At 41.7% G+C, this 57,671-nt stretch carries 46 protein-coding genes and 1 tRNA gene (1 of these 47 running past the window's edge); 20 read left to right on the top strand and 27 right to left on the bottom strand.

Annotation, left to right across the window (positions count from 1 at the left end):
- Both V7K42_RS25680 and V7K42_RS25675 read right to left on the bottom strand, forming a co-directional pair.
- Nucleotides 1-98, bottom strand: partial view of a TVP38/TMEM64 family protein gene (locus tag V7K42_RS25680; protein ID WP_334920089.1) — the beginning only. It extends 613 nt beyond the left edge of the window; 98 of the gene's 711 nt are visible here — the first part of the coding sequence; it begins with the start codon at nucleotides 96-98; the stop codon falls past the left edge of the window.
- A 753-nt stretch (nucleotides 99-851) separates the two neighbouring features.
- Nucleotides 852-2,660 (bottom strand): iron uptake porin, encoded by a 1,809-nt coding sequence (locus tag V7K42_RS25675; RefSeq protein ID WP_334920087.1) that lies wholly within the window; start codon nucleotides 2,658-2,660, stop codon nucleotides 852-854.
- Nucleotides 2,661-3,810: 1,150 nt separating this feature from the next.
- Here V7K42_RS25675 and ssuD point away from each other — a divergent pair.
- The 4 genes from ssuD to V7K42_RS25655 all read left to right on the top strand — a co-directional run bounded on the left by ssuD (nucleotide 3,811) and on the right by V7K42_RS25655 (nucleotide 7,970).
- Nucleotides 3,811-4,959, top strand: a complete 1,149-nt coding sequence (gene ssuD, locus V7K42_RS25670; protein ID WP_334920085.1) for an FMNH2-dependent alkanesulfonate monooxygenase — start codon at nucleotides 3,811-3,813, stop codon at nucleotides 4,957-4,959.
- 87 nt (nucleotides 4,960-5,046) lie between these two features.
- Nucleotides 5,047-5,874: an ABC transporter permease subunit gene (locus V7K42_RS25665; protein WP_334920083.1), complete on the top strand. Its 828-nt coding sequence runs from the start codon at nucleotides 5,047-5,049 to the stop codon at nucleotides 5,872-5,874.
- Nucleotides 5,875-6,015: 141 nt separating this feature from the next.
- On the top strand, nucleotides 6,016-6,786 hold the full coding sequence (locus tag V7K42_RS25660) for an ATP-binding cassette domain-containing protein (protein WP_334920081.1): 771 nt from the start codon (nucleotides 6,016-6,018) through the stop codon (nucleotides 6,784-6,786).
- A gap of 233 nt (nucleotides 6,787-7,019) precedes the next feature.
- Nucleotides 7,020-7,970, top strand: coding sequence for a D-2-hydroxyacid dehydrogenase (locus tag V7K42_RS25655; protein WP_334920079.1), 951 nt, complete (start codon nucleotides 7,020-7,022; stop codon nucleotides 7,968-7,970).
- Here the strand turns inward: V7K42_RS25655 and V7K42_RS25650 are convergent.
- Genes V7K42_RS25650 through V7K42_RS25640 form a run of 3 tightly spaced genes read right to left on the bottom strand, consistent with a single transcriptional unit; the run spans nucleotide 7,935 to nucleotide 9,584 of the window.
- The gene (locus V7K42_RS25650) at nucleotides 7,935-8,174 is read right to left on the bottom strand and encodes a hypothetical protein (RefSeq protein ID WP_334920077.1); all 240 of its coding nucleotides are present in this window, start codon (nucleotides 8,172-8,174) and stop codon (nucleotides 7,935-7,937) included. The two genes, V7K42_RS25655 and V7K42_RS25650, sit on opposite strands and share 36 nt — an antisense overlap.
- Entirely contained in the window at nucleotides 8,175-9,374 is a 1,200-nt protein-coding gene (locus V7K42_RS25645) for an acyl-CoA dehydrogenase family protein (RefSeq protein ID WP_334920075.1), read from the bottom strand.
- A 60-nt stretch (nucleotides 9,375-9,434) separates the two neighbouring features.
- Nucleotides 9,435-9,584 (bottom strand): hypothetical protein, encoded by a 150-nt coding sequence (locus tag V7K42_RS25640; protein ID WP_334920073.1) that lies wholly within the window; start codon nucleotides 9,582-9,584, stop codon nucleotides 9,435-9,437.
- A gap of 74 nt (nucleotides 9,585-9,658) precedes the next feature.
- On the opposite strand from V7K42_RS25640, the gene V7K42_RS25635 reads away from it, so the two are divergent.
- Nucleotides 9,659-15,274, top strand: coding sequence for an ATP-binding sensor histidine kinase (locus V7K42_RS25635; RefSeq protein ID WP_334920071.1), 5,616 nt, complete (start codon nucleotides 9,659-9,661; stop codon nucleotides 15,272-15,274).
- Between the two features lie 112 nt (nucleotides 15,275-15,386).
- Here the strand turns inward: V7K42_RS25635 and V7K42_RS25630 are convergent, their stop codons facing one another.
- The 3 genes from V7K42_RS25630 to V7K42_RS25620 all read right to left on the bottom strand — a co-directional run bounded on the left by V7K42_RS25630 (nucleotide 15,387) and on the right by V7K42_RS25620 (nucleotide 19,670).
- Entirely contained in the window at nucleotides 15,387-16,919 is a 1,533-nt protein-coding gene (locus V7K42_RS25630; protein WP_334920069.1) for a flavin-containing monooxygenase, read from the bottom strand.
- 380 nt (nucleotides 16,920-17,299) lie between these two features.
- Complete coding sequence (locus V7K42_RS25625) at nucleotides 17,300-18,889, bottom strand: tryptophan halogenase family protein (RefSeq protein ID WP_334920067.1); 1,590 nt, start codon at nucleotides 18,887-18,889, stop codon at nucleotides 17,300-17,302.
- A 67-nt stretch (nucleotides 18,890-18,956) separates the two neighbouring features.
- Nucleotides 18,957-19,670 (bottom strand): hypothetical protein, encoded by a 714-nt coding sequence (locus V7K42_RS25620; protein WP_334920065.1) that lies wholly within the window; start codon nucleotides 19,668-19,670, stop codon nucleotides 18,957-18,959.
- Between the two features lie 733 nt (nucleotides 19,671-20,403).
- On the opposite strand from V7K42_RS25620, the gene V7K42_RS25615 reads away from it, so the two are divergent.
- Both V7K42_RS25615 and V7K42_RS25610 read left to right on the top strand, forming a co-directional pair.
- On the top strand, nucleotides 20,404-20,745 hold the full coding sequence (locus tag V7K42_RS25615) for an ArsR/SmtB family transcription factor (RefSeq protein WP_334920063.1): 342 nt from the start codon (nucleotides 20,404-20,406) through the stop codon (nucleotides 20,743-20,745).
- A complete protein-coding gene (locus tag V7K42_RS25610; protein ID WP_334920061.1) occupies nucleotides 20,738-21,244 on the top strand; it encodes an SRPBCC domain-containing protein in 507 nt (168 codons plus the stop codon). Before V7K42_RS25615 ends, V7K42_RS25610 begins: the two co-directional genes overlap by 8 nt.
- Nucleotides 21,245-21,435: 191 nt before the next feature.
- On the opposite strand, the gene V7K42_RS25605 is transcribed toward V7K42_RS25610, so the two are convergent.
- From V7K42_RS25605 to thyX, 3 genes are all read right to left on the bottom strand, one after another.
- Entirely contained in the window at nucleotides 21,436-22,005 is a 570-nt protein-coding gene (locus V7K42_RS25605; protein ID WP_334920059.1) for a hypothetical protein, read from the bottom strand.
- A gap of 59 nt (nucleotides 22,006-22,064) precedes the next feature.
- A complete protein-coding gene (gene rtcA, locus V7K42_RS25600) occupies nucleotides 22,065-23,111 on the bottom strand; it encodes an RNA 3'-terminal phosphate cyclase (protein ID WP_334920058.1) in 1,047 nt (348 codons plus the stop codon).
- Nucleotides 23,112-23,439: 328 nt separating this feature from the next.
- Nucleotides 23,440-24,162 carry an FAD-dependent thymidylate synthase gene (gene thyX, locus V7K42_RS25595; RefSeq protein ID WP_094328712.1) on the bottom strand — a complete coding sequence of 241 codons (723 nt, stop codon included), beginning with the start codon at nucleotides 24,160-24,162 and terminating at the stop codon, nucleotides 23,440-23,442.
- Between the two features lie 195 nt (nucleotides 24,163-24,357).
- On the opposite strand from thyX, the gene V7K42_RS25590 reads away from it, so the two are divergent.
- Nucleotides 24,358-24,573 carry a chlorophyll a/b-binding protein gene (locus V7K42_RS25590; RefSeq protein ID WP_334834676.1) on the top strand — a complete coding sequence of 72 codons (216 nt, stop codon included), beginning with the start codon at nucleotides 24,358-24,360 and terminating at the stop codon, nucleotides 24,571-24,573.
- Nucleotides 24,574-24,718: 145 nt separating this feature from the next.
- Nucleotides 24,719-25,300 carry a thioredoxin family protein gene (locus V7K42_RS25585; RefSeq protein ID WP_334920055.1) on the top strand — a complete coding sequence of 194 codons (582 nt, stop codon included), beginning with the start codon at nucleotides 24,719-24,721 and terminating at the stop codon, nucleotides 25,298-25,300.
- Between the two features lie 50 nt (nucleotides 25,301-25,350).
- Here V7K42_RS25585 and V7K42_RS25580 read toward each other — a convergent pair whose 3' ends face one another.
- The 4 genes from V7K42_RS25580 to V7K42_RS25565 form a co-directional block, all read right to left on the bottom strand.
- The gene (locus V7K42_RS25580) at nucleotides 25,351-25,863 is read right to left on the bottom strand and encodes a hypothetical protein (RefSeq protein ID WP_012409900.1); all 513 of its coding nucleotides are present in this window, start codon (nucleotides 25,861-25,863) and stop codon (nucleotides 25,351-25,353) included.
- A gap of 1,123 nt (nucleotides 25,864-26,986) precedes the next feature.
- Entirely contained in the window at nucleotides 26,987-27,280 is a 294-nt protein-coding gene (gene gatC, locus V7K42_RS25575) for an Asp-tRNA(Asn)/Glu-tRNA(Gln) amidotransferase subunit GatC (protein WP_094328715.1), read from the bottom strand.
- A gap of 62 nt (nucleotides 27,281-27,342) precedes the next feature.
- Entirely contained in the window at nucleotides 27,343-27,864 is a 522-nt protein-coding gene (locus tag V7K42_RS25570; RefSeq protein WP_334920053.1) for a photosystem I assembly protein Ycf3, read from the bottom strand.
- A 90-nt stretch (nucleotides 27,865-27,954) separates the two neighbouring features.
- Nucleotides 27,955-28,656: an SOS response-associated peptidase gene (locus V7K42_RS25565; protein WP_334920051.1), complete on the bottom strand. Its 702-nt coding sequence runs from the start codon at nucleotides 28,654-28,656 to the stop codon at nucleotides 27,955-27,957.
- A 200-nt stretch (nucleotides 28,657-28,856) separates the two neighbouring features.
- Here V7K42_RS25565 and V7K42_RS25560 point away from each other — a divergent pair, with 200 nt between their 5' ends.
- The gene (locus V7K42_RS25560; RefSeq protein ID WP_334920049.1) at nucleotides 28,857-29,468 is read left to right on the top strand and encodes a glutathione S-transferase family protein; all 612 of its coding nucleotides are present in this window, start codon (nucleotides 28,857-28,859) and stop codon (nucleotides 29,466-29,468) included.
- Between the two features lie 258 nt (nucleotides 29,469-29,726).
- On the opposite strand, the gene psaK is transcribed toward V7K42_RS25560, so the two are convergent.
- On the bottom strand, nucleotides 29,727-29,987 hold the full coding sequence (psaK, locus tag V7K42_RS25555; RefSeq protein ID WP_094328718.1) for a photosystem I reaction center subunit PsaK: 261 nt from the start codon (nucleotides 29,985-29,987) through the stop codon (nucleotides 29,727-29,729).
- Nucleotides 29,988-31,116: 1,129 nt separating this feature from the next.
- Here psaK and V7K42_RS25550 point away from each other — a divergent pair.
- The 3 genes from V7K42_RS25550 to V7K42_RS25540 all read left to right on the top strand — a co-directional run bounded on the left by V7K42_RS25550 (nucleotide 31,117) and on the right by V7K42_RS25540 (nucleotide 35,190).
- Nucleotides 31,117-32,385 (top strand): glycosyltransferase family 4 protein, encoded by a 1,269-nt coding sequence (locus V7K42_RS25550; protein WP_334920047.1) that lies wholly within the window; start codon nucleotides 31,117-31,119, stop codon nucleotides 32,383-32,385.
- A gap of 729 nt (nucleotides 32,386-33,114) precedes the next feature.
- Nucleotides 33,115-34,842, top strand: a complete 1,728-nt coding sequence (locus tag V7K42_RS25545; RefSeq protein WP_334920045.1) for an Rqc2 family fibronectin-binding protein — start codon at nucleotides 33,115-33,117, stop codon at nucleotides 34,840-34,842.
- 153 nt (nucleotides 34,843-34,995) lie between these two features.
- Nucleotides 34,996-35,190 (top strand): hypothetical protein, encoded by a 195-nt coding sequence (locus V7K42_RS25540; protein WP_334920043.1) that lies wholly within the window; start codon nucleotides 34,996-34,998, stop codon nucleotides 35,188-35,190.
- 24 nt (nucleotides 35,191-35,214) lie between these two features.
- Here the strand turns inward: V7K42_RS25540 and V7K42_RS25535 are convergent, their stop codons facing one another.
- The 5 genes from V7K42_RS25535 to V7K42_RS25515 all read right to left on the bottom strand — a co-directional run bounded on the left by V7K42_RS25535 (nucleotide 35,215) and on the right by V7K42_RS25515 (nucleotide 39,490).
- Nucleotides 35,215-35,955 carry a DUF3891 family protein gene (locus tag V7K42_RS25535; RefSeq protein WP_334920041.1) on the bottom strand — a complete coding sequence of 247 codons (741 nt, stop codon included), beginning with the start codon at nucleotides 35,953-35,955 and terminating at the stop codon, nucleotides 35,215-35,217.
- A gap of 668 nt (nucleotides 35,956-36,623) precedes the next feature.
- Nucleotides 36,624-36,696, bottom strand: a tRNA-Phe gene (locus V7K42_RS25530).
- Nucleotides 36,697-36,771: 75 nt separating this feature from the next.
- Nucleotides 36,772-37,641, bottom strand: coding sequence for a metal ABC transporter permease (locus V7K42_RS25525; RefSeq protein ID WP_334920039.1), 870 nt, complete (start codon nucleotides 37,639-37,641; stop codon nucleotides 36,772-36,774).
- 12 nt (nucleotides 37,642-37,653) lie between these two features.
- Nucleotides 37,654-38,430: a metal ABC transporter ATP-binding protein gene (locus V7K42_RS25520; RefSeq protein ID WP_334920038.1), complete on the bottom strand. Its 777-nt coding sequence runs from the start codon at nucleotides 38,428-38,430 to the stop codon at nucleotides 37,654-37,656.
- Nucleotides 38,431-38,479: 49 nt separating this feature from the next.
- Nucleotides 38,480-39,490: a metal ABC transporter substrate-binding protein gene (locus V7K42_RS25515; RefSeq protein WP_334920037.1), complete on the bottom strand. Its 1,011-nt coding sequence runs from the start codon at nucleotides 39,488-39,490 to the stop codon at nucleotides 38,480-38,482.
- Nucleotides 39,491-39,825: 335 nt separating this feature from the next.
- On the opposite strand from V7K42_RS25515, the gene V7K42_RS25510 reads away from it, so the two are divergent.
- Entirely contained in the window at nucleotides 39,826-41,448 is a 1,623-nt protein-coding gene (locus V7K42_RS25510) for an iron uptake porin (protein WP_334920036.1), read from the top strand.
- Between the two features lie 250 nt (nucleotides 41,449-41,698).
- Here the strand turns inward: V7K42_RS25510 and V7K42_RS25505 are convergent, their stop codons facing one another.
- Entirely contained in the window at nucleotides 41,699-42,775 is a 1,077-nt protein-coding gene (locus tag V7K42_RS25505) for a DUF6745 domain-containing protein (RefSeq protein WP_334920035.1), read from the bottom strand.
- Nucleotides 42,741-43,034 (bottom strand): hypothetical protein, encoded by a 294-nt coding sequence (locus tag V7K42_RS25500; RefSeq protein ID WP_334920034.1) that lies wholly within the window; start codon nucleotides 43,032-43,034, stop codon nucleotides 42,741-42,743. Before V7K42_RS25500 ends, V7K42_RS25505 begins: the two co-directional genes overlap by 35 nt.
- A 482-nt stretch (nucleotides 43,035-43,516) precedes the next feature.
- Here V7K42_RS25500 and topA point away from each other — a divergent pair, with 482 nt between their 5' ends.
- The 5 genes from topA to V7K42_RS25475 all read left to right on the top strand — a co-directional run bounded on the left by topA (nucleotide 43,517) and on the right by V7K42_RS25475 (nucleotide 51,462).
- Complete coding sequence (gene topA / locus V7K42_RS25495; RefSeq protein ID WP_334920033.1) at nucleotides 43,517-46,165, top strand: type I DNA topoisomerase; 2,649 nt, start codon at nucleotides 43,517-43,519, stop codon at nucleotides 46,163-46,165.
- A 258-nt stretch (nucleotides 46,166-46,423) separates the two neighbouring features.
- The gene (locus V7K42_RS25490) at nucleotides 46,424-46,564 is read left to right on the top strand and encodes a hypothetical protein (RefSeq protein ID WP_012410890.1); all 141 of its coding nucleotides are present in this window, start codon (nucleotides 46,424-46,426) and stop codon (nucleotides 46,562-46,564) included.
- A 7-nt stretch (nucleotides 46,565-46,571) separates the two neighbouring features.
- On the top strand, nucleotides 46,572-47,036 hold the full coding sequence (aroQ, locus tag V7K42_RS25485; RefSeq protein WP_334715387.1) for a type II 3-dehydroquinate dehydratase: 465 nt from the start codon (nucleotides 46,572-46,574) through the stop codon (nucleotides 47,034-47,036).
- Between the two features lie 105 nt (nucleotides 47,037-47,141).
- Entirely contained in the window at nucleotides 47,142-48,080 is a 939-nt protein-coding gene (locus V7K42_RS25480; RefSeq protein WP_334920032.1) for an ADP-ribosylglycohydrolase family protein, read from the top strand.
- A gap of 649 nt (nucleotides 48,081-48,729) precedes the next feature.
- Nucleotides 48,730-51,462: an HD family phosphohydrolase gene (locus V7K42_RS25475; protein WP_334920118.1), complete on the top strand. Its 2,733-nt coding sequence runs from the start codon at nucleotides 48,730-48,732 to the stop codon at nucleotides 51,460-51,462.
- Between the two features lie 268 nt (nucleotides 51,463-51,730).
- Here V7K42_RS25475 and V7K42_RS25470 read toward each other — a convergent pair whose 3' ends face one another.
- The 3 genes from V7K42_RS25470 to V7K42_RS25460 form a co-directional block, all read right to left on the bottom strand.
- Nucleotides 51,731-52,486, bottom strand: a complete 756-nt coding sequence (locus tag V7K42_RS25470; protein WP_334920031.1) for an SDR family NAD(P)-dependent oxidoreductase — start codon at nucleotides 52,484-52,486, stop codon at nucleotides 51,731-51,733.
- Nucleotides 52,487-52,752: 266 nt separating this feature from the next.
- A complete protein-coding gene (locus V7K42_RS25465; RefSeq protein WP_334920030.1) occupies nucleotides 52,753-53,925 on the bottom strand; it encodes a sigma-54-dependent transcriptional regulator in 1,173 nt (390 codons plus the stop codon).
- A gap of 111 nt (nucleotides 53,926-54,036) precedes the next feature.
- Nucleotides 54,037-55,491, bottom strand: coding sequence for a sensor histidine kinase (locus V7K42_RS25460; RefSeq protein WP_334920029.1), 1,455 nt, complete (start codon nucleotides 55,489-55,491; stop codon nucleotides 54,037-54,039).
- Nucleotides 55,492-55,633: 142 nt separating this feature from the next.
- Here V7K42_RS25460 and V7K42_RS25455 point away from each other — a divergent pair, with 142 nt between their 5' ends.
- Nucleotides 55,634-56,566: a hypothetical protein gene (locus V7K42_RS25455; protein ID WP_334920028.1), complete on the top strand. Its 933-nt coding sequence runs from the start codon at nucleotides 55,634-55,636 to the stop codon at nucleotides 56,564-56,566.
- A gap of 398 nt (nucleotides 56,567-56,964) precedes the next feature.
- Here V7K42_RS25455 and V7K42_RS25450 read toward each other — a convergent pair.
- A partial coding sequence (locus V7K42_RS25450) for a hypothetical protein (protein WP_334920027.1) occupies nucleotides 56,965-57,671 on the bottom strand: 707 nt, incomplete at its 5' end.

Here is a 57,671-nt window from a genome sequence, read left to right as displayed (position 1 = left end):
TGTGCTGGTTCAATGCCGCCAATCAAATATACTGCTATACCAGTTGCAATTATGCAACTCAGTGTGAGTAGCAAAATACCAGTTTTCAAGTTCCACACTAGAACTCTACTCCTACTTTTTTTGTAACACAACCCATCTGTCGCAAATATCCCCTTTACCTTTAATTAGCATATAGCGTTTCCCGGTCTGGTGAGAGATACAAGAACCCACCCCCAACCCCCTCCCCGCTCTTCGAGCTACGGTGTACACACATCCTGGCAATTAAGCCTAAACCTTGGATTTACCCCCCTTAATCCCCCCTTGGTAAGGGGGAAATCCGGTTCTCCCCCTTACCAAAGGGGAGTTAGAGGGGGTGAGAAGGACTTGTGTGTACACCCTTCGAGAGAGGGCTATGATGTACTCATTTGATTAAGGAAAGCTATAAGCGAGTTAAAAACGAAACGTCCTCAAGATGTTTTTCGGCACAGCCGAAACAATCTTGAGAACAGTTAAGTTCTTGACAATACATTATAAGGATATGCTGAGTGTAGCGATATTTGTTCAGTCTGGAGAGTGTCAAAGCTTTACATCGCTAGAAAACCTATACAGCAGTTTGCTTTTTAAGTGAGGTACAAAATACAGGACTCACGCATATATAGCACAAGCATTGGTGGTTAGGACATCAACAGATGATGAAACTTAGACACAATAAAGACTTTTCACCCAGTCCCCAGTCCTAGTCCCCAGTCCCCAGTCCCTTGCTATATAAAGAGTTACTACCTTCTACCTCCAACAATAACGGCCTTCTGCCTCAAAACCCGTAGCTTTTACTTCAGGCAAAGGAAAACTGCTGTATCTTTAATTTTCACCGATTAAAATCTAAAGACAGTACGAACCCAAGCAAATAAAGTATCAGGATTACTGGAATCAGAGTTCGGTGCAGTAATCCAGATCAGACCCGGCGTAACCTCAATATGATCTCCAATTTTATATTGGTAGAATGCCTCAATGTGTAGGGAAGTATCTTTATCCGCTTGTCCCGCACCTGCTCCCAAATCTACACCCTTACTGAGACTGATCATTTTCGGTTCCATACCAACTAATAAACCCCCTAAAGCACCTTCACTAAAAAGATCCGGGAATGCCAATCCTACTGCCCAATCCATAGCTTCGCCATCTCCGCGCCCCAAATAGCGATGTGCTGCATAACTTACCCACGCATTAATTGCCAACTTAGTATTCACTTGATAGAACGCCTGTAAACCATAAAGGTTGCCCACAGTTCCCGCTCCCGCCACAGTGCTGTTTACCAAGTTACTGCCGACAGCTGGGCCGAAATTTGTTCCACTAAAACCTATGGTATTTGGTGGGCTATAGGTATTAACATAAGTTGCAGCCACCCGAAAATTCCTATTACCGGAGTAGTATATTAACTGTGCTAAAGCTAAATACCTGCCTGTAAATAAGCCATTATTAGCTGTGGGATTGTTACCGTTTGGTGCGCTGTACGCTATCCCGAATTGAACCTGTTTGCCTAATCCCTGAAGTATGGCAATTCCGGGGCCGCTATCTCCATAGTTATAGACCAAAGACCGCCGTGAAAATCGTGAAATTCCATTAGCACCAGTCGCAGAAGACGATTCAAAATATGGGTTAATCGGGCCAGAAAGACCTATCTCACTAGCTCCGTCAGACAAGGGATAAATGTTGACTTGGGTATTTGGAAAAGGTAGAAACCGATAGCGAACACCACTAAGAATAATAGTATTACGTGCAAAAGTAATACTGGAGTTATCAGCAGTTCTCCCCTCATAAGTTCCCAATAATCCAGCTCTTGTTTGTCCTAATGATTCAATATTTCCACCTCCTATTGTTATACCTAGTGAATCTTTACCGTTAAAACTGGTGTTTAACCGTAAAGAAGTTGAGCCTTGAAGTGTGGCATTGCGAGGTGCTGGTGTTTTGGTGACGACATTATTACCAGCCAGAAGTTCGCTAAAAACAATCTGCGCTCGACCTACAAGTTGAGTTGTGGTTGTAAACTGAGTTGCTTCTAATTTCGCAGTCCGCGTTTCCAAGCTATCTAAGCGTCCCCGTAATTGAGCAAGTTCTGGAGAAAATTGTTCTTGTAGTTTTTTGATAATATCCAAGTCTTCTCGTTTGACTAAATCTGTCGTTGAAGTCGCTATTAATTCATTGAGGCGATCTAAAGCTGCATTCAACCCAGCTGCAAATTCATACCGTGTTAAAGCACGATTCCCTTTAAATGTGCTATCTGTATATCCCGCAATTACACCGTAGCGCTCCACCAAAGACTGTAATGCTTGAAATGCCCAATCTGTAGGCAAAACATCTGACAATTGCGAGACGGATGTCACTTGTCCCGCAGAATTATTTGTAGCTTTTTTACTAGTCGGCGGCGCAACTTCCAACAATTGCGAGACAGGTGTTACTCGTTCTGGGTTTGTAGCCTTTTTATTCGTTAGCGGTGGAATTGAAGTGTCTACTGTTTGATTGACAACTACTTCTGGAGCTTTGTTAACTTCTACTCCAGCAGTAGATACATCAGATTGAGGCAGTTCAGCGTGACTTTTGGCTGGGAAAAAAACCAGGATACCTAAAATATCTAGCAACAAAAACAGGAACATTGTCCATCTATAATTTGAGCGAAAATTCGACATTACTCTTTAACTCCTCAACCTGAAAGATGAATAAACTAACTCTAAATGGGACAGACGAACAGCATAAATCCTTGATGCAATATTTCTGCTAAATCATTAGATAATAGACTTAGCAAAGGTTCCATCAGTGAGGAAAATACAAATTTTCGACAAATATCGCAACCAGTACTAAGTGGTTGAATGGAGACTCCAAAAGTCGCTGAAACTTATGAAGTCTTGCACTTTCAAGGGTACTAAAAACGTCTTAAATAAGACAATTACTGCCTTTTTAAGACTTGGCTACTTTTAAGGCAAACTAAAGCAAATACTATGTAAACTGATACTTCTAAGACATTAAGATTCCATCTTTATTAGTTATGTTGTACAAAGTTAATCACTGGCTACTGACATTGACTAAAACTTGATTTCAATTCAAGTTATTCTCTGACAATTCAAATTGACTGAATATACTAATTTGTAATCCGCTATATTTGACAGCATAAATTGTTAAGAAAAGCTGATAGTTCGATAAGTCGATACAGTTACCGGACTTTGTGTAGAATTATCTTTGCATAGAGCTTGGTACAATGCAAGACCCAGTATTTATCCATGAAGAGAAAATATGTCCAAATTATTGGCTAGGTCAAGTCAACCTAAGCAACTGCGTTCTCATAACCAAATTGCGTGAAGAAAAGTAAAGAAGCCTCAAACCCTTTTTTACCCAGCTAATAGCCCCCTACTGGTGCGCCACACAAACTTTGCATGGTGGTTAGCAGAGGGGCAGAGGGGAATTTCTAAATATCCGAACGCAATACTTAAAACTTCTTCTTTCTCCTCTGCTCCTCTGCACCCCTGCACCCCTGCACCCCTGCTGCCTCAACGATTTTCCCTTTACAAGCGTGCCATTCCCTCTGGTATCATCTTTAATTACGTAATTACCGATCAAATTGGAAATGTAGCTTACTCAGTTAAAAGTTGTATTTTCCAACACAGCAGTTCTAACCACAAAAGTGTCATAATCGTCGGCTAAGGAGTTCGTTATTCAGTCAGCCATTTTTTACTGATGGTTAAATTAGGCTTGATTTTTAGATAATATCGGGTAAAATCTTGACTATAAAATACGGTAATTCGGTCGGATAATCGTAATTTAAATTCCCATACCCTGACAAACATGGAAATTCTCTGGTTTATTCCTACTGGATCTCATGATGGACGCTATTTAGGCACAGATATTGGTTCTCGTGTTGCCACACCTGATTATTTGCAGCAAATTGCCCAAGCTGTGGATAGTTTAGGCTACACGGGTGCATTGTTACCCACAGGGAGTTCTTGTGAAGATGCTTGGATAACTGCTGCCGCTCTGATATCTGTCACCAAGCGGATGAAATTTCTTGTGGCAATTCGCCCAGGAATTACTTCTCCGGGTGCTGCTGCAAGAATGGCAGCAACATTTGACCGGATTTCTAAAGGAAGATTGTTGATTAATGTGGTGACAGGTGGAGATCCGGTGCAACTTGCTGGGGATGGCTTGCATCTTAGTCATGACGATCGCTATGATTTAACCGATGAATTTCTTACCGTTTGGCGGGGTATTGTCAGTGGGGAAACAGTGGATTTTAAGGGAAACTACCTGGATATCAAAGGTGGTAAACTCTTATTCCCACCAGTTCAAAAACCCTATCCACCCTTGTGGTTTGGTGGTTCATCTGCTGCTGCGAAACGGGTTGCTGCTAAACATATAGATGTTTACCTGACTTGGGGTGAACCTCCACAACAAGTTGCTCAAAAGATTGCTGAAGTTAGGCGATTGGCGGCTGAACAAGGTAGAACAGTCCGCTTTGGGATTCGCTTGCATGTAATTGTGCGAGAAACCGAGTCTGCGGCTTGGGATGCAGCCAATGAGTTAATTAAGTATGTGGATGAGGATGCGATCGCAAAAGCTCAGGAGAACTTGGCTAGTTCTGATTCTGAAGGACAGCGACGAATGAGTAAACTACATAGTGGTAGTCGAGAAACCCTAGAGATTAGTCCAAACCTGTGGACAGGAATTGGATTGGTGCGGGGAGGTGCTGGTACAGCCTTAGTTGGAGATCCCGATACCGTTGCCGCTAGGATGCTGGAATATCGTAATTTGGGCATAGAAACCTTTGTGTTCTCTGGATATCCCCATTTAGAAGAAGCGTATCGCACCGCCGAATTATTATTTCCACACCTACCTTTGCAAAGCGAACCTGCACTTTTAACGCCACCAGTCTTGAGTACTGTTAGCGAAATTGTCGCTAATAAAAAATTTTCTGAACAACTAACGAGTGCTTCATGAATAATTCGTAATTAAAGAGCAAATTACGAATTATGTTGATGGTGCTTCTAGATTCATCTTTCGGAACAATTGAAAATCCAAAATCCCATGACTATTAGCCTTAAACACACCAAAAGAAACAATAATATATCCCTGAGCGAGGTGTTAGAAAACCCGCAAATCGATAAAATAGTTCCCTGGATTGTGCCCGTTCTAGTGCTAGTATTTTGGGAGCTTGCTTCCAGAACTGGTTTACTCTCAACCAGAATTTTACCAGCCCCTAGTGGCGTAATCGCTACAGCCATTAGGCTAGCCTCCACCGGAGAACTTTTTCAAAATATAGGAATTAGTGCTGGGCGGGCGATATCTGGTTTTATAGTTGGTGGCACTATTGGATTCGGTTTGGGATTGCTCAATGGCTTTTCCCGGATAGCAGAAAAGTTATTAGATAGTTCCTTGCAAATGCTCCGCACTATCCCTAATTTGGCATTAATTCCCTTAGTAATCCTCTGGTTTGGTATTGGCGATCAAGCTAGATTATTTCTAGTTTCTATGGGGGTATTTTTCCCCTTATATCTCAATACATTTCATGGCATCCGTAGTGTTGATCCTGGACTGATTGAGATGGGAAAAGTCTATGGATTGAAAACACCACAATTATTATGGCAAATTATTTTTCCAGGAGCCTTATCTTCGATTCTCGTGGGTGTACGTTTTTCTTTAGGGATTATGTGGTTGACACTAATTGTAGCAGAAACGATCGCAGCAGATTCTGGACTTGGTTATATGGCAATGAATGCCCGTGAGTTTATGCAAACTGATGTTGTGGTTTTAAGTATTCTGATCTATGCACTACTTGGTAAATTAGCAGATGCTGTTGCCAAAGGATTAGAAACAAAATTTTTGGGTTGGAACCCAAACTATCAAAAGTCATAAATGCTAAAGTTACCAGATTCAAAGGGTGAAAACTCCTGATTTTAACTTTTGATTTATATTCATTTTGAGTGTAATTTACAAATTCAACATCTCATCAAAGAAATAAATCCTGATTGTTCTGAAAAAAATGAGGTTTTGCAAGTGAGTTCTAATGTACAGGGTACACAACTAAGTATTTTGGATTTGACGAAATCTTTCGGTAAGAAAACTGTTTTAAACTCACTAAAATTAGAAGTTGAAACAGGTGAATTTGTCGCTATTGTTGGACGAAGTGGTTGTGGTAAGAGTACCTTATTGCGTTTGATTTCAGGATTAGATAAAACAACTTCAGGCGGAATACTACTAGATGGAGAACCACTGCGTAGACTTAGCGGTTCTGTAAGAGTGATGTTTCAAGATCCTCGTTTGTTACCGTGGAAGCGCGTTATCCAAAACGTAGGGTTAGGCTTACAAGGCGATTGGCGTGAAAAAGCTTTGTGGGCACTCAATAAAGTCGGACTTAAAGATCGGGCTGATGAGTGGCCGTATGTTTTATCTGGTGGACAACGGCAACGGGTATCATTGGCAAGGGCGTTAGTCAGTCAGCCCCGTTTGTTGTTGTTAGATGAACCTTTGGGAGCATTAGATGCTCTAACTCGCTTAGAAATGCAGCAATTAATTGAAAATTTATGGCAAGAGCGAAAATTTACTGCGTTTTTGGTTACTCATGATGTGGAAGAGGCTGTCGCGTTAGCAGACCGAGTGATAGTGATTGATGAAGGACAGATTTCTCTCGATTTACCTGTGAGACTTTCACGCCCGCGAGATAGAAGTAGCGAAGTATTTGTAAAGATCAGAGAAGCAGTTCTCCAGCGAGTAATGACCAATGAAAGTACTCAATCAAATAACCAATTATTGCAGTTGAGTAGTTGAGATTTAGTATTCATTAGTTGATTAATATAACGCTTGGGGTAGCTGCTGTAAAATAGGCTACTTCGAGACTTAAGATTATTAATATATAAGAATCCGGTTTGATTTGGAGAAAAGATCCGTAGGTTGTGTTAGCGACAGCGTAACGCACTAATGATTGTGGATTAGTTTTCCTAATACCCAGTCCCCAATCCCCAGTCCCTTTTAAAATTTAAAATTAAATGGAAGAGTAGCAAATGGTGAAACTAATTTTACCCGATCATCTCATTGCTGATATTGAGCCACACCTACCATCTGATATAGATGTTGTGGAGGTGGATAGTGAAGGTAATCTCGGTGGTGATGCTAGTGATGCAGAAGTTTATGTCAACGGATTTTACCTGAAAGCTTCTACTCTTGACAAAGTGCTAATAGCCGCACCCAGGCTGCGTTGGCAACAGTCGCCTAGTGCTGGTGTGAATCACATCCTCACACCAACTTTTTTGCAAAAGGACATTATCCTCACTAATGGCGCAGGGGTTCATGCGATTCCAATTTCGGAATTTGTACTGGCATTCATGCTGTATCACGCCAAGAATCTGCGGAAATTACAAACTTTGCAAAATGAGCAGACTTGGGTAAGAGGAGTCTTTCTCGAAGAGTTGGCAGACGCTACTTTATTAATTCTCGGCACTGGGAATATAGGTCAAGCGATCGCATCTCGCGCGAAAGCATTTGGTGTTAAAGTTTGGGGTAGTCGCCGCCATCCCGAACCCCTACCGAATTTTGATAAAGTTGTGGGTGCTGATGAATGGCGATCGCTCCTCCCAGCCGCAGACTATGTAGTTATTGCTACACCATTAACTCCAGAAACTAAAGGCTTGATTGATGAAGCTGCATTGCGGTCTATGCGTCAGTCTGCTTACTTAATTAATATCGCTCGTGGTGCGATCGTGGATGAAGTTGCATTACTCACTGCACTACGTGAGGGATGGATTGCAGGTGCTGGATTAGATACAGTGGCTACAGAACCTCTGCCACCGGAAAGTCCTTTGTGGTCGCTACCAAACGCCTTTATCACCCCTCATTGTTCAGCCCTCTCACCACGGCTGAGAGAGCGCATAGCAAAACTGTTTATCGACAATCTTATCCGCTACCAAACTGGTCAGCCCTTACGAAATGTCGTAGACAAAAAAGCAGGATACTGATTGGGAATTGGGAATTGGGAAATTGGTTAATTCTTCTCCCTCATTTCCCTCATCTTCCCCTGCTTCCCCTGCTTCCCCTGCTCCCTCATCTCCCTCATCTTCCCCTGCTTCCCCTGCTCCCTCATCTCCCTCATCTTCCCCTGCTCCCCCTGCTCCCCCTGCTCCCCTGCCCCCCTGCCCCCCTGCCTTCTTCCCAGTCCCCAATCACTTAACTTTCAGTACCGATTTACCTAATGACTGGCAAATAACATCATTTTGTGGTGTGTGGATACGACTACATAAAACGTCTCGGTAGTGTCGCTCTAAAGGATTCCTTTTTAACATACCAGGATTACCTGTCAGTTCTAACGCAATCTCTACAGCCCGAATTGAGTTAGTTGTGGTCAGGTATTTAACAGCTTGTGCCTGTAATCCTACGTTAGACTCATACTCGCCCTTATCAATATCTTGAGCCAAGCTATAAATCAATCTATTGTTAGCAAATAGCAGTGATTCTATCTCACCCACGGCAGTTTGGAAGCGTGGTAGAGTTGCCAGTGGCTCTTTGAGATTAGAAGGCGATCGCTCCCAAAGATATTTCACCAGCCAGTCTCGCGCACTAGTAGCAACACCGAGATATAAGGCACTCACTGTCAAACTGCCCCAAGTGGAAATCAGCGGATCGAAGGATGGCGCAGCAGATATGGGACTGATACTCAGGGCATACTCTGAGGGGATTAATACATTCTCTAAAATCAGATCGTGGCTACCTGTAGCTCTCATACCCAAGTGATCCCAGGTTTCGACAATTCGCAAACCGGGCAGATCGCGCGGAACTAGAAAACTACCAACTCGTGGTTCGTCCTCAGTTGTCCGCGCCCAAACAATAAAGTAACTGAGGATGGGACTACCTGTGGTGTATTGCTTGTGGCCTGTTAAACGCCAACCCTCTGTTGTGCCTTCGGCAATTGTGGCAGGTAATCCGCCTCTAGCTGGTGTTCCTAACTCTGGTTCGACACGGGCCGCATTAAGCAGGGCAATGCCTTCAATCGATTCACGACACAGCCGTTTATATACTTCTGGATTCCAGCGACGACTATGGGCTGCATGGGCATGTTGGAGATAGTGCATTGTCAGTACTAGCGCGGTTGAAGCATCGCCACGCGCTATCCCTTCAATCACTCGGCAGATAGTTGGCAACCCTAAACCCTGACCACCTAATTCACGGGGAATGGTAAGACTGAGTAATCCTGCTTCATGCAAAGCTGTAAAATTCTCAAAGGGAAAAGAACCATCTTTGTCGTGTGCCCCTGCACGGGTAGCAAAGTCCTTGCCCAGAGCCTCAACCCGGTCGAAAATATTAGGGAGAGTTTCTAAGTTTTTGGTTACAAAGGTGTCTGGCACTGCTTGCTCCAACTTTGACATAAAGTAGCCTAAATCTTGCTTTCTTTTCTTCTTCAGTTTATGACCTCGAACTTAGGTCTTTTAGCGATCGCTAGCAATACTACTTAAAGCCGCTCGGATTTTAGGAATTAGTAAGTTATGCAAGTATGACATAAATAGCTTTCGCAGAGCAAGCCAGCTAGAAGATTTAGCGATCGGGCAACTCGATCGGCGCTTATTCCAAAAGCTCACCACATCTAATGATAGTAGTAATTATGTTCTGGGTATACTAAGGCATAAACATAAACTTATAAGAACTAGACCCAATGTTACTAGAATCAAATCCAGTATTTCTTATCCTTGGCTATCGCATTATTAAGCAATTATACTCTGGTAAAAAAACCTTAGTTTATCGAGCTATCAGAGAAAAAGACCAGCAATCAATTATTTTGAAATTGATGCGTAACGAAGATCCTAACTTCGATGAAATCAATCAATTTATCAATCAATACACTATTACTAAAAACCTTGAAATTCAGGGCATAGTCAAACCAATAAGTCTAGAAAAATATTACAATAGCTATGTTCTAATAATGGAAGATTTTGGTGGTATTGCCCTTAATCTCTGGCAGCAAGAAGAGCATAAAAAAGGAAAAAATTCTGTTTCATTGAGTGAGTTTTTCGATATTGCCATTGAAATTAGCACAACTTTGGAAGGGCTACATTCCCATTGCATCATTCATAAAGATATCAAACCTGCCAATATTCTGATTAATCGGATAACAGGTAAGACCAGAATTATCGATTTTAGTCTTGCGACTCTATTACCAAGAGAAATTCAATTTCTTACCAATCCCAACGTTCTAGAAGGAACTCTAGCTTATATTTCCCCTGAACAAACAGGACGCATGAATCGAGGTATAGACTATCGTACCGACTTTTATTCCTTGGGTGTCACATTCTTTGAACTCTTGACTGGGCAGTTACCCTTTAGTACTACTGAACCTATGGAGTTAGTCTACTCTCATATTGCTAAAGAACCGCCAAAAGCCAGTTATATTAACTCCAATATTCCTCCAGTTTTATCTAATATTATCAGCAAGCTAATGGCAAAAAATGCTGAAGATAGATATCAGAGTGCTCATGGACTCAGATATGATTTGGAGAGATGTCAAAACCAATGGCAAGAGAAAAGAAGTATTGCAGCTTTTGAATTAGGGATTCGGGATATATCGAACCATTTTACCATTCCTGAAAAACTCTATGGTCGTCAAAGAGAGATCGAAATTATACTCACTACTTTTGATCGGGTGACAAGCGGCAGCACGGAAATGATTTTAGTCGCTGGTTACTCAGGAATTGGTAAAACGGCTGTAGTCAATGAAGTCCACAAACCCATTGCAAGACAGCATAGTTACTTCATCAAAGGTAAATTTGACCAATTCCAACGTGATATCCCGTTATCAGGATTGGTGCAAGCTTTACAGGATTTAATTGGGCAAATCCTCTCCGAAACCGATGCCCAAATTCAACAATGGAAAACCAAAATTTTATCGGCATTGAGTACGCAATCTCAGGTAATCATTAATGTAATTCCTGAACTGGAAATAATTATTGGTAAACAACCTCCATCTACCGAACTTGCTGGTAGCGCTGCTCAAAATCGCTTCAATTTATTGTTCCAGAGATTTATCCAGGTTTTCACCACTAAAGAGCATCCTCTGGTAATATTTCTAGATGATTTGCAATGGGCAGATATAGCTTCTTTGAAGTTTATTCAATTATTAATGGATGAGACTTCTTCTCGCCTTGCTCAGGATAAAGAGAATATATATGAAACTAAGGGCGGTTTGCTACTAATTAGCACCTATAGAGATAATGAAGTTTCAAATCTCCATCCGTTATCTTTGACACTAAAAGAAATTGCTAAAACAGGAGCAGTAATTAATACAATTAAACTCTCACCTCTAAGTCAGATTGATTTAAACCATCTAATTGCTGATACGCTACTTTGCCCTGAGGAAATTGCTGTTTCTCTGACTAAAATGGTGTTTATTAAAACTAAAGGCAACCCCTTTTTTACATCTCAATTTCTTAAGTTATTATATAATGAGGGATTAATTAAATTAGATTTTGACGCTGGTCATTGGCAGTACGATATTACCAAAATTAAAACTTTATCCCTTACAGATGATGTAGTAGAATTGATGGGCATCCAAATAGAAAAATTGCCCAAAAACGTCCAAAATGTATTAAAAATATCTGCTTGTATTGGTAATGAGTTTGACTTAAAAACATTATCAATTGTCAATGAAAAATCATTAATGGATACTGCATCTGACTTATGGCAAGCATTAGTTGAAGGACTAATTATACCTCAGAAAGATGGTTATAGTCTTACACCAGAAAATGATAAACAACTATTAGGATTTTCAAATAGAGAATCGGAAAATTTATCAATTACTAATTTTTCAGCTCCGAGGTATAAATTCGTACATGATAGAGTTCAACAAGCAGCTTATTCTCTAATTCCCCAAGACCAAATTAAGCAAATACACTTAAAAATTGGGCTGCTTATCTTGAAAAATACCCCAGTTTCTGAACGAGAAGAAAATATTTTTGAGCTTGTAAATCATTTTAATATTGCAGTCGAATTCATCACCAAGCAAGCTAAACGTAATGAGCTAGCCGAAATGAATCTGATTGCTGGAGGTAAAGCTTTAGTATCAACAGCTTATTCATCGGCACTTAAGTATTTAACTATTGGAATTGAGCTATTAGCTGATGATAGTTGGGATACGAAATACGATATCACCTTAGCTTTATATAATACCGCGGCAGATGCCTCATATCTCAGTGGTGATTTTGAATATACAGAAAAATTTGTCCAGGCTGTGTTGCTAAAAGCGAAAACCCCACTAGATAGAGTTAAAGCTTATGAAGTAAAAATACAGTCTTATGGTGCACAAGGAAAAGAACTGGAAGCTGTCAATATTGCAAAAACCTTTTTGGAAACTTTGGGAGTAAAGTTTCCTACAAATCCCAGTCAATCAGATATTCAGATAGAAATAGAGATAACATCTGAAAAATTGGCTAATAGACGCATTCAAGACTTAATTGAACTTCCAGAAATTACAGAGGCTAAACAATTAATAATCATGCGTATCTTATCTAGTGTAATTGGTATTACTTATACCGTTGCACCAGAATTATTAGTGTTAATTATTCTGAAACAGATCAATTTATCTATCAGATTTGGTAATTCTCCTTTGTCTGCTTTTGCATACGTAATGTATGGAGTAATGTTGTGTGGAGTAATAGGAGACATTGATTCGGGATATAAATTTGGCAAACTGGCTGAGAGTTTATTGCCTAATTTTCAAACAAAAGAGGTAACTGGCAAGATTATGGAAACATTTAATCATCTTGTCAGACATTGGAAAGAACATGTAAAGCAAACATTGAAACCTTTACTTGAGGCTTATACTACTAATCTCGAAGTAGGAGATATGGAATTTGCAGCCTATGCTCTTTATGGCTACTCCCAACATGCATATTTTATAGGAACAGAATTAGTAGAGCTTGAACATAATATAGCAATTCATAGTAATACTATTAGGCAAATAAAGCAAGAAAGAGTATTTCATTGGAATGAAATATTTCGGCAGACAATTTTGAATCTTCTTGGAAATGCGAAAAATCCTCAGATTTTAATTGGTGAAGCATACGATGAAGATAAAATGCTATCACTTCACCTTAAAGCTAAAGATGGAGTAGCACTTTTTTTCCTATATTTCTGCAAACTTCACCTATGTTATCTACTTGCTGATTACTCTCAAGCTCTTGAAAATACAGTAATGCTAGAAAAGTACTTATATGCTGGTGTAGGCATGTTCGTTACTGCTCAATTCTATTTCTACAATTCATTAACACATCTAGCAGTATTCTGTGATTTAGAGGAATTTGAACAACAAAAAATTATGAATAGAGTGGTAGAAAATCAGAAAAAAATGCAAAATTGGGCAGTTCAGGCTCCCATGAATCACTTGCATAAATTTTATTTAGTAGAAGCGGAACGGCATGGAATTCTTGGTCAATATCTTGAAGCGATAGATAATTATGAGTCCGCTATTTCTCTGGCAAAACAAAATGACTACATTAACGAAGAAGCTCTTGCTTATGAATTAGCAGCTAAATTTTACCTCAAATGGGGCAAACAAAGAATCGCCCAAGTCTACCTCACTGATGCCTACAATTGCTATGTTCGCTGGGGAGCATTAGCCAAAGTTAATGACTTGCAAAAACGCTATCCTCAATTACTTGCACCCATTATTAAGCAAGAAAAACTTAGCAATTTTTGCAGTGAAAAAACCCTACAGGAACCAAGTATAGACTTATCTACACTTAGTACTGACCATACTTTGCTTACGAATGAAAATGTCATTGGCTCCAACACTACTATTTCAGATATATTAGATTTGGGAACTGTGATTAAAGCTTCTCAAGTAGTGTCTGGAGAGATTGAGCTAGAGGCACTCCTTTCTACTTTAATGGAAGTTGTAAGGGAGAATGCAGGAGCTTCTAAATGTGTACTGATTTTGTGTGAAGCTGATAACTTAGATTTAACTATTACTGCAATTAGTTATAATTCCACTTTTGGAGATACTCATACTGAGTTTTTATCTGTTCCTTTAGAATTTAGCGATAGTGTTCCTATTTCTTTAATTAATTATATTAAACGAACCCAAGAAATATTAGTAATTGATGATATTAATTCTGAAACTAATTTTGCGGCAGATAGCTATATTAATCGTGAGGAACCAAAAAGTATATTATGTATTCCGATGCTTAATAAAAGCAAACTTGTAGGGTTGATTTATCTAGAAAACAATTTAACGACAGGGGCATTTACACGCGATCGCTTAGAAGTTATAAAACTATTAACGACCCAAGCTGTAATCTCTTTAGAAAATGCTATTCTCTATAACAATTTGGCTGAAGCTAATGAGCGCTTGGAGGAATCCAGTTATATACTAGAGGAAAAGGTGGAAGTCAGAACAGCAGAACTTAACGAAAAAAATCAACATCTGCAAGAAGCTCTAGAAGAATTACAAGATACCCAAAGTCAATTAATTCAAAGTGAACGAATGTCTTCATTAGGGCAAATGGTAGCAGGGATTGCTCATGAAATTAATAATCCAATCAGTTTTATTCATGGAAATATTACTTACGCGAATGATTATGTTCAAGAATTGCTAGATTTAATTAATATTTATCAACAGCAATATCCCCATCCCTCAGCAATAGTGAAGCAAAAAATTCAGAAAATGGATGTAGAATTCCTGAAAGAAGACCTATCAAGAGTCCTCGATTCTATGAATATGGGAAGTTCCCGCATCCGGGATATTATTCTGAGCTTACGTAGCTTTTCTCGTGTGGATGAATCGGAAATGAAGCCTGTAAATATTCATGAAGGCATCGATAGTACCCTAATGATTTTGCAGCACCGACTTAAGGAAAAGAGCAATCGCCCAGAAATTGAGGTCTTTAAACAATACGTACCACTGCCGAATGTTATTTGCTATGCCGGTCAACTAAACCAAGTATTTATGAATATTTTAAGTAATGCAATCGATGCTTTAGATGAGGACAAGAATGAAGGAGATTTTCCGAGGAAAAAGCCTCAGATTCGGATTTATACTGAACTAGGAGAAGTAAACACGCTGAAGATTCGGATTGCTGATAACGGTCATGGCATGATTGCACAGGTACAGCAGAAAATATTTAATCCTTTTTTTACTACTAAGCCAGTGGGAAGTGGTAGGGGATTAGGGTTGTCAATTAGCTATCAAATCGTTGATAAACACAACGGTCATTTAAGCTGTGATTCAACTCTTGGAAAGGGGACTGAGTTTGTGATTGAGATTCCAATGCAACAGTGAGACAAGCTGCCGAGACTGGAAAATTTACAATACGGTTAGATTCAGAACTTCACCAAACCGTATTAGGGAGATATCAACGAACGCTTCTCATCTGTACAATTGGCGCGATGAGCTACACCCCGGCGGAGGCGATCGCAGAATCATTGAGAGATGGATGTTGTTTTACCTGTAATTCCTGGCGGAGATGTTTATAAGCAGATGGATCTATTGGCATGATAAACTCCCCAAGGAAGTTACCTGGTTGACGGCGGCTACTCAGACCCATATCCTGAAGCAACTCATCAATGTAATGGAATGTAAAAGGAGTTACACATGCTCCACTGACAAAAGCATAAGGTCTATCTTTTTTCCTCCATTCCAACTCTGCTGTTACATCCTCTAGCATCTGTTGTTGGGATGGTAAAGTTATACTACCTTTGACGTACTCTGATAACCACCTAGCACCAATCTCTGCTGATAACTGGGCACAGAAAGTGTAGTTATAACCAACAAAACCCATCTGAGGAACATGAGGGTGAATGAGATGGCGGTAAAGATGGATAGTGCCTTCCTCATCAAATACTTGCCTGTGATACTTCTCTTCTAAAAAGGGGATATCTTGAAGAAATCCTGTACCAAAGACAACAACATCTGCTTGTATTTGCTCGCCGTTATCCAATTCTACGCCATTAGCAAAAAACTTGTTGATTTTTGTCTTGATAGCACGAATTTTGCCTGCACGTACATACTCAAAAAAGCCTTTAGGCACCAAACCGATACTACAGCCAATCAATTTGTTCATAGGTTGTTTGGGCACCATCCCACAAGCATCAAGCGGAAACTGTAAGCGCAGGATAGTCTCATTTAACCGCCAGAATGCCCACACCAATGGCTTCCCAAAACTATGCAGCCACTTTTCCCATCCTTGAAGTTTATGATAGGGCATCCAAGTTTCTGCAAAGCGAGTCAGGAAAATATACTTCAGGTTCAACAGACCGAGAAAGAAGTTAGGGACTTTCCACAACGCTTGACGGAAGACAAGGGTACATTCCTTGGCTTTACTAGCTGCAAGATTTGCAAGATCGGTGGCTGACTTGCCAAAACCGACAACAACTACTCGCTTGCCCTCAATTACAGAGCTGTCATTAAAGTTGTTAGTATGTATTACCTGACCTCCAGCGGCAATGAACTCTTCCATTCCCGGCAAGTTAGGAATGTAGGGAATATCATAAGTGCCATTGCACACAATAACAAAGTCGAACTCGTAATTTTGTTTTCTGATCTCCCGATCGTTTTCTTGAAAGCTAACACTAACCATCCATCCAGTAGCATTTCCTGATTTACGCTCTACTTTAGTTACTTTCGCGCCAAACTGAATTTTTTCTGCTACACCAAAGTGTTGAGCATAGGATTCAAGGTAAGCACATATTTGCTCTCCTGAAGGCCATTCTGGATAAGAGGCTGGCATAGGATAGTCTGAGAAAGCATAAGTGTCTCTGGGATTTTGGATCGATAGTCCTGGGTAAGTCCTCGATCTTTCCCACACACCACCAAGTCCCTGCCGTTTCTCAAACAATGTAACTTCGTAACCTTCCTCAAGAAACGTCTTTGCTGAGACTAATCCACTGACTCCAGCTCCAATCACACATACTTGTTTGACTGTCATATTGGGTTCTCCTAAATTATGAAATTGGTACAGAAATCTGCTGTAGCCGATCGCTAACCAAGCTAAGAGGGTGTTTGAAAAGTCCGGGTATAGTCTAGCCCTTATGCTTAACTGCAACGATCAATCAAAGTTATAGCCCTATACTGAGATACTTCGCTGTGCTAACTATGAGGTCAAACGATCCTTTTCAAACATTTTCTAAGAGGTTGAATGAACAAGTATTTGGCTGTGATTTTAGGCACTTAGAGATCCCCCCTAGCCCCCCTTAAAAAGGGGGGAACTGGAATCAAAGTCCCCCAATTTATCGGCGATTTAGGGGGATCTGAAATGTTCTGCTACCAACGAGAGGACTTGTTCATTCATCCTCTAAGATACCGAGACTATTCTTGTGACTTAATTACATGGGTTAGATATTCATACTGGGACGGCAAAGTTGAACTTAAGTAATTGGCTCTTTCTTTAATTTCCAAAAATGCAGCTTGGGCATTGTGATTTTTGATATGCTCTAAAATGGGCAGGCTGCTTTCAGGCATATAATTTAGCCCCAGCAACATTACTGAATAAGAGTAAGACTCGAAGCCGTGGTATTTCGGATTAATACTCTTATTGCTTGGTAGTCTATTTTTCCATAATCTTAATTTTTCCCGTAGTTCTTCTGGGACTTTGATATTGGTCTTAGTTGCTTTCCAGAATTCTGTGTCGGTGCGATCGCTAGCATAGTAATGAAGTGTCAAAAATTCTCGTACACCATCTATGCAGTCAGCGATAACCTTGTTATAGCTGTGAATTAGCTCTTTATTGAAAGATTTGCTAGGAAAGTGGCTAACTAATTCTTCAATTCCATGTTGAATAAAGAAGATACCGGTAGATTCTAATGGTTCCACAAATCCACTGGAGAGACCAATTGCTACACAGTTTTTCACCCATGAGTTTCTATTGCGTCCAATCCGCATCTTGATATGAGATGCTTGACAATTATCAGCAGCAGTTCCCAAATGCTGGCGAAATTCCTGTTCTGCTTCCTCAGCAGAAATGAATGCGCTGGCATAAACATACCCTGTACCATTTCTACCATACAAAGGTATATTCCAGACCCAACCAGACGAAAGCGCAGTTGCCGTGGTGTAAGGGTTGATCCCATCTTTTTTTAGATCGGTTGGTATCTGCATGGCGATCGCGCGATCGCACAACAGCGACTCTGAATAAGAAATGAATGGCTCATCAAGCACTTTGTTGATCAAAAGACCACGGAAACCAGTACAGTCAATGAAAAGGTCGCCACTAAGAATGCCATGCTCTTTGGTTATGAGGCTATCTATGCTCCCATCTTCAGTTAACTTGGTATCCACCACATCATCAATAATTTGCTTGACTCCCCTTTCCATTGCATAATCTTTCATGAATCTTGCGAGTAGATTCGCATCAAAATGATAGGCATAGGGGTACTGAATCTTTAAATTATCTAGGATACTTTTCTTGACAATATGCTCTTGAGAAAATTCATTTTGAACTTTGTCATCAAAGACTTTACCATCCAGATATCTAGGAGAACTTTGATTGTCACACAGCCAGGGAGTTAGAAAGCAGGCATAATCAAATGCTTCTCGATCTTTCTTCATTTTCAGCCACCATTCCGAGAGATCAAAGCCATCAATCACCTCGTATCTCTGGAAAGGATGATAGAAGTGTTCTCCCTTTGCATTCCAGTTGACAAACTTAATTGCCATCTTGTATGTGGCATTACACTTTGGCATCCATTCATCTTCTTGTAGCCCCAGAAAATCAAAGAATACTTTGATGGTACTAAAAGTTGCTTCTCCAACTCCAACTTTTGTGATGTTAGATGATTCTACCAGCGTAATCTGAATATTTTTATCTAGTGCTTTACTCAAATAAGCTGCCGTCATCCAACCTGCTGAACCACCACCAACAATCACAACATTTTGTACATTTTGTACATTTTGTGACATATCTAAAGTCCCTCTTAAAGTTTAAAATGAAGTCTGGAAGCAAATTTAGCAAAGCTTGTTCAAGATTTTATGCAGCTTTCAATTCTTGCTCAATTTTATGGTTCTCAGCATATACCAAAAGGTCACTTGTAAATTGTGTGAAAACTGTAAATAAGTTCTCAACCAATTCCAAAGCTTCTTGTCGATTTACTTCTGATAGTTGAATATGTTGTAAAATTTCTTCTATTCCAGATTCACCTGTCATGTGACCAGTTTCAAAATCCAGATGAAAATCTGTAAAATATCGACATGGTTTTTCGGTAATTGCTTTAGCTTCTTTGCAAATCTCTGCTGTAGCTGAAAACATGATGTTCCCCGTCGCTTCAGTCACTTCAATAACTATGATTTTCTGAATAGGAGTAGCTTGGCAAGTATATCGATAGAGTTGATAGTTTAACCAGCGAGCATTCTTAGTTTCTTCACCCCAAAGAAACTTTAACGCATCACTAAATTTCAATGATTTGTCAAGTTCTAGGTTCTTCATATCTTCCACAAACCACAGCCAATGATGATCGTCTTCATAAGTATGCTTGTTAATTAGTCTCTGAATCGGATCGTTAGTTGGTTCTACTCGCAAAAAATACTTATTCAGTTCTGCAAAGTTCATAATAAAATGAGCAGCACATGGTGCCCAAGCTAGCCTTTGTCTGTGATTTATAGTTTTGTCTCGCATAAAATTAAACAAGGGCAGTTGAGCATATTCTTGTTTTTTTTGTTCAATCAAGGTTAATACTTCTTGCATATTTGTTGTGCCTATTGTCAATGTTTAATGTTAGAGCGAAAGTTCCTCATACTAGCGATCGCACTCCTAGTAAGTAGGACAATAATTTATTGTGTATTGTGCTACGCATCTCGACAAAAATTTTTCTATACTAGTAAGCACTATACTTACAAGTAAAGTTTTGATTGATACTTTTACCCTTGTGACCTCTGCCTTTTTTTGTGAAGGGTAATATATTTCAATGCCGTTCTAACTTAGAATATCTTCGCCAATTTACAAGTATTGGCATAGAAAAAACCTCAGATTTTACACACTTGTTTTTACTTGATGGCAAAAAAATCAGCCAATAAAATCCTGTATGGTTTTTGTGGAAGGAATTTCTAACACAGTTAATGTAGTGTTTATATTTTTCTATGGATAGTACCCTCAAGGGTACTATTACCGAATGGCACTAAGTTAAGCTGAAGAGTATGCAGCGTAAGGATTGCAGAGGGGCAGGGGGCAAGGGTGCAGAGGGGAATTTCTAAATATCCGAACGCAATACCTAAAACTTGTTCTTTCTCCTCTGCACCCCTGCTGCGATCGCCTTCTTAATCATCTCAACCAGCCAGAGAAACTGCCCACATCCGCTAACTACCGCAATGATGCCATTCCTATTTAGATGTAAAAGTTTAAATCAGGGTCAAGTCAATGCTTGACATTTTTCAATAGTACATTTAACCTATTATTTAATTAACCATTCGGTTAAATAAGAATGTCTACCGATCAACTGAGCGTCACTTTTGCCGCCCTTGCCGATCCTACTCGCCGTGCAATTCTGGCTCACCTGACTAAGGGTGAGGCATCGGTGACTGAGTTAGCCAAGCCTTTTGAGATGAGCCTTCCTGCAATCTCCAAGCACATAAAAGTACTGGAGCGTGCTGGACTTATCGTGCGGAGTCGTGAGGCTCAATGGCGACCCTGCCAGATCAAAGCACAGCCGCTCAAGGATGCAGTGGATTGGATCGAGCAATATCGCCAATTCTGGGAACAGAGACTCGATCGGCTAGATGATTATCTGCACGAATTACAAACTCAGGAGAAGGAAAATGAGTAGCAAAAATGATTCCCCAGATGCTCAATCCCAACGCGAAATCGTTATCACCCGACTCTTTAACGCGCCGCGAGAACTTGTCTTTCAGGCGTGGACTGATGCAAAACACGTGGCGCAATGGTGGGGGCCGAAAGGCTTCACAACCCAGGTGACTGAACTGGATTTACGTCCGGGCGGTAAATGGCGCTATGTCATGATTGGCCCAGATGGAACGGAGTACCCGGTTAAAGGTGTCTTCCGCGAAATCGTACCCTTTGAACGGATTGTTACCAGTGATGAATTTGATGAAGGTTTTGAAAAGGTCGTGAACGCTGACTTGCCAAAGGGAATAGTTGTGACGGCAGTATTCGAGGATTTAGGCGGCAATACCAAACTAACACTCAGAATTATGCATGAGTCTGCCGAGGAACGCCGAAAACATGAAGAGATGGGGGTCATTGCAGGGTGGAACTCCACTTTTGACTGCCTTGACGAATTTTTGACGAACCCGAGGAGAAGTTGATGAAATGATTCGCCTTGCAGTCGCTGCTGGTGGAACAACCTACAATGAACCGCAAGATCACGGTTTTATGTATGGACATGGGTTTGCTGACCTAAATGGCCACATTTGGGAAATTATCTATATGGAGCCTTCAATCAACCAAAGTTGAAAATGCTCCCGACGTAATGCGTTTACAAACAAGCCGTAGTCGATTAATTCAAGTATCGAATCGACTGCGTAATTCTGACTGCTTCTTGGGGAGTAACGTTACTACAATTAGACAATTCTGGTATTATTCCCGTACCAACAAATCTGTAAAAAAGACCATTTTCTGAACCCAACCACTGCGATAGCAATGTTGGTTGTTTGGCATTACCGTATACTCCTTGCTCCAAAACGCTTCTTCCAAATATCGGAGAATTTATTGGGTAACTGCGCGTTCCAGAAGGCAAGTCGCCAATACCACCAGATACTGACTCAATCGCAAAGCATTTATCTGCACTTAAATTTTTGTAAACAACTAAGTAACCCAAGCTGTCAACATTTTCGCGCCCAGCCGAGACTAATACTTTGTCAGCACGAAAATCTGCGGGTATGTAACTTGGTAATGCTACTTTTAACCCTAGCGATCGCAAAACTTTTAATTGAGTCGGTGTTAATTTTGTTACCGAATTGGTTTGTGAAGGTTTGGGTTGAGCGATTACCGCAGCCGTAGAAGCGATAATATAGGCGACAACGCAAGAGAAAGCAAGCTTAACTGAGTATTGGGATAATTTAATCATCACTAACTATACAAGGATACGGATAAATTTTAATGATCGCTGATTAGTCGCACTCTATTTCATCTAGTTAAAGGCATCACAGACACTATTTTTTCAACTTCATTTACCGTAATTTGCGCCAGCCCAAATTGTTCAATTACTGCTGCATTGGTTGTCAAATGCCTACTCACTTTAGCAACTCGATACTGACTTCCCTCTGACGCTAAAGCAGCTGGTAATAACAACTGATCTGCTAGATGTTCATCCACTGCTGCACCAGTTTGATGAAACTCAAGTAATTGCTGACAAGCAATCTCTGCGACTGTCTCCGCCGATAACCTTAAACGCCCAAACCCGCCAAAGCCAGTTAAGCTGTTCTGATACTCAGCAGTTAAAAAAATACCTGCCCCTGGTGCTACACCTCTTTCTCGCAAAGTCTGCACGCGAACTTTCAAATTGGCTTCCCGTAATAAATTCTCGGCACGATTCGCCATCCGTTGCGGAATATGAGAAGGCAATTCTGTCACCACTGCGAGTCCTCGTACCTGTTGTAATTCTCCACGTTCTAGCAAGTTGATTCCGCTTAGTTGAGTCCCGCCACTCACCTGTAACTGGACCTCTCCGCCTCCTTGGGGAAACCACCCCCAAGCGCCTAACTTGACTTGGGACTCTACTCCCATGCGTTGCAGTATGGGCAGATAAACTTGCTCTATGTACGTCACTGTCGGGCTAAAGTTTACATGAGTTCCACCCTTTAGTGTTACCTGAGAATTACCGGATGCTAATGCTAATGGTAAGAGGATTGTCTGTAAAACCAGGGCGATCGCACCCGCAGAACCACCTTGTTGTGCTTTACTAACATCAAAGGTGTAAATTCCCGCTTGCACAGCGCTACCTGGAATGAATTCCAGCAGCATTGAACCCAAAGCATCACCCTGTAATTGGGCATTACAAATTCTACCCGCAGCCCGAACGGCTGTTAAGTGTTGTGCTGCTAATCCTGGCTTTTTGCGTCCAGCGCGAATACCTGCAATCCGTATGGGTTCGCCAGTAATGGCGGCTAGACTTAAGGAAGTGCGAAGAACTTGTCCCCCTCCTTCTCCGTAGGAACCGTCAATTTCAATCATGGGCGATTTTGGATGTTGGATTTTGGGTTATCCCCACAGCTTTTGAAATCAGACCACAAATTATAAACGCCTAATTGCTAGCTTTTTGGAGGCAAGTTACACAAATATAGCAAGGGACTGGGGACTGGGGACTGGGGACTGGGGACTGGGGACTGGGTGAAAAGTCTTCTTGTGTCTAAGTTTCATCATCTGTTGATGTCCTAACCACCAAGGCTTGTGCTATATATAAAAAATGGTCTGAGTATAGCAGAATTCAGAGTTTTGAGTCAGAACCCAGTAGCCTAATAAATCCAAGTAGGACATTCTCAATCTGTCCCCAAAAGTATGATTATGGTGCAAGTCTAGCCTTACCTAAACGCTGCTTTTCGTACCATTGTGCGATCGCAGGTGCCCAATCTTCAAAGTGAGGCCACATCATTTCACACAACTTTTGAATTTCAAGTTGAGCATCTTTTTTATTTCTCAGGTCACAAAAATGCAAAAAAGACCTTAAATTGAAACTAACTACAAAATGCTGGCGATAGTCAAAAGGCACTTTTCCTCTTGCATGTTCTTCAGACATTCCAGCCTCAAAATCAGCTTTATATCGTTTTGCTGCTTCTAGACACCATTCCAAATCTGCTGCTCGTTGCTCTGGTGAATAGTGGTACTTTTTGCCTTGTCTATCAGTGTAATAACCAACAGGACGTAAGTAAAAAACATCTTCTATGTCTTTCTTACCTTCTACTACATCAATAAATTGGTTGCCTGTGTATCTAAAAGATTGGACATCAAATGATACCCCTACACGATGAGTCCGGGCTTGCTGCATAACATTGTGGGGAAAGTAGCCACAGTTGAAAACAATCTGGGGATGCTCTAAAGGCCCATAGTGTCCTCTCTCACCTACTAAAAGTCGCTTAACAATAACTTCGCCGCTTTGTGACTCAGAGGGCCAGGAGTCACGCTGATCAAAAACGAACCCATCGGTATAATCCTGGTGCATCGCGGCGTAAATCACTTGCTGCGGGTTTAGTGTTTTGGCAATAACCTCTACTCGAAATCGATGCATTAGCTTATGGGGAACGGATTTGTTACTGAAAGTGCTTATATACAAGGAGCAAAGCCTGTTTGTTAGACATAGCTCTAAACTCGATCCATTATCATATCTCTGCCTTGGGCTTCTACTTGAGCAGATTAAGATACTTTACAAATGTTAATAAGTTTGTTACAGTTATTTACATAAAGAGAAGACGGGGAAAAATCCATGCGTACAAACACTGCTATAATTGACGACCAAGGCAAACTAAATAACTTTGCGATCGAGCCAAAGGTTTACATAGATGAGCAAGGCGATCGCACTGGCTTCACTCCCTACGCAGAACTGCTCAACGGTCGTTTAGCAATGATTGGTTTTGTTTCTCTAATAGCATTAGAAGTATTCACAGGACATGGTATTGTTGGTGTTCTGGCAAATCTGTAATAACTAATTTTTATAATGTAATTCTCATAAAAATAAGAGATGGTAAATTTACCGTCTCTTATTTTTATGGAAAACTTAGTGCTAAAGTGAAAATATACTGATAGCAAAAGCTCTTAGTTATCAACGTAAAGTTATCAGCTAAATTATGGCTTTAACTGCTTCAACTATGTTGCCGTTAGGCACAAAAGCACCAGATTTTGATCTACCGGAAGTAGTCTTGGGAAAGGCAACTTCACTTTCTACCTTTGCAGAAAAAAAAGCGCTGGTAGTAATGTTTATTTGTCGGCATTGCACATTTGTAAAGCACATTCAACAAGAATTAGTGCAGTTAGGAAAAGATTATTTTACAAGTGATTTAGCGATCGTTGCCATCAGTGCTAACGATGCAAAAAATTACCCTGATGATGCGCCAGAGTCATTACAAGCATTTGCCACAGAACAAGGGTTTAATTTTACCTTATGCTATGACGAGAGCCAGGAAACGGCAAAGGCTTATACAGCAGCCTGCACACCAGATTTTTTTGTGTTTGACGAGCAGCGCCAACTTGTTTATCGGGGACAATTAGATGATAGCCGTCCCAGTAATGGTAAGCCTGTTACGGGCGCAGATTTACGGGCAGCCATTGAAGCAGTGCTGGCGGGTCAACCTGTTACAAGCGAGCAAAAGCCGAGTGTTGGTTGCAATATTAAATGGAAATCTGGAAACCAACCCAGTTATTTTGGTTAAAAGCGATTGGGCATGGGGCATTGGGTATTTCTCCCTATTCCCCATGACTATCAGTGTTTAATTTCCAAATTAAGTATGTAGCATCCCAGTTGGACTTTTTCTGCCCACAATTCATATTCCAGACGCAAATGTTCTGGCAAGGGATGTCCATTGAGAGTTAGGCTACTAGTAAAATTTCGCAAACGAATCGGATCGTTAGGTTGTAATGACTCAGTTGGCAACCAATAGCGACTAATCCCATAAACCCCCTGTTCCCAAAAGTGACGGTAACTTACTTGAGCGTTACCTTGCATAGTCATAATGACCCGGTAAGGAGAAATCTCTAGCCACAAAATTCTGGGACTATTAGGGGCGTAAGCTTTGCTTTTACTTTGAGGAAGTGTATCCTCTGGACTTACTACACTCTCTACTTCGCAGCTAATTAAGGGTGGTGCAGTCAGCAGCAAATGGAATCTATCAGTATCTTTTTGATACAATGTCGCGGCAGTTTCGACAACAGACCAGATTGGTAGGTCAGTGGAAATAAGTGATAAGCACACGGGTTTGCGGTGATGGGTCAGCATGGGAGCGATAAGGGCTAAAAGCTATTGAACAAAGTGAAATGAACACTCTAGCTGTCTAATAGGTCAGGGTACGAAACTAAATAGTAAAACAGGCTTAATATTAATGAATCTGCTGATTTGTTAAGCTACACAAATCCTTATATAAATAGGTAAAATGTCAGCTTAGACAGCAAAAAGGGTACTTTTTCTAGAGAGCTAATTCGTAAGTAAAGCTTGTAAATATTCTAAGGCTATAGTCTCAAAACAGTGGAAGTCATTTTCGATGCTCAGAAACCTTCTTGAGGGAGACTTACCATAAATTGGAGTAAGTTTCATACAGCAAAAAGCGATAGTATACCAGACAGTAAGTCACCAGAAGCGACAAATTAAGTCGCTGATGAACGAACTTCCGGTGTATTCAAAAGCCAGTTTATCTTAATGTCGGCTTCTGTTATAACCGTAGAAACTCACGAAGACTTTTCATCACAAGTTAATTATTCTGTAGCCTTCTTTTAGGCTATCTTTACACCATCGCATTTGGATGACATAGATATTAATAAGCTGTTGTGTTTTTAATTTGCACATTGAGACAGCAGGGGAGCAGGGGGGCAGAGGGGCAGAGGGGCAGAGGAGCAGAGGAGAGGGTTTACAGGTTTTACTTAAAAGATTATGAGGCAACTTGTAAGCGCGACAGCTTACCAATTCTCTAGAAGGCTTTACAAAGTAAAGTTTGGCAAGACTTAGAGCAAAATCCCTTTGTTCTATGCAACCTCACTATTAATCGGTATAACCCGCATTTCTCACAAACAAGCTTGAGGGGAAGCATGGACAGAGGAGGAGAGAGGAAGGAACTTGGTATTTGAACTCTCCCCTGCTCCCCTGCTCCCCTGCTTCTCTACTCCTCTGCTCAAGCGCAGGCTTAATCGAGATGTGGTGAGAAATCTGGGTATAACCATACTCTAATGTTGGGCGCTTTAGTTAACTGCTACGCGTCTACGCAACGATCGCAATCTCAAGCGAAGTAAACTAGAATCTATATCTACTTATTTTGGAATGGGCGCTGAGGTAGGGGCGACGGATGTTTTAGCTTATCCTGTCTCCCCTACAGCTTGTAATGATTTTCTTGGCTCTCCAACCTTGTTACTTAATCATTGCTGTTAAGGATTTTGGGAACTTTGAAAAATTCGCCTTCTTGTTCAGGCGCACTGTTAAGAATGCTTTCCCGGTCAGGATAGGGTTGCAATCGATCCTCTCGTGTAATATTGCTGACATCAATTGCCCGTGTTGTTGGGGGCACATTACTGACATCAAGTTCATCCAACTGTTGAATATAATCCAGAATACTTCCTAACTGGGTAGTGAATTGTTCCTCTTCTTCTGGAGTCAATTCTAAACGAGCAAGATTAGCTACTTTATGGACTTGTTCTTGGTCAATCATATTTTTTTAGTTAGGAGTGAGGAGTTAGGAGTGAATGATTCATAATTCCCAACTCATCATTTTTAGAAGAATACGTCAATTTGCGATCGCCCGGTGGTTTTTAGCCAGTTTTGGGCTTCGATGTAGTTATTGGGAGCCATGCGAATAGCTCGAATCCAATAGTCTGCGGCTTGGTCAAAGAGTGCTTCGCCAGCCTCGTTATCTCCACTTTCTTTTTCCTTTTCGCCTTGGTAATGGTAAATTACGGCGATGTTATTTAAGGCTTGGGGTAGGCGTGGGTTTAACTCAATTGCCTTGTGATACAGTTCTAAAGCTTTATTGTGGTCGCCATTACTGGCATAGATTAGCCCCATATTGTAGAGAATATAGCCGCGATCGTTGGTATCTTCCTCTAGTGTTAGAGCTTCTTCATAGTATTCCAATGCTTCAGCGTATTCCCCTTCTGCTTGGGCCGACATGCCATCTCGATAATAAACAAACGCTTCTTTTGCTTTTTTGTTAGTTGGCAGGATCTTCAGGATGATATCCGCCATCACTGTAAAGGATTTGTCAACAAAATTATCGTTTTTTTGTGTTCTAGGCATATTTTTCTCTGGGTATGGGGCATGGGGCATTGGGCATGGGGCATTGGGCATTGTTCCCTCATCTCCCCAATCCTCTAGCACACTCAATAGTTAATTTAACTGATTTGTGGGGACATTCTTTTCACTTAATGGGATAATGCACTCTGGACTATGATGCCGAGAGTTGTTTACCAAGGTGCTAACTGGATAGGCAGTCATTGCTGGCGCTGGATAGGGACGCAATAGCTCCTGTAGGGTTTGAGGCGTTTGCACTTGAGAATCTAGCCATAAATCGTAATCTTTTGGCTCTAGAATTACTGGCATCCGCTCGTGGATAGGTTGGAGTAATTCGTTAGCTGCCGTTGTCAAAATTGTACAAGAAATTACTTCCTCGTTAGCAGGCGATCGCCATCTCTCCCACAAACCGGCAAAAGCGAAGGGTTGCCTATCTTGAAGACGAAAATAAAATGGCTGCTTTTTACCTTGTTGGCGTTGCCACTCATAAAAGCCATCAGCTAGTACTAAACAGCGTCGATGCTTAAAAGCCGAGCGAAAAGCCGGTTTTTCGGCAACAGTTTCTGCCCTAGCGTTAATCAGTTTTGCCCCCATTCCTGCATCTTTTGCCCATGAGGGAATTAATCCCCAATACAACTGTTTAAATTCACGCTTTTCGCTTTCAGGGTTTTGTAACACTGTTGCCACCATTCGCGTCGGTGCAATGTTAAAATCGGCAGCTAAATCTAGAACTGGCTCGACATGAAAAACTTGAGCTAAAGCTTCTGCTGACTGGTTTAGAGTAAATCTTCCACACATACTTTTATTCTCGACCACTGATTCAACTAAACATCTCAATCTAGAACTCAATTAAATATTATTTTTATTTTCTCAGATAATTTTCTCTAGTACTCAAAAGCTAAGTTTTAAAATCAATTATCCGGTTTTGGGAAAATTTTTTGGTAAGATGTTCTATTTTAAAGCTTCACTTATCAACATATTGTTAACTGTATTTTAGCATGGAACTACTGCGTTTGTACGATTTTTTACCTTCCGGTAATGGTTATAAGATCCGTCTTTTATTCACACAACTAGGTATGCCTTTTGAGAGAGTAGAGCTTAACATTTTAAAAGGCGAGACTCGAACACCAGAATTTTTAAGTAAAAATCCTAACGGGAAGATACCTATTCTCGAAATTGAGCCAGGGAAATACTTGGCAGAATCAAATGCTATATTGGTATATCTGAGTGAAGGTACAGAATTTTTACCTCATGACCGCTTTTTACGAGCGCAAGTACTGCAATGGTTGTGCTTTGAACAGTATAGCCATGAACCATTTATTGCTACATTAAGATTTTGGATTTCTATTTTAGGTAAAACTGAAGAATATAGTGAAGTTATTAAGCAAAAACGCGAACCAGGTTATGCAGCACTTAACTTGATGGAAAAACACTTAACCTCTCACATTTTTTTTGTGGGAGAGCGTTACACGATTGCTGATATTTCCTTATTTGCTTACACTCATGTAGCGGACGAAGGTGGGTTCGATTTAACACAATTTCCTGCTATTCAAACTTGGATAGAAAGAGTCAAAGCTCAACCAAGATACATTAGTATTACACAAGCATAACTTGAGCAATTAAATTAAAGCGAACAGCTATTTACAGCGGTTTTCATTTACATGAGGTACAAATTTACGGGTTTTGAGGCAGAAGGCAGGAGTTAGAAAGAAACTCTTTATGTTTGATCAATCAGTCCTGCTACACCTTACTTACTGACAATCTGCTGTATATCCATGTAACAATAAGTAAAGAGCCAGAGAACTAACTCTCTGGCTCAAGGTTGGAGACAAAAAAATCATCAAATAAAGGCTAACTTGGGTAAGAACCTAAATTCTTCCCAGGTTATGCAGCCCTAAAACAGCGCCTACTCCTAAGATATGACCAAAGGCGGTGCTTGCTAAAAGGGCTGGTAAACCAAAACCACCAAAGAGATTAGCTGAGGGTAGTCCTGGTTCTGCATTGGGATATTTGATGGTAGATTTAGCAAAGGCAATGGCAATGATATTAGCAATAATGATAATCAGTCCAACTGTCGGACTCCATTGCAGGGGTGTGGTTGCAGCAGCGAGTAAGGTTGAAGTAAACACCTGATTTGCTCCTGAGATTTATTAATGATTGAAAATATAATCTGAGACTTTTCGACGCAAATTCAACAAAATACCCAATTTTGCATCAATATTTAACAGTTATTCTCACTACTTAATACAACTTGCTCTCAATGTGGTGAGTTAACTGTGCTAGCTGGTTTGAATTTAAACGTCAGAAGCCAGCAGTTCATTTGTTTAAAATTATACCTATTTTTCAAATAACCATGAGAATTATATAGAGGTTAGTACTTACGCACTGTACAAAATAATCATCTTGTGTATTAACGTAAATACGTCGTTTCAGCCTTTTACAAACCATCATTTGTTAGCTGCGATCGCAAAAAGGTAGTTGAAAAATCTAGCTAAAAACCCTGAAAAGCATAGCTGCTATTTTGGCTTTTCTGTCAATGCGTAAGTCCTAGAGGTTTATACAAAGCAAATTTTAGTCACAGTTTTCGGGTTGCAAAAATAACATATAGTTTTGCCTGTGAGCGACTTAGCTACATTCGAGATTTCTTGTAAACTTTAAAACTCATAATTTAAGCTTATACTTCACTTTGTAGTGAATTTTTGATTTTCCTGGTTGCTTACACCCACTAGGAAAATCAAAAATTTCATCCCCTTGTGTTTGGAGTTGTTGGGCTTAGTGAATATAATTCCTAACCCCTAACTCCTACTATAGGAATCCGGTTTGATTTGGAGAAAATATCCGTAGGATGTGTTAACGACAGTGTAACGCATCAAACCCTTGATAATAGTGCGTTACGAACTCCGTTCTAACACACGCTACAGTACCTAATTTCGTTCAAAATCAAATAGTAATCCTATATCACTTTGTGCAACTAACATTAATGCGTCTATCAAGGGAATTATATTTGCACAAATAAAAATATAATTTTTATCTGTCGAAAGTATGAGATACAAGTAAAGATTTTGGTCTATCAAAAGAAATTAAATATAAATAATTTATCGAAAATTATACTTCTGGCAGAAGATGTTAAAAGAAAATATATTAGATATATTAAACTTCAACAAATATTTATCAAGGTTCCTAAACAATTCAGGTAAGTGTGCTATACACGAACTTGGAATAGCCTAAAACTTTGTTAAAATCAGCAACACACAAACTATGAACTCTACGACCGAAAAACGTATCGCCTTAATTTCCGTCCACGGAGATCCGGCGATTGAAATAGGCAAAGAAGAAGCTGGGGGACAAAATGTTTATGTGCGCCAGGTGGGTGAAGCACTAGCGCAGCTGGGATGGCAAGTTGATATGTTTACCCGGAAGGCGAGTCTAGAGCAAGACTCAATTGTTAAACATAGCGATAATTGTCGAACTATTCGTTTAAAAGCTGGGCCTCTTGAGTTTGTACCACGAGATGAGATTTTTGAATATCTGCCTGAATTTGTGGATAATTTCCTCAAATTTCAAGTAAAAAATGAGATTACATACCAGTTAGTTCACACTAACTATTGGCTCTCTAGTTGGGTAGGAATGGAATTAAAGAAAATCCAACAGAGTAAACAGGTTCATACCTACCACTCATTAGGAGCAGTCAAATACAATACTATAGAAAATATTCCTCTAATTGCTAGTCAGCGATTGACTGTGGAAAAACAAGTGTTGGAAATAGCAGAGCGAATAGTGGCGACAAGTCCGCAAGAACAGCAACACATGCGATCGCTAGTTTCCACTGAAGGTAATATCGATATCATCCCCTGCGGTACAGATATTGAGCGCTTTGGTTCCATTGGGCGAGAAGCAGCCAGGGCGGAACTGGAAATTGCCAAAGATGCCAAAGTTGTATTATATGTAGGGCGTTTTGACCAACGCAAAGGTATAGAAACCCTAGTCCGTGCGGTAAATGAATCTGGGCTGCGTGACTCCAAGAATCTCAAGCTAATTATTGGTGGTGGTAGTACTCCAGGTAACAGCGACGGCATTGAGCGCGATCGCATTGGGCAAATCGTTCAGGACTTAGGAATCACTGACTTGACTAGCTTTCCTGGCCGTCTCTGTCAAGATATTTTACCAACTTATTACGCAGCTGCCGATGTCTGCGTTGTCCCCAGTCATTACGAACCCTTTGGACTGGTTGCGATCGAAGCGATGGCAAGCGGTACACCAGTTGTAGCTAGTGATGTCGGCGGACTTCAATTTACTGTAGTGAATGAAGAAACTGGTTTATTAGCGCCACCACAAGATGTAGGTGCTTTTGCGTCTGCCATTGACCGAATTCTCTTAGATCCAGAGTGGCGAGACGAATTGGGTAAAGCTGGCAGAAAACGTGTCGAAAGCAAATTTAGTTGGCATGGTGTCGCAACTCAGTTGAGTGAACTTTACACACAATTGTTGGAGCCATCAGCAAAAGAACCTGCATTGCTTGTTAAATAGTGTTTCAAGCAACCTAATATACTTCAAATAAAATCATCTTACATACCGATAAATTCTTTTGGAGAGAGACGCAAAATCTTGCGTCTCTACATTTTTTATCAAAACAGAATTCAGAATTCTGTACGAGTGGCGGATAGTGGAGCGTAAAGCCTACGGCATAGCAACTCTTAGAGACGCTGTTCGCGAACGCTTAGAGGTTGTTTTAAAAGTGGTATGTTGTGATTTTAATCGAATTATTACCCCCCTTAATCCCGCATTTCTCACAAGCTTGAGGGGCAGAGAGGCAGGGGAGGCAGGGGAGGCAGGGGAGGCAGGGGAGGCAGGGGAAGCAGGGGAAGAAAAAACTAATACTCGCATTTCTCACAAGCTTGAGGCGAAGGAGGGGCAGAGGGGAAAGAAATTGGTATTTGAACTCTCCTCTGCTCCCCTGCTCCCCTGCTCAAGCGCAGGCTTAATCGACATGTGGTGAGAAATCCGGGTTAATCCCCCCAATATATCGAGGGGAAACCGTAAAATCTGGTTCCCTCCCCAATATATCGGGGAGGGTTAGGGTGGGGTAATAAATATTTGATCCATCAATCATAACTTTTCAAACATCCTCTTAGAGCGAGTCCGCGAGCATCTTGGTTCTGACTCCTGAATTCTTCTTCAAGGGATCAATTGAGGGATGCCTACATTATTAGAGATGATAGAAGTATACTGAGCATCGACCTTTGAACGCGAACGGCTATGCAACCAGTTGACTTTACCACCCTAACAGCTACTTGTAGCGAAATACGCGCTAACTGGCTGCCCTCGCGCACAGAACAGGTTTACCAGCGCGATCGCTACACTATTGCCATTGCATTACGCACCCTGAAACAGCGTGATTGGTTACAAATTTCCTGGCATCCCCAAGCTGCACATATTTGTATCGGCGATCCACCACCGCGATCGCCAGACACTTTTACTTTTAGCCAACAATTAATACACCAATTGGGTGGTTTGGCCCTAGTGGGTATTGAAGCGATCGCCCCTTGGGAGCGTGTTATCGATTTGCAATTTGCCCGTCGTCCTGGAGAAAACGCCCTATATCATGTCTATGCAGAAATCATGGGCAAATATAGCAACGTCATTCTCACTGACGCTAGCAATATAATTATCACCGCAGCCCATCAAGTTAGTCAGCAGCAATCCAGTGTCCGTCCCATCCAAACCGGACAACCTTATGAAACACCACCCAAACTGACTGGAACTGTCCCCAGTTTGAGCGAATCCCAAGAACGTTGGCAAGAACGGGTAACTTTAGTGCCAGGAGCAATCAAGCGGCAATTGCTGAAAAGTTATAGTGGTTTGAGTGCAGCATTACTAGAGTTAATGCTGCTAGAAGCAAATATCGCACCAGAAACATCCACCGATACTCTCAACCCCGACGATTGGCGACGGCTATTTGAGCGTTGGCAAGAATGGCTGCAAGCTTTAGATTCCAAGAAATTTCAACCCGCTTGGACAAAAGATGGCTACACCGTAATGGGTTGGGGTGTAGTTGAAAAAGTTAAAGATATCCAGGAGTTACTCAACCGTTACTACAGTAACCAAATTGACCAACAGCTATTTTCCCAATTGCGCCATCAGTTAAGTCAGAAATTGAATAATATTCTGACAAAATTACGGAATAAAGCTCAAACCTTTACAACGCGCTTGCAGCAATCAGATCGAGCCGATGAATATCGACAAAAAGCTGATTTATTAATGGCTCACCTGCAAAACTGGCAACCGGGGATGAAAGAAATTATTCTTGCTGATTTTGAGACAAATTTGCCAGTAGCGATCGCTCTGTTGCCAGATAAAAATGCCGTCCAAAATGCCCAAAGTCTTTACAAACAACACCAAAAGCTCAAACGCGCTCGTGCTGCCGTCGAACCGCTACTGTTAGAAGTACAGACAGAAATTGAGTATTTAGAACAAGTAGAAGCTGCGATCGGCCAAATAGACACCTATCAAACAGCAGAAGATTTGCGAGCTTTAGAAGAAATTCGCGAAGAGTTGATTGGACAAAAGTATTTAGAAGATCCAGAATATCGCAGCCGCAGTGCCAATGAACCCCCCAGCACCAACTTTCATCGTTACCTTACCCCTAACGGCTTTGAAGTATTAATCGGTCGCAACAATCGTCAAAATGACCAATTGACCTTTCGTGTCGCTGGGGATTATGACTTATGGTTCCACGCTCAAGAAATTCCAGGGAGCCATTTACTCCTACGGCTAGAACCCGGTGCTGTTGCAGAAGAAGCTGATTTGCAATTTGTCGCTAATCTTGCCGCCTACTACAGTCGCGCCCGTCAAAGCGAACAAGTGCCAGTAGTTTACACTCAGCTAAAACACGTCTACAAACCCAAAGGAGCAAAACCGGGAATTGCAATTTACAAGCAGGAGAGCATCCTCTGGGGAAAACCACAAATAGTCATTGATCATTAGTCATTGGCAAAATGAAAAATTACATCTTTCCCCCCTGCTTCCCCTGGTTACTCTGCCATCTATGCCCTGCGATTTGCTGAATTACTCTAACAGATAGAAGCTTTTAAGTTTTGCTCATATCTTTTTTTGATGAATATTCAGGAAAAAACTGTGTTGACTGTTACAATATTGTTAAGAAAAGTTGCCCGTTGCATTTTGGGAACGCGCAATTGGGTTTTAACTCTCTTGAGAAGACAACGCAAAAAACATTTTCTAGACCAGCTGTGGGAGGCTGGTCTTTTTGTCTTCAACCTACTAACCATATATTGTGATGATGGGATATTGGGCTTAATTGAAGCGATCGCCTGAGATAGATTTTAAACCTGCGTGCATCTAGCTCTTAACAAATATCCACTCCACCACTTTAATGGGGGCTGACTGAAGTGCTTCACTCAGTTCGGCGCTGCTTTCAAATTCTACCTGAAACAACTCACAGGCTTCGACGTTCACCGTAAATTGTTTTTCCTGAAACGGCCAAGGTTTGACAGTAACCAAGCCATCAAGACGCTGCATGATGTCGTAGCGCTGATCGTCGGGGCCTTTGCTAATTTCTAAAAACCGCTCATCGTCAGGTAGTTCCTGCTGACAGAGGATGAGAGAAAGGCGATCGCACCATTGCATAAACACATAAGCTGCATCAACTTCCTCCTTTTTGATACCGAGTTCTTTGCGCCAACGTTGCTGGTTTTGAAGTTGTTCATCTAAAAGTTTGTCTAGTTCTGGAAAATTACCCCGGCTTGACTCATTTAAATGGCTAATGTGCATGGAAATTAATAGAGCCACCCACCTACCTCGGTAGCGAGCATTCTTTGCTAGTTCAGCCAATTTACTAATCCCAATCTCTGCATCCTTTTTTGTGACGAGAGTAAAATCCTTTGGCGCACCTGCTTCAGTCAGAAGGTCTTCTTCCCATTCTTTCTCTAAATCATCATGATGAGAAATTGCAGCTAGCGTTTCATAAAGCCGTACTGGAGCATCTTGAGATCGCCATTGTCCTGCTAATTGACCTGCTAGTAAAGCATGGGCACGGTGATAAATAATTTCCCAACCATTTGGCGTAGCATTGACAATCACAAATCAATCTCCTGACTTTAAGTTTTGATTTGAGAGCAGCTCACATAAATTTAATTTTTTAGGAAGCTAATTTCTCAATTAATAATTTTAGTTTGCTGAATATTTACTGCTATTACATCTGACTTGCGATATATTCTGTAGTACTTCTAAATCATTTATAAAAATAAATTAACCGCAGAGGCGCAGAGAGTGCAGAGAGAGGAATCGGAGATTTTCACTACTCATTTAGAATCGCTATATATCATTCTAATTTTATGTCAGGTTCTAACCAGTCAGCAAAATAGTCGCTTCCATTAATAAGTATTCTTTTTTGTAAGAATAATTAAGCAGTCTTGCTATTATTTTTAATACCGCTTCAGCTAATAATACAATCCGAACCTGGATTCCATAATTTTGTTTTTAACAATACAAGGAATTAATACCTGAGTTAGCCTCTCACTAATGATTATTTTGAAGAGTCAGTGAGAGAGCAAAATATCTACATTTGCTCATTGGAATTATTGATAATTCTCTGAAAAAGCAGATGATATCAAATCCAACCCATACATATTTTTGTGGGATTAGCCTATCAGCTAGTTTATGTCAAAATCCTATCAGAGAAGCTATTTTAATTTAACGCTCCCAAAGCAAAAAGCCCATCGGCTTTTTACTTCAAACTCTGCATTGTATGCCAGGAACCGGACTTGAACCGGTGACACGAGGATTTTCAGTCCTCTGCTCTACCAACTGAGCTATCCCGGCTGGGGCTTTTGTGAGCCACGATTAATAAATGTAGCAAACATCCCAAAATATAGCAAGCCCTTGGAGAAAAAAGATTTATGCGGCTTTCAAATTCAACTTAAACCAGATGAAAACCGCTACAAATAGCAGAAATTGGACAAGAACAATACTTGGGCCAGAAGCAAAGTTGAAAATGCCTGAGACAATGATGCCAGCAATGCTGCTAATGGAACCAACTATCACCGATATAACTAGAAAGCGGCTAAAGTGGTGACTCATCAATTTGGCAGTAGATGCAGGAATAACCAAAAAAGCGTTCACCAGTAAAACGCCAACAGCTTTAATCGCTACAGCAACGGCAAGTGAAAGCAAGACTACAAAGATGTAGCGGTACAACTGGACGGGAATACCTTGAACTTGCGCTACATCGGGATTAAGGGTCAACAAAATTTGCTGCCGCAGGGTTGATAGCAAAAATATGCTACCTCCCACAAGTACTAGCAGCGTCAAAATCAAATCTGTGGTATCGATCGCTAGAATATCGCCGAACAGCACAGCCATCAAGTTGCCACGATATCCTTTAATTAGGCTCGTGAGAATTAAACCGATCGCTAATGCCCCAGATAGCACTATGCTCAGGATGCTATCACTAGCTAAATCGGTTTTGTCGATGAAGTAGAGGACAATCACCCCAAAAACCAAGGTAAAAGGTAACAGCATCCAAGTAGGATTTATTTGTAGCAGCACGCCTAACGCCACACCTACTAATGCTGCATGACCAACCGCATGGCTGAAAAAGGATAACTGGCGCAAGGTGACAAAACTACCCAACATCCCACCAAGTATCCCCATTAACACAGCACCGACGATCGCACGCTGTATAGAGGCAAGTAGTAACAACTCTAGCAAGTCATTACTGCTTGCGATCGCTAGGCTTGCTATCTGACAATCATTGAAAAAATTCATACTTATGGGCATTTAATGTTGGTGCTGGTAGCGACTAAAACCTGGGCCGTAGGTTGCTAACAAGTTTTGCGGTGAGAGGGCAATTTCTGGCTTACCAGTACAAACAATGCTTTGGTTGAGGCAAAGCACGCGATCGCAATGGCGATTTACCATATCAATATCATGGGAAACTTGTAATACCGTCCAACCCTCCTCCCCCTTTAATTCATTTAGCAAAGCGTAAAAATCTGCTGAACCTTGGACATCAACACCAGCAAAGGCTTCATCCAATACCAACAGTTTCCGAGGCATTACCAAACAATAAGCCAACAACACCCGCTTGAGTTGACCGCCGCTAAGAGTACCAATAGCTTGATGCTGTAAATGATAAGCATCGGTTCGCCGTAAAGCTTCTACTACTGCTGTCGATTTTTCTTTATCTTGTCTCCACAGCTTGGAGAAAAATAAATCTCCCCTTTTCCCTTCCTTAGCCCATCCCAGTCCCACCAATTCGCTAACAGAAATGGGAAAGCTGCGGTCAAAGATGAAGTTTTGCGGCATATAGCCCAACAGGTGACGTAAACGCCCCAGCCTTGCAATTGGGCGACCGAATATTTCAATCGTCCCAGCACTTCGAGGTATCAAATCTAAAACCGCTTTTACCAGAGTACTTTTACCAGCACCATTGGGGCCAACTATGGCTGTATCTGTTCCCGGAAACAATTCAAAGGAAACATCTCGAACAGCTAGATAGCTGCCTTGGTAGACAGTTAATCCTTCTACTTTCAAAATAGCAATCTCATTGGTCATTGGTTATTGGTCATTGGTTATTGGTTTTCACAAAGGACAAATGACTAACTTATCTACATGAAGTTTCTAGAATTTGCAAGTTAGCTTTCATCGCCTTAAAGTAATGTTGTGGATCTGTTTCGCCAGTTTCCAGAGAATCCAGAGGACGCAAAGTTAACTTCAAGTCTTTGGAGAGGCTGGTTAGGAGTTTGTTATCTACTCCTGGTTCGCTAAATAAAGCTTTAACTTTGTACTTTTTTACAGCATTGACTGCATTTTGTACATCCGTTGGTGAAAGTTGATCTTCGGGAATTTGCACCACAGCAACTTGTTTGAGGTTATAGCGTTTTGCTAAATATGGAAACGCATCATGAAAGGTAATAAAGGTACAAATAGGAGTTTTCTGTAAAGTCTGCTGAAATTCACCGTTTAAACTTTCTAATTCTTTAATATAAGCGGCAGCGTTTGCCTCATAAGTAGCTTTATTCGCAGGGTCAGCAGCAATTAATCCATCCCGAATGTTAGTTACCTCTTGTTTTGCCAAAACTGGATCTAACCAAACATGAGGATTACCTTGGGCGTGTTCGTAGTCTTCTTCATCTTTCCCTGTTTTGACAACAGGTGAAATTTCATTTAAGGGTTTAATACCAGTACTTGCATTAATTTCAACTAATTTGGCGTTTTGGGCATTTTTGACAGTATTTTCCAGAAATCCCTCCAAACCTAAACCATTTTTTACTAACACATTCGCAGTTGCGATCGCTTTGACATTTTCGGGTGTCGCTTGGTATTCATGTACCTCCGTACCAGGCGGCACTAGAATTTCTACATCTGCCACATTCCCAACAACTGCCTTAGTAAACAAATATATCGGCAAAAATGTCGTCACTACTTTAGTTTTCCCTAACTGCGCTACTGGGGTGGATGTAGTCGCCTGTGCTGGCGGCGACTGTTCAGAAGTTGATCTCTGATTCGGATTCGATTGGCTACAGCCACCAGTCATTGACAACATCAACAGAGCAATTATGGACAAAATGCCGTTTCTTTGTCTACCTGTTCTAAGTCCTCTGCAATTCCCCATCACAGTGTTTTCTCCTCAAAATGGATGCAACGTCTGCCTCTGTCGCAATTCCTATTGACAATGAGACTTATTCTTAATTTATACTATAATAATTCTCATTCTCATTCAAGATACATAACATTATTCTGATTTTTCTGTATAATAAGTAACAATAAAGTTTTTTGGATGGTACAGCCTTCTGTAATTTATTTTTCTCTGGATAATTAGGAATCCTTGACTTTTTTTGTTAAAAAGTTTGCTTAATTCTGATAAGATTGCTGACAAATATTCTCATAAAATACACGTTCAGAAAAACGTGCTTTGGGTGTGAATTGGAGATCAGTGTGAGGAGAAAAATGCAAAAATTCTGTAAATATCTGCTAGTTAGTCCAGCAATTTGCTGTGCATTGCTATTTGTAAATACTGCTGCATTTGCAGGTGAAACATCTGGTACGTCTGAAATCAATCAACCGCAAGTTTTAGCTAATCCAGACATAAAAGCTGAGAACATAGCGCCAGATCGGGCAATGGCACAAGTTACTTCTGTGTCTCAATTTTCTGATGTACAACCCACCGACTGGGCATTCCAAGCATTACAGTCTTTAGTTGAGCGTTATGGCTGTATTGCTGGATACCCAAATAGCACTTATCGCGGTAATCGGGCATTAACGCGATATGAGTTTGCTGCTGGTTTGAATGCTTGTCTCGATCGCGTTAACGAACTGATTGCTACAGCCACAGGCGATTTAGTTAAGAAAGAAGATTTAGCCACATTACAAAAGCTGCAAGCAGACTTTTCAGCAGAACTGGCGACACTCCGAGGTCGTGTAGATGCAGTAGAAGCTAAAACTGCTGAATTGGAGGCGCATCAATTCTCAACCACAACCAAGCTGAATGGTGAAGTCGTAATTGCGATCGCAAGTGTTGTAAGTGGTAATACAGTTAATGGTCAAGAAGTCAACCAAAATGCCGTCCTTGCAGACCGGGTACGTCTGAACCTCGACACCAGTTTCACGGGTAAAGATTTACTTAGAACACGACTTCAGGCAACCAACCTAGACCCATTCTCTCAGACTGCTACCTTTACACCAGAAGGTGATTTCCGATTTGCTGGTGGTAACAACAATAATGGAGTTGTCATAGACGCATTATTGTATCAGTTCCCTCTCGGTAGTAAAACAGGCATCACTCTGGAAGCAAATGCAGGTGCAATTGATGATTTCACTAACACCGTCAACCCATACTTAGATGGGGATGGCGGTAGCGGTGCCCTTTCCCATTTTGGAACTCGCAACCCAATTTATTATCTAGCCAATGGTGCTGGTATCGGAATCAAACACGAGTTCAGTGATAAGCTCGAACTAAGCTTGGGGTATTTAGCGAATGATGCTGCTAACCCTCAACTAGGCTCTGGACTCTTCAATGGTGCTTATGGTGCTATGGCACAGTTAACTGTTAAGCCTAGCAACCAAATTACCCTTGGTTTGACCTACCTTAACGCCTACAGAAATACTTTTTTTGCCAATGGTAGTGGTGGTAGCAATAACGCTAATGACATATTAGAGAATGCTATTAGTAACTCCTACGGTATAGAAGCATCCTTTCAACCTAGCTCAAAATTTGTCATTGGCGGTTGGGCTGGCTTGACCAAAGCTCGCGTCCTTTCGGTTACTCCTGGCGATGCTGACATCTGGAACTATGCCGTCACAGTGGCTTTCCCCGATCTTGGGAAAACAGGTAACATTGCAGGCATTATTGTGGGTATGGAACCTAAAGTTACCAGCGTGAGCGGCTCTCTCAGCAATGCGGGTATCAATAAAGATCCAGATACTTCATATCACATTGAAGGTTTCTATCAATATAAGTTGAGTGACAATATCAGCATCACCCCAGGAGTTATCTGGCTAACAGCGCCAGATCATAATAATCAAAACGATGATATCGTGATTGGTACAGTGAGAACCACATTCACTTTCTAATTTTTAAATATTAAAATGAGACGCAAAATTATCTTTTGCGTCTTATGTTTTGTATGTGGTTTAAAAAATAAAAACCAGTATTGTTGCTGGGCTTGATATTTCCAAACAATATAGCGATTCCAGGACTATTTCATTATCATTTAGAGGATGTTTGAAAAGTCATGCAACCTCTTAGCCCGCTACCATAAAGAGAGATAAAAGTCTTACGCTTTTTTAGTATGATTCTAAGTAGAGAAAGTATCTGAAGCAATTATGTTTGCGCGCCAAATGTCTCTGGATCTACACCCAAATTTACCCAGCCAATTGCCTCACGCGCTGATTTCATATTCGGTGGAACTCGCAAGGCATGAATAAAACTTGTGCTAGGGCAAGTCATTTTTAATAAATAAATTGCTTCTTCATCAACATCAGCATCAATTTTTAATAGTGTGTATTCTTGCCAATTATCTAATTCAATAGCTTGTAGTTCTTGGCAAATTCGGGCATAACCAATACCCTGAATTAATACTCGGCGTAGTTCAGCATTTTCCTCTGTCAAAAGCCATTGAGATTGCCATTGCTGCGGGTGAATTTTACCGTATTCTTCAGGTAAGGTTACACCGTGGTAGGAGTAGAGGCTATATCCATCGATAAATTCAATGGCGGGTTCGCCTTCAGCGTGGAGGCGGTTTTCATTATCGAAGCGCAGGTGAAGAGGGCGATCGCATACTATACAAAATTTTTCAAATGGAGAAAGCCAACCACAAAACCTTGATAAAGACTGTAAAGTTTCCCATCTTTTTTTACTGTAATAATAATTTAATACAGTAACGTAAAAATCCACACGACAACAACGATTCGCCAAATTTTGGAAATTTAACCAGAGACGATCTCCTAAATATATATTAAATTTAGGCTGATTATAGACTTTATCTTCTAATACATATTCTTGGGGAGTGAAGCTTGGTTCAAAAATAGTTAAGCTTCTAAAAATCTGCGTATTTATTTGATATGAAAAATCTCTATTTTTATTAGTTAAGTTTGCCGTAATATAGCCGCAAACCTTATCATTTAAACTTAGAGTTTCTAGATTATTAAAACTTAAACTAGGTAGCTTTTGATAAATAATTTTTAAACCAGCATAAGGACTTTCACAAAAAATAATTTCTGGCTCTTGTTTATTGATAGCTGTATATGCAGCTTTGACAACTTCCGCAGCTTTTTCACGATCAATCCGCTCGGTCGAAAGCGCAGTTTTCTGCCACTTTTCCCGATAACCTGGAATTAAAGCCTCTTCTTCAGGCGTTAAATTTTCAATCAGCGACATAACGCCACCCTTCAGGCTCATATTCCCTCTGAATTTTCACCATCCAATCACCTTGGGGAATAGAAATAGCTTTATGCTCCTCATGAGCTAGCAATGCCGACTCTGAAAACACACGTAAATAAAGTGTGCTATCTTTCTCGTATAATTCTGCGTTTCCCTCAGTAATGCGATGCTTATGCCCCGTAACTTCGCCTTCTGCCAAAGTTAAGTGAGGTATTTTTTCTCCTTCAATTTGCTGCACAGGCACTAAAATGACATCACCTTGACGAATCGGTTGCATAGTTTTGCTTTCCTGACATGGAGTACAAACCCTACTTCGCTTTTGCTCTCAAGTTTGGTTTAATTTTGGCACAAGCTATATGAGAGTGGGAATTGCCAATTGGAAACTGCAAATTGGGAATTGCGAATTGACAACAGGCAGAGGTGCTGGTCTTGCTAAGGAGAAAACTACTCCCCTTTTCTGCCTACTTGCTACTTCCCCAGTCCCCATTCCCCAGTCCCCAATCCCCAAATTTTAAAACTGTAGTCGCCAATTATGCGTTAGATAAGTTAAAGATTGAAATAGCTGGAAATTCACACCCAGCGTAGCCTCATCTATCCTCTGGGACAGACTGGGCCATAAGTTCGGGGGATTTTCTCCCAAACAGACAGTTTATGTGAGGATTAAATCACCGCCCTAAGCGCGACTTATCTTGACAATTTGCAAAAATTACCTCAATTTGACTGTTTAGCTTAGTTGCTATTCTTTTTATTGAAATTTCCATGTCAACTCTCGTCATCGTCGAATCTCCAACCAAAGCTCGTACCATTCGCAACTACTTGCCAGCAGGCTATCGGGTGGAAGCGTCTATGGGTCATGTGCGTGACTTACCCCAGTCGGCTAGTGAAATTCCTGCTGCCGTCAAGGGGGAAACATGGGCGCAGCTAGGGGTAAATGTGGACGCCGACTTTGAACCGGTATATGTTGTCCCGAAAGACAAAAAGAAAATTGTCACCCAGCTTAAAGAAGCCCTTAAAGATGTAGATGAACTGATTCTGGCAACGGACGAAGACCGGGAAGGTGAAAGCATTAGTTGGCATTTATACCAATTGCTGAAGCCGAAAGTTCCGACTAAGCGGATGGTGTTTCACGAAATTACCCAAGAGGCAATTAAAAAAGCTCTGAAAGATTGCCGCAAAATCGATGAGCAGTTGGTTCGCGCCCAGGAAACACGGCGGATTTTAGATCGACTCGTGGGCTATACCCTGTCTCCCCTGTTATGGAAAAAAATCGCCTGGGGATTATCTGCTGGGCGGGTACAATCTGTGGCTGTGCGGCTTTTAGTCACTAGGGAACGCCAACGCCGCGCTTTCCATGAAGGTACGTACTGGGATTTGAAAGCCAGTTTGTCAAAGGAAAAAACCCCCTTTGCTGCTCAGTTGGTAACATTGGCAGGAACCAAAATCGCTAACGGTAGTGATTTTGACGCAACGACTGGACAAATTACCGCAGGTCGCAATGTCTTGTTGCTCAATGAAGACCAAGCGGTAGCCCTCAAGGAACGCTTAACTGGGAAAACCTGGAGTGTTACCGAGATGGAAGAACGCCCAGTGACGCGCAAGCCGTCGCCGCCATTTACTACCTCGACGCTGCAACAAGAATCTAACCGGAAATTGCGCCTGTCAGCCCGCGATACGATGCGCGTTGCCCAGAATTTGTACGAACAAGGGTATATTACCTATATGCGGACAGATTCGGTGCATTTGTCAGATCAAGCGATCGCAGCGGCTCGAAGTTCTGTAGAAAAGCTTTACGGTAAACAATACCTCAGCCCTCAACCCCGGCAATACACCACCAAATCCAAAGGCGCACAAGAGGCACACGAAGCAATTCGCCCAGCAGGTAGCACCTTTCGCACCCCTCAAGAAACTGGTTTGGGCGGTCGAGAACTTGCCGTTTACGATTTGATTTGGAAGCGGACTGTCGCCTGTCAAATGGCTGATTCCCGCCAAATTCAAATCACCGTGCAATTGCAAGTTGAGGATGCGGGATTCCGTTCTTCTGGCAAACGGATTGAATTTCCGGGATACTTACGCGCCTACGTCGAAGGTTCAGATGACCCAGAAGCAGCACTGGAAGACCAGGAAGTAATTTTGCCCAATCTGAAAGTAGGCGATCGCCCAAATTGTACAGAACTGGAAGCAGTTGGACACGAAACCCAACCGCCAGCTAGATACACTGAAGCAACTTTAGTGAAAACCTTAGAAAGCGAAGGTATCGGTCGTCCCAGTACCTACGCTAGCATCATTGGCACAATCATCGATAAAGGTTATGCCCATTTGGTGAGTAACGCTCTTATTCCCACCTTCACCGCTTTTGCCGTCACTGATTTATTGGAAAAACATTTTCCCGATATCGTTGACCCCAGTTTTACCTCGAAGATGGAGCAAACCCTTGATGACATTTCAACGGGTGAAGTGAAATGGCTACCTTACTTGCAAAAATTTTATCTAGGAGAACAAGGGCTGGAAACCCTCGTAAAAGAAAGGGAAAGTCAAATTGATGCCACCAAAGCTAGGACTGTAGAACTGGAAAATCTAGATGCCAAAGTCCGCATTGGTAAATATGGCCCCTACATTGAAGTCGAAAATGGTGAGGGGGTAATCACCGCTTCAATTCCCAAAGACTTGACACCAGCCGACCTCGACCCCAAACAGGTAGAAGTATTGCTGCGGCAAAAAATCACAGGTCCTGATCAGGTAGGACGGCATCCCGAAACTGGCGAACCGATTTATGTAAAAATCGGTGCTTATGGGCCTTATGTCCAATTGGGTGACAAAACCGACGAAAACCCCAAACCGAAACAAGCCTCACTACTCAAAGGTGTTACCCCAGAAACCGTTACCCTGGAAATGGCTGTTGGTCTGTTGGCACTACCCCGAACATTGGGAGTTCATCCAGTCACAGGCGGCAAAATCCAAGCAAGTTTGGGACGCTTTGGCCCTTATGTCGTTCATGACCAGGGAAAGGAAGGGAAAGACTATCGTTCCCTGAAAGCTGCTGATAATGTATTGACAATTAGCCTAGAGCGTGCATTGGAATTATTGTCCGAACCAAAAAAGGGACGCAGTTCCACCAACAGCAAGTCCAAGGCAGCCTTACGTGAATTGGGTACGCATCCAGAGGATGGAGAAACAATTAACATTTATGATGGCCCTTATGGTCCTTACATCAAGCATGGCAAAACTAATGTGAGTATCCCAGAAGGTCAAACGGTAGAAGATATAACCTTATCCGAGGCGCTGAACTTGTTGGCAGCTAAGACATCGACAGCGAAATCGACTCGGAAAACGACTAAATCAACGAGTTCTAAATCTAAGTCAACTGCTAAGTCAACGACGGCTACAAAGAAAAAGGCAACAGAAGGTTAATTGCAAGTCAAGAGTCCAAAGTCTAATCTTTAACTCTTGACCCTTGATATCCATCCTTGATAGGATGCAGTTCGGTAGGTTGCAAGTGTGATACTCTAAAAAGTAAGGGAAAACACAACGCCAAATTTTAGAAGTGGCTTATGTCCCAAATACGGGATTGTGTTTCAGCCCGATTGGAAGCCAGAAGTGCGACAATATGCCATTTTCTGCGTACCTGTTAATCAAAAATTGAGGTAGTATCTCAGGAGCGTTCAGTTCATGGACTATATAGAAAAGGTGCTGGAAAAGCTTAAGGAATTAGCTCGCAGGCTAATTGAAAGTCTGTTAGGGCCAGAGGCTGAACCGGAACCGGAACTGATTCCGATTCCTGTGAACGATCGCTCGCGTCGTCGTCACTAGACCCAAAGTGCTAAACTCGACGTTGCAACCCTTAAGCATTCTGGCACTGCATGGGCCAAACTTAAATTTGCTAGGACAGCGAGAACCAGGAATTTATGGTTCGTTGACACTAGCCGAAATTAACCGCCTGTTAGACGAAGAAGCATTCAAGTTACAGGCGAAAGTTTTTCCTTTGCAGTCAAATCATGAAGGAATTTTGGTAGATAGCATTCATGGCGCATTAGGATTACATCAGGGAATTTTAATTAACGCAGGGGCGTATACTCATACCAGTGTGGCATTGCGAGATGCGATCGCGGCTGTAAACTTGCCCACAGTCGAAGTACATCTGAGTAATATATACCGCAGGGAAGATTTTCGCCATCATTCGTACATCGCCGCAGTTGCGATCGGTCAAATAAGCGGCTTTGGCGTTCAAAGTTACTTGTTGGGCTTACAAGCATTAGTGAATTATTTGAGAGTTAAAAGTTAGAAGTATAGACGCGAAAAATCTTTGTCTGTACAGGAATTTGGAGTTGGTAGTAAAGTTAAGAATTAGCAATCTTTCATTAACTCCTCACTTTTAACAACATAATTTATGCTTTACTCTCCTATCAGTCGGTTTAAAGGTACTTTCCTTGGAGCATTTCTGGGGGTAAGTTTAGCATCTGGTGGTATGCAGTCTCATTACCTAGATTTGGGCAGAATGGCAATTCTAGGAACTGAAAGTTTGATTGCGTTAGGTAAATTAGATTTAGATGATTGGATAGCGCGTCAGCAACAAGAATCTCTTCATTTAACAGCAACTGATGATATATCAATAAAAATAATTATTGCCACACTACCAGTAGCACTTTTTTTTCACGAAAATCCGATTAAGCTCCGGCAAAACTTGCTGCTTGTACTCAAAATCTGGGAGGATGATCCAGTAGTCAGGGATGGAACACTAGCAATAGCTTATGCAATATCTCTTGCACTAACTGAAAAACTCAACCCTCTAACCTTAATCCCGCAAATAATTTCCTTTCTCGGTGAAACACCCACATCAATACCAAAAAAATTATTAGCAGTCCAGAATTTATTACAGCAAGGGGCGGGATTGTCAAGGGCGCAAGCTGAGTTTGCTAAAGAAGAAAAACTCAGTAACACTATTGCTATGGCATTTTACTGCTTTTTAAGCACCTTAGAAGACTTTCGCCTTGCAGTTTTGCAGGCTAATCGCAATCGCAATCCTAAAGTAAAAGAAGTTAGGTCTCTAAGCTCACAGGCTACAAGTGCAATTACTGGTGCTTTATCAGGAGCATATAATGGTATGGGCGGAATTCCCGTAAATTGGCAAGTTTTGCTCTTGCAAAGGAATTCTCCAGTCTGGGGACTAACTAGTTTTTCCCAAATGTTACAATTAATCGATACATTTGTGGCGGTGTGGTCAGGAGTGTATGATATTGCCCTAAATCCAAGGGAGTTAACAGAGGAGGAATGTGAGGTGGCTTTGCTTTCGGTTTACGCAGCTCCTCGTGTAATTCGGTCGCGTTAATCCTTTTTTACCGAACAATGTTAAATTCTGAAGACTACCAATGTAGCCAGAAACTAAAAAATTTAGTAGTCTGTCAAGTTTAAATTCGATGGCTAAAGAATTTCGTAGTAAGAACTTGATTCCTTATTTTCTAAGCATTAAAGTGCTGACTAAAAACCCTCAAAATTAGCTTGACAAAGTATTAGCACATCTTGGCTCAAATACACTTCTACCATTTCTAGATGAAGACGGATAGAAAGAACCCCACCGCTTGCAGCACCTCGCCTTGTTAAGAGGTTGAATGAACAAGTATTTCGCTGTAATTTTAGGCACTCTTAGATCCCCCCTAACCCCCCTTAAAAAGGGGGAAGAATCAAAGTCCCCCTTTTTAAGGGGAGGTTGGGAGGGGTAAAAATAATGTGCAGCTTCACAGAGAATTGGTATTACCATCTCGATTAATAAGGCTTAGGGCTTTTGCCCCCTGTTATAGTGTACTAGTCTTATATACTAGAAGTTCTCAGCAAACCCTCGGACAGATTCTGTAGGTAATTATTGTGGCAAATCAGCTTCAATTAGCCTCCGTCACCGTAGTTGCAATAGTAGCAGATCAAACTTCCCTGATGATTGTCTTTTTTTGAGCTATCAAAGTAGGCAATTGCAGGCAGAGATAATAAAAATGCAGCAATTTTTGCAGTTCTTAACCCAGCAATTGACTCACTGGCGGCGACAGTACAAAGGACTACGCCGTAAGGGAAAGTTAATGAAAAGTCCCAAAAGCAAAAGCCATAGAAGGGAACTTCTAAGGACTATTCTGAAGAATGTAATCTTATTTTTATCAAAAACCAATGACAAAAGCTGTCGTCGAAAACAAGAAACAGCGCTCAAGTTAAAGGCAAAATTGGTAAAAACTAAGAGGAGTATTTATAAAGTTTGTTTAGATTGGGTACACGAACAGCGTTCCTTGGTAATTTTAGCGATCGCTATACTATCTTTCACAGGTATTCTTGGGCAAAAATTATATAATCAAACTCAACTCCAAATAGGACATCCCGCGCCCCAAACGATTATAGCGCCCTACACAACTAGCATCGAAGATCGCAAAGAAACAGAAGCCGAGCGCAAAGCAGTCAGCAAAAGTTCTTTGCAAGTGTTGATGCTCGATCCGCGAATGAACGAACAAATCAACGAAAATTTGCAAAAATTTCTGGATGATAGCAACGAAATTCGCGTCGTTGCTGGAGCTTTTCCTTTTTTTGATCCTGTGGTTTTGTCTATCTCTACCCAGCGTTACCTCCGCTCTTGCTCTGACTCAGAATGGCAAGCACTGTTATTGGCTATAGAAAATAGCAAAAATCAGCAGAAAAAAGGAACAGGACGAAACGCCATCTCATCCCGTCCATCATCTATAGCACCCAATCAGGAACGCCAACCGCACAAAACACCAACGCCAGAGAAGACACGAGTTGATTTTTCTCAAAACACTGATTTTACTCAAGCAATAGCAGAACTAGAATCTTACCGCCTCACAACTTCTGAGAAAAACTTGTCTTTACTGATTGCCCAAATTTCCCGAACACGCAAAAGATACACCCAAGCGACTGCCAAACTTTTACAGTTAGAGACTATTACGCCAGAAGCAGTATACGAGGAATCCTTACTTTTGGATTTGTCAGATGTAGAGTGGGAAAAAACCCAGAAGGGAATCCATCAGAGTGCAGAGCGAATTCTCGCTCAAGGCATCGCACAGGGACTGCCAAAAAATATCTTGCAGGATGCGGTGAGTTTACAATTGCAGTCCTTTGTACCAGAATCTGCCGAACCTTTAGCAAAAAACCTGTTGATAGCTGTACTCAAGCCGAATCTGCAAGAAGATGAAGAAAAAACGAGAGAAAATGCTAAAAAGGCTGCTGCTGGAGTGTCACCTGTGATGGTGAAGTTCCGGGATGGTGAGGTAATTGTTAAAAAAGGAGTGCAGATTACTGCATGGGACTTTGATGTGCTAGAGCATTATCACCTAGTTCACCGCGAGGTGAAATGGCAGGAGTTGGTGAAGTTAGGAGGCGTGATTGCGATCGCCATTAGTATTTTTGTCTGGGTAGAACGACATATTGATTACGAATTGCGACAACGCGATCGCTTATTGGTATTATTGCTGACTCTGAGTGTGCCAGGATTGGTGCCGATGGGATTGCCTTATACAACCTGGAGTGCCCTTGGTTTATTGTTGGGAAGCTTCTATGGCCCCACTTTGGGGTTGACAGTTGTCGGACTGCTGTTGCCGATATTACTGCTTTTGCCGATATTAGGTATTAGCTTGGATATGAGCAAGGCTGCACTTTTAGCTGGTGCAGGTGGGGCAATATTAGGTAGTTACGTCGCCCAACGATTGCGATCGCGTGAAGAATTGGCATTATTAGGGGTTGCGATCGCCTTAACTCAAGGCAGCATTTATCTGGTTGTTAAAATCTTAATTGGTCAAGCATTTGCTTCAACCTGGTATATCGTCCTCCGAGAAGCCGGATTTTTTGCTTTATCCGGTTTAGGCTGGAGTGTTGTCGCTTTAGGGTTGAGTCCTTATCTCGAAAAAGTTTTCGATTTAGTCACTCCCATCCGCCTGGCAGAACTGGCAAACCCTAACCGCCCTTTATTAAAACGACTAGCTACAGAGACTCCTGGGACTTTCCAACACACGCTATTTGTCGCTACCCTTGCCGAAGCTGCTGCCAAAGAACTAGGATGCAATGTTGAATTAGTCAGAGCTGGGACATTATACCATGATATTGGCAAAATGCACGACCCCCTTGGTTTTATTGAAAATCAAATGGGGGGACCGAATAAACATGATACAGAAATTAAAGACCCTTGGAAGAGTGCAGAGATTATCAAAAAGCATGTAACTGAAGGGTTAGTGATGTCGCGTAAACACCTTTTACCGACAGCGATTCAAGCTTTTATTCCAGAGCATCAGGGAACGATGCTGATTGCTTATTTCCATCACCAAGCCCAGCAAATGGCTCAGGAAGATCCAAGTTTAACAGTGGACGACGCGGATTTTCGCTACGATGGCCCAATTCCCCAATCACGGGAAACCGGAATTGTCATGTTAGCAGATTCTTGTGAAGCAGCGCTGCGATCGCTGCAAGCATCGACTTCAGCAAAGCATCAGGGAGAGAAGCGATCGCTCAAAGATGTCTCGCCTGAACAAGCTTTAGCAATGCTGAACAATATTTTACGTGCCAAATGGCAAGACAATCAACTCATCGATTCAGGACTAAAACGGGAAGAGATGTCACAAATTGCCCAGATATTTGTGGATGTTTGGCAGCAATTTCACCACAAACGGATTGCTTATCCGAAGTTGAAGGCTAGTAGTACTGCGCGGAATGGCACTAAGTTAAGCTGAAGAGTATGCAGCGTAAAGATTGCAGAGGGGCAGGGGGGCAAAGGTGCAGAGGGGAATTTCTAAATATCCGAACGCAATACCTAAAACTTCTTCTTTCTCCCCTGCTCCCCTGCACAAGGTTTTGAGAGATGTGGTGAGAAATCCGGGCTTGGTGGTTAGGACATCAACAAATGATGAAACTTAGACACAAAAAGACTTTTCACCCAGTCCCCAGTCCCCAGTCCCTTGCTATAATTTGGGATAATTTATTTTCTGCAAGTCCCTAAAGTTAGCGAAGTCCACCCGATATGTATAGCGTTTCGCCGGTGATCCAGGCGGAATCGGAGGACGCGAGGAAGACAACTGCTGGTGCGATATCTTGCGGCTGTCCAATGCGACCAAGTGGAGTTTGGGCTTCAGTCTGTTTGCGGCCTTCGTTGTCGGCTGCGGTCAATCCTGCCGTCTGCGTACCCTCCGTTTCCACCATACCAGGATTGATGGAATTGACGCGGATGTGGTGCGAACCCAATTCTTTAGCTAGGGACTTTGTTATAGCATCGACGGCAGCTTTAGTAGCGCTGTAGACAGAGGCATTTGCAGGCGTGAGGGTACTAACAATCGAACTGATGTTGATGATGCTGCCACCTTCTGAACTGAAATGCTTGACAGCTTGTTGTGAGGTGAGAATTAATCCCAGCACATTCAGATCGAACTGCTTGTGAAAATGCTCTTCGGTGATGCTTTCGAGCGGAGAAAACTCGTAAATGCCAGCGTTATTAACCAAGATATCGAGCCTGCCGAATGTCTCCTGCGTCTTTGCAAACAGACGTTCGATTTCTACTCTTTGGCTAACATTTGCTTGTACTGCGATCGCCTTACCGCCATCACCGAGAATCTTGTCAACTAAGCGATCTGCTCCTTCTTTGCTAGAGGCGTAGTTGACAACAACTGCTGCACCTTCGGCTGCCAGATCCAAGGCGATGCCAGCACCGATTCCTTTGGAGGCTCCCGTGACAACTGCAACTTTTCCTTCTAGTTTTTTCATGGTTATGAGTTCCCTATGGTTGTTGAGTTTGAAAAAGCCGTCTGCGCGAATTATGTCGAACGATCGAAGAGGTGCGATCGCGACAACATCTTCATATTTAAGAATATTTTGAGTATTTTAACTTATTGATAAAAGGCACTTTATCTTAATTTTTCACAAATGATTTATTGTAAATAAAAGGGTTTAAGACCCCTACCTCTACAGGTAGCCCCAGTTTCAAGTCGGGGTTTAAATCCCCGCCTGAAATTGTCTTGAATTTTGAATTGTTAAATCTCATCCTTTTGGCTAAAGACCAGATGTTCCGGCAAAATTGTGCGTCCACCTGAGAGGATGGCTGCCCGTTCTAAGGTGTTTTGCAACTCCCGCACATTACCAGGAAAAGTATAATTCCTCAGCCTCTTCATTGCCGACTCGGCCAGCGCCAAGCGTTTAAATCCCCGTCGCAAAGCAGTAGTGCTAAGAAAGTGTTGGGTAAGTTGTTCTAAATCTTCTGGGCGATCGCGCAAAGGTGGTAATTCCAACCGCACGACGTTAAGGCGATAAAAAAGGTCTTCCCGAAATTGGTTTTGCTGTACCATCTGCTCTAGATTGCGATTGGTTGCGGCAATAATCCGCACGTTGACTGTGTGTGTCTGGTTGCTACCCAGACGTTCAAAGGAACAATCCTGTAACACCCGCAGGAGTTTACCTTGAATCACCATACTCAGTTCTCCAATTTCATCCAAAAAAATTGTGCCGCTATTTGCTTGCTCAAATCGTCCAATTCGCAGGTGATTTGCGCCGGTAAATGCTCCTTTTTCGTGTCCAAATAATTCTGCTTCTAGTAAATGTTCTGGTAGTGCAGCACAGTTAACTTTTACTAATGGCGCTTTGCTGCGGGGACTGGCTACATGAAGGGTTGAAGCAACCAATTCTTTACCAGTACCAGATTCTCCAGAAATAAGAACAATTGTATCTGTGGGCGCAAGACGACCAATGAGCTTGAAGACTGATTGCATCGGTTGCGATCGCCCTAATAATTCCTCCTGTCCTGTCTGCAAGGTAGATTCACCAACTTGATACAATGGTTCTTGATGATGGGCTAATGCTTTTGTAGTCAAATTTACCAGTTCGTCTAAGTCAAATGGTTTAGTTAGGTAATCGTAAGCACCTAACTGCATTGCTTCAATTGCGGTGCGACTGGTTCCATAAGCTGTCATTACAATCACTGGTAACTCAAATCGCTTTTGCTCTAATTGCTTTAATACGGTCATCCCTTGAGTTTTGGGCATTTTCAGATCGAGAAAGACTAAATCAAGATGAGTGGCTGAGTTTTGTAACAGCTTTAATCCTTGTTCTCCGTCGGCTGCTTCTAGTACCTCATGGCCTTCGCTGTGCAATATTTGGGCGATCGCTTGTCGTAATGCTTTTTCGTCATCAATAATTAGAATTTTTGCCATTTAGCTTTATATCCTTGTTTCTGTTAATAGTTAGGAATTACGGAATAATGAACCGCAGAGGCGCAGAGGTCACGGAGAGATGAGAGTTTGAGAGGTATATTTGCGTAAGTCCTAAATAGGTAAATAAATACTAAAACGAGTACATCCCGGTTTAGATTGCACATCAATATAACCGTGATTGCGTGTGACAATTTCGTGGCTAATGGCTAACCCTAGTCCTGTTCCTTCCGGTTTGGTGGAATAAAATGGGATGAAAATTTGCTCTTGAGCTTCGGCAGATAAGCCTTTTCCCCGATCCTCGACCCAAGCTAGCAAAAGGGAATTGTTCTTTTCTTCATTCTTTAATATTTGCTCAACTCCAATTTTTACTTGTTCACCTTCAGGACTTGCTTGAATTGCATTCAAAATCAAATTCACGAATACTTGTCCCAGTTCGTGACGACAAAGCGGTATTTGCGGTAAGGATGGGGTGGGAGGCAGATAAAGCAAATCAACTCCGCATTCTTCAGCTTTGAGGCGTAGTAAGGCAATTGATTCTTGAGCGATCGCTTCTAGGGAAGTTACTGTGGGAATTTCCTGTTGGTTATGGTCAAAATACAGAAGTCTTTTAACTAGATGTTCCAAACGTTCCACCTGTTCGAGCAAACTCCCAATTGGGAGATTGTTAATTGCCTGTTTCTGTAGTTGGCGTTCTGTATATTGCAAGTTCAACCGCATACTGGCGAGGGGATTACGAACTTCATGAGCAACACCTGCTACCAATTGTCCTAATGAAGCCAAATGCTCAACTCGCCGCAGCCGTTGTTCTAAGTCTTGACGGCGAAACTGCATTGTGTTGATTGCACTTCCTAGCAGTCCCATTTCAGCAGGTAGAGGCGGTATCTGTTCTGCCGGATTTGCTTCCATCGCCTTGAGACTCTGCTGTAGTTTCTGCACGCCCCACTGGAGTTGCATAGCAATGGCAAATGTCCAGATACCGACAATTAACATCCCCAGGACTATCATCCCACTCAACATTTTCTGCGGACTATCTTCTGTCCGTGGCATCCGTTTCATAGTCCATACTGACCCCCAAAGAGGTAATGGATCTACTCGCAGTACCAAAATATCCAATTTGGGACGAAGTACGAGTTCTTGGGGTAAGCCTTGACTAGTTGCCTGTCGCGCCAATTGTAAAATTAGATCCTGTTCAGTGGGAGGAATATCTCGTTTCGGCACTGGCCCGCCATGAGTGGGAAAAGCGTATCCCAATAAGCGATCGCGCTGTAGGAGATAGAAGCCCCCTTCTACACGGGGAAAATTTCCTAAAGCGTCTGTTGATAAATCCTGTAACGACTGATTTAAAACTTCGTCAGGCGTTTCTGTATGATTGGGCCGAGATTCCCAAAACAACTTTATTAGGCGGGTATTAGCACTCGCTAGTTCACGCTGATTACGGGAAACTATTGTCCCCTCCAGACTCTCAAACAGTTGGATGACTAGCCATAGCGCTAATCCACTCAGACTCAGAAATAGAACTGTCAAAATTGTAAGTTGTTGCCGCAGAGTCCAGCGTCGCAGGGGCATAGATCAGAAAATGTTTAGGGCAAAAAATATAACCAGTTCTTATATTCTGCGATCTGCTTTGACTTAAGTGTACAAGTGTACCTTTGGCACGATTTTTGCACTTTGGAATTTTGAACTATTTTAACTTTTAGTGAGATAGCGTATGCAGGACTCCCGCGATCGCATTACTTCCCAAACTGCCACAGAACTGTTTACCTTAGCAGCACAAATCCAAGGGCAAAAATCCCATGATTATGCACCTTCAGAACTGGTTCAAGCTGCGACAGAGGCAGGTATTTCTCCAGAAAATCTTCAGGAGGCATTACAACTTCTGCATATCCAACAGACTCAAAATCAGACTCGCCGCCGCAACCTGCGTTTGATCCTCAGCAGTGGAGTCGCCGGAATTGCGATCGCTTTTGCTGGTGTTTGCACTTACTTTGCCTTCAACCAGCAATCAGCGATGGGAGGACGGGGATTACCTACCGCAGCGATCGTTAATCCAGACAGTCGAGTTGCTCCTGATGCGCCCCCACCTGATGGCAATACTGCAATTTACACTGGTACAGTGCAACAATACTTACTCAATCCCGAAGGCAGAGTTGATGGTTTACTACTCAAAAATGGGCTTCAGGTCAAGTTTCCGGCTCATCTGAGCAACCAACTAACTAATTTGATTGCTCCCAATGCTGAGGTTAGCGTCACTGGTACGAGTGGTACAGCCACTCGCTTCGGGCAAGAAATCCGGGCAATTCAGATTACTAATCAAAAGAATCAGCAGACAATTGCTGCCCAACCTCCTACCGCGCCACCCCCACCTCCTGCTAACCCTGCTAGTTACACCAGTTTCTCTGCCGAGGGAACTACTCAGCATTGGCTAGTTGGGCATCGAGGAGAACTTAATGGCTTGATCCTCTCCTCTGGCGTAGAAGTTAAGTTTGCCCCCCATGTTGGGGAACAACTGGTTAATATAATTCAGGGAAATGACAAAGTTAAAGTTCAGGGTTTTGGTAGCCACAACAACTATGGACAAATCATAGAAGCAACCCAATTAACTGTAAATGGACAGAATGTAGCTTGGCGCAGCCTCCCATAGGCATTGCTCAGGCATTTCCAACCCGCAAAAGATTGCGCGATCGCTTTTATTTTTCGCTGAACCGATTCAAAAACCTTTACTCATCGGTCAAGATGCAAACGATCCACGGGTAAGACAATCAGAAAGCGATCGAATGGATATGGTTTTGCCAAACCAGAAAATCGGTTACACTTTTTTGCGATCGCACAAGAGTTTATCGCAAAATATTTAGGTTGTAAATTTTAACTTTTGGCAGATATATAGGAATCCTACTTGAATCTTGCTCAGTATACTGAGAAGTCAAGCTTTGTATGTCAAGCTTCTAGGCAGCTTGATTGTTCAAAAATCAAATAGGAGTCCTATAGTCATTCTGGAATAGTTAAATAAAGCCTCAAAAATCAAAAGGTGGTTAGATAAACTTACTGACCACCTTGATATTTGTAAGTTTGAAGTCTAACAATGTATTCAAGCACTTTCGACTGACAGTCATTGAGGAATTTTTCTTGAATTTTATCAATATCAAGTTTTCTAGCAAACTCAACTTCTGAAAGAATCTCCTGACATTCATCTATTGTTGCCCCATTTACTGCTCCATATAGTATCCCGGTTGGATATTCATGAATACAATACTGAAGCGCTCGAATCTGAACACTTAGTAAGTCTTTATGTACTTCATTATTGTTTGGAGCGAGCAAGTAACATTCTTTCAGTAACCCATAGTCTGTTTTAAAGTCAATCTGCTTGTGGAGATGCTTTACTTTATAAAAATTGTTGGCTGTACGAGCAAGCCACAAAACTGACCAAGGATCGCGCTTTTGATAACCACTAAGAAGAACAGGAAATACAACCTGTTCATAAAGCTCATAGCGAATTATATTTAACCTAGATTCATATTCTTCAGTTTCTAGAAACTCATGAGTCCACAATTCTTTCTCGGCAAAGGAAGCAAAGGAAGCAATAAACTGCTGAAGGTGTTGTCTGGCTTGGGTGCGAAAACCAAGTGTTTTATAATGTAAGTACTGTTTGTAATAATTAAACTCAACGAATCTGTCACCAGATCCGTTGGTCTTCAGAACCGGACTTGAGACTTTCACCTCATCCGGCTCCTCAATGACTTGACTCAAAT

Origin of the sequence: Nostoc sp., assembly GCF_036917455.1 — a bacterium.
GTDB lineage: Bacteria > Cyanobacteriota > Cyanobacteriia > Cyanobacteriales > Nostocaceae > Nostoc.
The sequence above is the reverse complement of the archived record's forward strand: the minus strand, read 5'-3'. Positions and strand labels throughout refer to the sequence as shown.

Excerpts from the sequence above, each read along its gene's own strand:
- V7K42_RS25675 (WP_334920087.1), bottom strand. The coding sequence starts at position 2,660 with ATGTCGAATTTTCGCTCAAATTATAGATGGACAATGTTCCTGTTTTTG.
- ssuD (WP_334920085.1), top strand. The coding sequence starts at position 3,811 with ATGGAAATTCTCTGGTTTATTCCTACTGGATCTCATGATGGACGCTAT.
- V7K42_RS25665 (WP_334920083.1), top strand. The coding sequence starts at position 5,047 with ATGACTATTAGCCTTAAACACACCAAAAGAAACAATAATATATCCCTG.
- V7K42_RS25655 (WP_334920079.1), top strand. The coding sequence starts at position 7,020 with ATGGTGAAACTAATTTTACCCGATCATCTCATTGCTGATATTGAGCCA.
- V7K42_RS25645 (WP_334920075.1), bottom strand. The coding sequence starts at position 9,374 with ATGTCAAAGTTGGAGCAAGCAGTGCCAGACACCTTTGTAACCAAAAAC.
- V7K42_RS25635 (WP_334920071.1), top strand. The coding sequence starts at position 9,659 with ATGTTACTAGAATCAAATCCAGTATTTCTTATCCTTGGCTATCGCATT.
- V7K42_RS25630 (WP_334920069.1), bottom strand. The coding sequence starts at position 16,919 with ATGACAGTCAAACAAGTATGTGTGATTGGAGCTGGAGTCAGTGGATTA.
- V7K42_RS25625 (WP_334920067.1), bottom strand. The coding sequence starts at position 18,889 with ATGTCACAAAATGTACAAAATGTACAAAATGTTGTGATTGTTGGTGGT.
- V7K42_RS25620 (WP_334920065.1), bottom strand. The coding sequence starts at position 19,670 with ATGCAAGAAGTATTAACCTTGATTGAACAAAAAAAACAAGAATATGCT.
- V7K42_RS25615 (WP_334920063.1), top strand. The coding sequence starts at position 20,404 with ATGTCTACCGATCAACTGAGCGTCACTTTTGCCGCCCTTGCCGATCCT.
- V7K42_RS25610 (WP_334920061.1), top strand. The coding sequence starts at position 20,738 with ATGAGTAGCAAAAATGATTCCCCAGATGCTCAATCCCAACGCGAAATC.
- V7K42_RS25605 (WP_334920059.1), bottom strand. The coding sequence starts at position 22,005 with ATGATTAAATTATCCCAATACTCAGTTAAGCTTGCTTTCTCTTGCGTT.
- rtcA (WP_334920058.1), bottom strand. The coding sequence starts at position 23,111 with ATGATTGAAATTGACGGTTCCTACGGAGAAGGAGGGGGACAAGTTCTT.
- thyX (WP_094328712.1), bottom strand. The coding sequence starts at position 24,162 with ATGCATCGATTTCGAGTAGAGGTTATTGCCAAAACACTAAACCCGCAG.
- V7K42_RS25590 (WP_334834676.1), top strand. The coding sequence starts at position 24,358 with ATGCGTACAAACACTGCTATAATTGACGACCAAGGCAAACTAAATAAC.
- V7K42_RS25585 (WP_334920055.1), top strand. The coding sequence starts at position 24,719 with ATGGCTTTAACTGCTTCAACTATGTTGCCGTTAGGCACAAAAGCACCA.
- V7K42_RS25580 (WP_012409900.1), bottom strand. The coding sequence starts at position 25,863 with ATGCTGACCCATCACCGCAAACCCGTGTGCTTATCACTTATTTCCACT.
- gatC (WP_094328715.1), bottom strand. The coding sequence starts at position 27,280 with ATGATTGACCAAGAACAAGTCCATAAAGTAGCTAATCTTGCTCGTTTA.
- V7K42_RS25570 (WP_334920053.1), bottom strand. The coding sequence starts at position 27,864 with ATGCCTAGAACACAAAAAAACGATAATTTTGTTGACAAATCCTTTACA.
- V7K42_RS25565 (WP_334920051.1), bottom strand. The coding sequence starts at position 28,656 with ATGTGTGGAAGATTTACTCTAAACCAGTCAGCAGAAGCTTTAGCTCAA.
- V7K42_RS25560 (WP_334920049.1), top strand. The coding sequence starts at position 28,857 with ATGGAACTACTGCGTTTGTACGATTTTTTACCTTCCGGTAATGGTTAT.
- V7K42_RS25550 (WP_334920047.1), top strand. The coding sequence starts at position 31,117 with ATGAACTCTACGACCGAAAAACGTATCGCCTTAATTTCCGTCCACGGA.
- V7K42_RS25545 (WP_334920045.1), top strand. The coding sequence starts at position 33,115 with ATGCAACCAGTTGACTTTACCACCCTAACAGCTACTTGTAGCGAAATA.
- V7K42_RS25525 (WP_334920039.1), bottom strand. The coding sequence starts at position 37,641 with ATGAATTTTTTCAATGATTGTCAGATAGCAAGCCTAGCGATCGCAAGC.
- V7K42_RS25520 (WP_334920038.1), bottom strand. The coding sequence starts at position 38,430 with ATGACCAATGAGATTGCTATTTTGAAAGTAGAAGGATTAACTGTCTAC.
- V7K42_RS25515 (WP_334920037.1), bottom strand. The coding sequence starts at position 39,490 with ATGGGGAATTGCAGAGGACTTAGAACAGGTAGACAAAGAAACGGCATT.
- V7K42_RS25510 (WP_334920036.1), top strand. The coding sequence starts at position 39,826 with ATGCAAAAATTCTGTAAATATCTGCTAGTTAGTCCAGCAATTTGCTGT.
- V7K42_RS25505 (WP_334920035.1), bottom strand. The coding sequence starts at position 42,775 with ATGAGCCTGAAGGGTGGCGTTATGTCGCTGATTGAAAATTTAACGCCT.
- V7K42_RS25500 (WP_334920034.1), bottom strand. The coding sequence starts at position 43,034 with ATGCAACCGATTCGTCAAGGTGATGTCATTTTAGTGCCTGTGCAGCAA.
- topA (WP_334920033.1), top strand. The coding sequence starts at position 43,517 with ATGTCAACTCTCGTCATCGTCGAATCTCCAACCAAAGCTCGTACCATT.
- V7K42_RS25490 (WP_012410890.1), top strand. The coding sequence starts at position 46,424 with ATGGACTATATAGAAAAGGTGCTGGAAAAGCTTAAGGAATTAGCTCGC.
- V7K42_RS25480 (WP_334920032.1), top strand. The coding sequence starts at position 47,142 with ATGCTTTACTCTCCTATCAGTCGGTTTAAAGGTACTTTCCTTGGAGCA.
- V7K42_RS25470 (WP_334920031.1), bottom strand. The coding sequence starts at position 52,486 with ATGAAAAAACTAGAAGGAAAAGTTGCAGTTGTCACGGGAGCCTCCAAA.
- V7K42_RS25465 (WP_334920030.1), bottom strand. The coding sequence starts at position 53,925 with ATGGCAAAAATTCTAATTATTGATGACGAAAAAGCATTACGACAAGCG.
- V7K42_RS25460 (WP_334920029.1), bottom strand. The coding sequence starts at position 55,491 with ATGCCCCTGCGACGCTGGACTCTGCGGCAACAACTTACAATTTTGACA.
- V7K42_RS25455 (WP_334920028.1), top strand. The coding sequence starts at position 55,634 with ATGCAGGACTCCCGCGATCGCATTACTTCCCAAACTGCCACAGAACTG.